This is a genomic window from Vibrio sp. Y176, from assembly GCF_033438945.1.
Map to the genome: position 1 here is coordinate 114,374 of NZ_JAWOQS010000008.1, position 40,729 is coordinate 155,102.

A 40,729-nucleotide genomic window follows, 5' to 3' on the forward strand; every position below is an offset into this window, starting at 1 on the left:
GATCAAACGTTGCTTACCTATCCGGGGTTAGAACTTCTGAGCGCTAAACACAAACAAGCCTCTAGCTTAATCAAAGCAGAAAAAGGGAAATACTACCCTGAAGTTTATCTTTACGGCGACTACAGCTTGTATGAAGACGATTCTCTCGCAAGCCAAATGAAGCCTGACTGGTTAGTTGGTGTTGGTGTCAGCATTCCACTGATTGAATCATCAGGGCGAAGCGAAAAAGTCAAAGCCGCTCAAAGCGTCGTCTCGCAGGTCGACTCATTAAAGTCCCAAGCCAAACAAGACTTATCGCTGTTAGTCCAAAAGACATACTTGGAGGCTCAGCAAGCCATTGATGAAGTACAAGGGCTCGCATCTAGCATTGAACTCGCTAACGAAAATCTGCGCTTGCGTGAAAAAGCATTTACTCAGGGTCTGTCGTCTTCTCTGGATGTTGTGGATGCACAACTTTATGTCGCGAGTATAGAAACACAACGTTCAGCGGCGCGTTTCCGCTATTTAATATCTTTAACCAAGCTACTCGCATTGAGCAGTGAAATGAACAGCTTCGAACAATATCAAAATACCGCTTATATCCCTGCTTCAACATCCAAAGAGGTGAAATAAATCATGGCAGCTAAATCACTAAAACCCGTTTTACTCTCACTTTGTGCTTTGGGTGTTGCCTCTTGGGTTGGGTATCAATTTTACCAAGCCTATCAACCAGAACCGATCCGCTTACAGGGATTAATTGAAGCCCAGCAATACAGCATTTCCTCAAAAGTCCCAGGGCGTATTGATGAGGTCATGGTACGTAAAGGCGACGATGTAGAGAAAGGTCAGCTTATTTTTACCCTTCATAGTCCTGAAATTGAAGCGAAGTTAGAACAAGCAAAAGCAGGTGAAAAAGCGGCGGACGCCTTAGCTCAAGAAGCTGAGAAAGGCGCACGTGAGCAACAAATCCAAGCAGCAAAAGATCAGTGGATGAAAGCCAAAGCCGCTGCGAATTTAATGGAAAAAACCTACAATCGTGTGAATAACCTTTATAACGATGGCGTGGTTGCAGAACAAAAACGCGATGAAGCTTTAACTCAGTGGCAAGCAGCGAAATACACAGAAAGTGCCGCGTTTCAAATGTACGAAATGGCAAAAGAAGGCGCTAGAAGTGAAACCAAAGTGGCTGCGGCGGAAAAAGCGCGCATGGCATCAGGTGCCGTAGCCGAAGTAGAAGCGTATGCGAAAGATACTCAGATCTACAGCTGGTTCGACGGCGAAGTCTCTCAAGTTCTACTTCAAAGTGGTGAATTAGCACCTCAGGGCTTCCCAGTCGTTACTGTGATAGATACAGAAGATGCCTGGGCGACACTGAATGTGCGTGAAGATTACCTTCAACACTTTACAAAAGGAGCAACCTTTGATGCCTATTTGCCTGCCTTAAACAAAAATGTTGAGTTCAAAGTAACGCATGTTGCCGTTATGGGTGACTTTGCAACGTGGAGAGCAACCGATGCTTCTCAAGGTTTTGATCTTCGTACCTTTGAAGTAGAAGCTCGTCCAGCTCAACCCGAACCTGAACTGCGTATGGGAATGAGTGTTGTCGTTGAACTTTAATCACAACCACTAGGTTAATGCTATGACGATTAAGATTTCACAGCGGCATATCTTACGACGAGACAAGTGGTTGCTTTCGTGCCTTACTTGGATACCGATTTTGCTCGCGATGATGATTTGGGGAGTGTTCTCTGCGGGCATTGCCCGGGATCTGCCAATCGGTGTGGTTGATCTACAACATTCCCAACTTTCTCGAAAGCTCATTCAATCTTTGGATGCGTCGTCGAGTCTGGCTGTTAACTATCACTACACCAGTGCAAGCGAAGCAAAAAATGCGATGATTGAAGGCGATATCTACGCTTACGCGGTCATCCCATCTAAGTTCGACCAAGATATTCTCCAGCACCGCCAACCTCAACTTTCTGTCTTTTACAACAGTCAGTACATTTTGGTAGCGAAACTGATCAACTCTGCCGTTGCGCAAGCACAAGGCTATTTCGACGCTCAGGTTGAAGTAATGGGCAACTTGGCTAAGGGTAACACCACAACGTTAGCAGCGGCTGGACAGGCTGTACCCGTGTCGACACAAATAACCGCATTATTTAACCGTAACAATAACTACGCACAATTTTTGGTAACGGCTATCGTGCCAGCCATTTGGCAAATATGTATTGTAGTAAGCACTATTTTGATTCTTGCCGCGCACTTTCGCATTTATGGTGGAAAGAATGGATTTGCATTTTTGGGCGAAAAGCCATACGCCAGGCTCACTACCCTATTAAGTCAGTACATTCCGGTCTTTATGGCGCAAGGTGCGTTGTTCTTGTACTGGTTTTATTCCGTGCTTGATTGGCCAATGGAAGGCAGTTTTGTGGTTATGCTACTAGCACAATTGGCGACGGTTATCGCCTGTATCATTATGGGAGCGTTGTTCTTCTTCTTGTCGATGGATCCTGCACGTGCGATGAGTTTTGCTGGCGCATTTACGGCTCCAAGCTTCGCGTTCATGGGAATTACATTCCCAGTTTCTGACATGAACACACTCGCTTATGCATGGCGTTCATTATTGCCGATTACCCATTACATTGAAGTACAAGTGAGTCAAGCAAGCTATGGAGCATCGGCCGCACAATCTTTAAGCTCGCTATGGCCTATGATTGGTTACGTTGTGCCTCTGCTCATTACCGCTGCCTTGATGGGTAAACATCGAACAGATTCATCAACACGCCAAGCGAAGGAGGCGGTATGACATTGTGGCAACTGATTAAAGCGGAACTCAAGGCCGTTCTAACCAATCCAGTCGTTACGTTGACCGTGTTTGGTGGTGTCGTATTTTACTCGTTTTTATACCCTTTGCCTTATGCACAACAAACGCCTCGTGAACAACCAATCGCGATTGTTAATCTGGATGGTAGTCAGACGAGTTTAAAGCTGGAACGTATGGTTGATGCCACTCCGCAAGTCAACGTAGTCACTCGACTTCATACGATTGCCGATGCAAAGCAAGCATTTTTACAACGAGAGATCACCGGTTTTTTAGTCATACCAGAACACTTTTACAAAGACCTAATGCTAGGTAAAAGCCCGACTCTAGCCTACGCTGCGGACGCCTCGTATTTTCTCGTGTACGGAACCGTGGTAGAAGGATTGGCCCAAGCTGGAGGCACATTAGGGGCCCAAGTGAAAGTCAGTAAAATGGTGATAGATGGTGTGCCCATGAGTATGGCTAGCCATAATTACTCTGCTATTAAGCTTAATATGAAACCAACGTTCAACCCAACCATGGGTTACATCGAATACGTAGTGCCAGCAGTATTTGTTCTGATTTTACAACAAACGTTGATCATGGCGGTTGGATTACAAACGGGAACACAGCGTCATGGTCGTGGCTATTGGTCACAAGTATCAACGGGATCGCTGCTGCTTGTGAGAACGTTAGTATTTGTGGCAATTTATTATTTACTCGGCGCCTATTATTTTGGTTTTAGCTTCGAACGCTTAAACGTAAACCATATCGCCAATGCGGGCGAATTGCTGGCTATGTTGTTCCCGTTCTTTTTAGGTTGTTGCGGACTAGGCTTCTGGCTAGGCTACTTATTACCTCGGCGTGAACTTGTCACCTTAGTCGTCCTAGTGAGCTCTATGCCGCTCATTTTCTTGGCTGGTTTTATTTGGCCGATTGAAGCCATACCTACTCCTTTACTATGGATTGCTGATTTAAGCCCAAGCACTTGGGCGATCAAAGCTTTCTTAGCGCTAAACCAAATGGGGGCAACCTGGCAACAAGTCGCTCCACATTGGACAGCACTTTGGGCACTCACTGTGCTTTGGGGTAGCGTTGCGTACTGGATTGCTAAGCGAAGTAACAAGCCAGTTGTAACAGAGAGCTTGGGGTGACAGCTGACATTTTTTATTACTATAAAAAAAGCCGGGTAACTAAACCCGGCTGAAAATCTGCGTCCTTGCAGCGGACATATGGTAAAAACACTTTTTGCTCTGGGCTTACCCATTGAGCGAGATTAGATTAAGCCAAAAAGTATGGATTCCATACTCTCATATAGAGGGTCATATCCTTCCAATAGACATTAGTCTTCGCTAGAAAGATAACGTTTTTCAGACACAAAAAAACAAGACTCACATTGAGTCTTGTTGTTGATAGGGATGAGCAGGATACATGTCGCCGCTAAGTCATATCACGGATTATTTTCTCTCGGTATTCTGTAACGACCTTCATGATTGAATTTTTTACATCACCGACTTGCTTAGAGGGTTGGCACCATAGGCCAAAACCAAACTTAAAACCTTCCAATAATTCAGAAACTTCCACTGGCTCTATATGATTATTAGAAAACTCCGAATGGGCAAACGTTCTGGGGAGAATCGCCCATCCTAAACCTGCTTCAACCATTTTCACTACTAGGGCCAATTGGTCGACCTCTTCATGGTTCGAACTTACGATGACTTTTTCGCCCATTCCCTCTTCAATAAGAGAACGCAGTACAAATTGTTTGCTATTCCTCAAGGCTGTCAATACTCGATCTGGTGCCATAGAAGCGAGTTCACCACCTTTCTGGACGAAAGGAACAAATTCAAAATGACCTAAAAACGTCGCATCCAGACTATGTATAGCTCGACTATCATGCACATTGACAATACCGAATTGATACTCACCATTCTGTAAACCCTCTTTAATTTCGTTGCGATTACGAACAAGAAAGTTAACTCGCATCATCGGAAAATCTGCTGCTAATTGAATACGAAGCAATACAAGAAAACGGTGTGGTATAGCGCTTGAATAGGCGATACTAACATTCTCTAACCCACCGTAAGCTAGACTTAATGCGACTTTATCGAAAGTACGTGCTTGTTCGATGGTTTGCTTAGCATAGTGGTAAAGAAGATGACCATCTTCTGTCGATTCTACCGAGCGCCCCACTCGCTCAAACAGGTTGACCGCCAGTTGATCTTCAAGATTGGTAATCACCTGCCCTATTGTGGTTCGGTGCTTATTGAGTTTGACCGCCGCCTTACTAAACGAAAGCTGTTCATAAACGGTTACGAACGCGAGAAGTTGTTCAAAACTAAAATTCATAGGTTGTGCTTACTTTTTAGAGTTATCTAATTAAATTACCACAAGATCGTAGAATTGCTACTTGGTAACGGAAACAATCTGCGTTTGAATTCCTTCTCGACGACACAAAAAAACCTACTAGCTTCAGTAGGTTTTCTCTAACTTAGTTGTACTCAACGACACGAGCTAAATAGTTGAATTCTCCTGAGTCACCATGGTAATCGCGGTAGACATCGACACTGAAATATTTAGGTTGATCAGCGTAAATGTGGTCAACGACTTTTTGCTCAAGTGACTCCAACGTTTCACCGACCTGAGAGTACACGAACTGCTTGTTCACTTTTTCCAATTTACGTTTTTTCGCTTCTTTGTGTGACACATAGTTGTTGATCTCTTCCCACTTTCCCACGAACTCGACCGCCACGTAACTCGAGTTCTCGTCAATCATGATAAAGGCTGCACCTTCTTCTTTGATTGCAGACAGTTGCTGCATATCACTATCCACTTTTTGCTGGTCAAGATGGGCTCCACTTTGGGCGAATGCAGTCGCGGAAGCGGTAAGTATCATGAGTGTAAGAACGGCTTTTTTCATTGTATCGTTTTCCTGTATTAAGGGAGTTCAGTTACCCAAAGTTGCCCTTGGGTGGCTTTTTTGAATCCATATTCGTAAATCGTCAGCAAGTAGCGGTGATCGAACATATCTTTCGTTACTTTGGCGTACCTGAAATCTTGATCAATGTAGGTAAACTGCATCTCGATATCGTTGATTTCACTGATGTATTTCATTCGATAGAGATCACCACGAGTTTGCGCTAGCGTAAGGCTTGAGACACTTTTCGATACCAAGTCCAAACCTTTGTCTTTTAGTGGACGATACGGCGCTTTTAACGCACCATTGCGAATCACATCCAACTGAGGCGCTTTTTCTAACCCCAAAGCATCTGAGATTTGTTGATAGTTGAAGTTAGACGGATTAAAGAACACCTGCGCTGCGAGACCGCCATCTACGTGTAACTCCTCAAGTGTTTCTCCATCATGTTCAACATCGATAAATTGTGGAGGGAAAACACCAGGGATCGATGCGCTCGCAGCAAGCACCTTGTAAATAAGTTCAGATTTGTCCGCTAAATCACTGTTCGCAATCGCACCAATATTCCAAATCACCAGTTCGCCTGAATCAAAATGGGTACTGCCAATAAAGAGGCGTTTACCATTGCGGTGTTGCTGCGCCATCGCCTCGATCATGGGCTCAGGGTAAGCGTCTGCGATGAAATCATAGAGGTTCTCACCATCGGTAAACGCGTCCTTAAACAGGGTATTTAAGAAGTTCTTCTTACCCAAAATATTCTTATCATTGATGTTGAGCATGACTTCTTTCATCTTTGGCATCGCATCACCGCCAATGAAAACAAAAGGAGCGATTAGGGCACCCGCACTGACTCCAGTAATGATGGCATAATCTTTTAGCTCCCCCTTTTCCTGTAGCCCCATCAAAACGCCGGCCCCGTATGCACCGTTTACGCCACCACCCGATAAGGCCAAAATATTGAGCTGTTCACCCTCTACTTTGATCGGTGTGGTTTGATTGTGCGCTGAGTAGAGAAAATCCGGCGCTTCATTGGCCCACATTCGAAGTGGCTCATTTGGTGTCGAACTCGCGATCTCGACATCTTTATAGTTGCTTTGAGAAACACGAACATCCAGCGTATGAGGTGAACTACAAGCTACTATCAGCAGCGAAAGTGCAACCGTCACACCAGAGGAAATTAAACGATTCATAATCAGTCTCATTTAATGTTCTCTGGCGTATGACCAGAGACTCAGTTTGAAGTTAATTGGGTCAAAATGAAGTCCGTTTCGTTGTTTGGAGTTACTATAGCTAGGCACGGCTAAACCCCATAATCGCGATTGTAGGATGCTATCCATCAAAGCAATTATGCCAAGTTTCTATATGCTAACTTTACGCTTCTCCGTTAATTAGGTACTGCGCTAAGCAATTTTCACGACGTTGAACTCATGCGTCGGTTCGACAAATTCGTATTGGGCATTGATCGTCTGTAGCTCCCATGTGCCATAGCCTTTTGTGATCTCCAATACACCGTAAACGGCGTTATGTGTATGACGAAAGGCTGCGACAGGAGACATCTTCTTCACCAAACAAGAGGTGAAAATCGCAGAAATTAAATCACCGACTCCGACTGGCTGCATAGCAAATTCAACACTAGGTCGTTGGGCCAAATAGCTTGCTTTCGGCGTCGCTAAAATCATACTGAAGGCGTCATCTGTTAGTGCATGCAGGTGTTTCACCAATACCATTTTCGGTCCCAGCTCTAGGGCTTTTTTACATGCAGTGACCGCATCATAAAGAGAGTCAATTTTCACACCTGTTAACTCGCTCAGTTCAAACTGGTTAGGAACAATCACATCAGCGATGGGCAACAAGCTATGGCTTATCGCTTCTTTGACACCGTCTGCCACAATGCAACCTTTGTCTGGATCACCCATAACTGGGTCACACACATAAAGCGCCCTGTGGTTACGCGATTTGACTAAACTTACCGCTTCGGCCACCGCTCGACATTGCTCTGCGCTGCCTTGATAACCGGACAGTATCGCGCCACATTCGCCTAACTTCTCAATGTTATCTAAGCCTCTCATTAGAGAATGAATTTCATCTGCCCCAAACTTCTGTCCAGTCCAACCTTGCTGGTACTGAGTGTGATTTGAAAACTGAACCGTGTGAATTGGCCAGACTTCGAGGCCCATTCTCTGCATCGGGAAGACGGCAGAACTGTTTCCTGCGTGGCCATAAACCACATGAGATTGAATAGAAATAATGCTTTTCATAAGTCACTCTTAATTGAGAAGTTTGTTAGCTTGGCGACTAAATAAACACAATATCGCGCACTGTGCTTATTTGGTCGGAATAGCCTCGACAACGCCGAGGCTTATTCTTAATCAGGTTGGATTCATTAGCCTTGGAACTCAGCGAAGTACTCATCCAACACTTTGCGCGTTGCACGACCGATAAGCTCGTATTCGTGATGAGTAAGGTTTGCTAACGAAACTCGAACTGATGCGTGTACTACATCGAAGCCTTGGCCTGGAAGTAGGATAACGCCGGTTTCATGTGCAAGACGGAACAGGAAGTCTTTGCCCTTCTCGCTCGCTTTGAACCATTCAACGAAGGCTGGTCCGTACAATTTGCCGCCCAAAGTGTCGAGCTCAAGCAGTGTGTAGTAGTCCACACGATCTTTGTTTTCTTCAATTTCTACACCCATGTTTTTGTACAGAGTTTTGTAACGCTCGCGAATGATGCGTTTACATGCTTCTTTGTAGTTTTTCTCTGAGTCCATCAGACAATTCAATGAGAACAGCGCCATTTGAACTTGTTGAGGAAGCGACAAACCTGCTGTGTGGTTAAGCGCTACGCTACGGCTGTCGGCAACGATACGGTCAATAAACTTGATCTCACGAGGTTCCGGAGTCAGCGTTTTGTAACGATCGTCCAACTCAAGTTGACGCACTTCAGGAAGGCTACGCATTGCATCGTCAAACACGTTGTTGTGTTGAATCGCAATCGAGCCTAAACGCCAGCCTGTTGCACCGAAGTACTTAGAGAACGAATACACACAAAGCGTGTTGTATGGCAGTTTTGCAAACAGTGAGACAAAGTCGTCCGCAAATGTGCCGTATACATCGTCAGTCACAATGAACAGGTCGCTACGTTCGTTGTTCACAAAATTTGATAGGTTATCCAGAGTCTCATCCGAGAACTTCACAGACGCTGGGTTTGCCGGGTTAACAACACAAAGCAGTTTGATGCCTGTATCTGCAAGCTTTTCGATTTCAGACATCGGCAGTTGCCATGTTGTCTCATCCAGACGTAGTTCAACGATTTCCAGTTCGTATTCACTCAGTTCTGGAATCTCTAGGTAAGGCGTAAAGATTGGAGTGATTAGCGCAACCTTGTCACCTTTCTTCAATAGACCGTTGTTGAACATAGTTTGGAAGGTGTACGTCATAGACGCCGTGCCGCCTTCCGTTGCAAACAGATCGAAGTCTGTTGTCATTGGCATTGGGCCATACATCTCTTCTGCAATGTATTGCTTCACAACGGTTTCGATGTTCGTCAACATACGTGGTGGCACTGGGTAGTTACATGCAAGGTATGCGTTAACCAGTTCATTCAAGAATGCTTGTTTCTCTAGACCCAAACGGTCTTTTGCGTAGCTCAGCGACTTTTCCAAGAACTGTACGCCTTGGTCTTGTTTATTCTTGCTTGCAAACGTATCGAAGCGTTCAACAATGCCCACACCATCTGGAATGCCACCGAAACCACCATCTAGGTATGAATAAGTGCGCTCGGCTTCCAATATTGCGAACTCACCCAAACGAATGAACGCTTTACGTGGTAGTGTCGCAAGAAAATTAGGATTACCACGACCTGCATCTAATAACGCGCGGTCAGGAACAGTTTGTGCCACTTCAATTAGTTTATCTTTTAATTCAAATGGGCTTAAATCTGCAAATTTTGAAAAATCAATTGTTGTGTTTTGCGTAGTCATAATATTTACCTGAATCTATTATTTAGTAAAATTTGGATAATACTTCCCCTACCGCCTATTTAATTAGGCGATAAGCGTGTTCGAATTTATTTAAATTACATGCCTGCGTTTAAAGTAATAATGCCGACAATAATTGGACCCCATAGGGTAAGCAGTACATTGGCGACTGCATAAGTCACAGTGAATGAGAATACTGGCGTTGCGTTACCTGTTTTTTCCATTAAAGCCGCGAATGCTGGGTTCGCACTTCGTCCACCTGTCACACAGCCAAGTGCTTCAACCGGGTTCTTAATCTTCAATACAAAATATGAGAAGAAGAACGAAATAATCTGAGGGATAATCGTTACACCCATGCCAAGGAACAACAGAGACATACCGTGTTCTTTGATGGTGTCGACCGCTTGAGGGCCAGCCTCAAGGCCAACAATGCCTACAAATGCTGCCAAACCGAAATCTCGAATAAAGTTCGCGGCACCCACAGGAAACTGAGCAACATGCGGATTGTGGCTACGCAACCAACCCACAATCAAACCTGAGATCAAACAACCTGCACCAGAACCGATAGTGACGGGAATACCAGCAATCTTAAAACTGATTAGACCAATTAATAGGCCCACCACCATGCCCATACCAAGCACGATTAAGTCAGTCACGTTTGCTGAGCCCATTCGCTGACCAATGTTTTTCTCAACGCGATTGATATCTTTTGCGGTACCTGTAAGCTGGATGACGTCGTTTTTCTTCACCACAAGATCCGGCGTCATTTCAATTGAGTTGCCTTCACGAATATAGTCTGTCACATAAATACCGCGCATAGAGCCTTGGTTCGAAGCCTCTTTAATCTCTTGCAGCGACTTACCAATCAGTTTGCGGTTGTCTGCGATCAGTTGACGGTTTTCTTCAATAACTTCATAGCCTTCTGGAAGTGCAATCTCGTTGTCAGCCAAACCATCTTGCAGCTGATGTACTGCATTACGGCGACCTGTTACAACAATGACATCCCCTTCTTTCAGTGCTGTGAATTTGTCCACGTCTAGCACTTTGCCATCGCGTTGAATCAATTCAATACAAGCAGCCAGAGCGTGTTGGTTTAACTGAGCTAAGGTTTTGCCTGCTAGCCCACCATCTTTGCTCACTTTAAATGCTCGTGTAACCAGCGCTGTGATAGCGTTGAACTCACCCGGCGCTAAATCACGCTTACCATTTGAATTTTTCTCTTCTAGCGCAATCGCTTCTGCTCGGATATCCCACTTCATCAGTGTTGGGAATACCCATGTCACCATCAGAATTGGACCAAGCGAACCAAAGATGTACGTAACCGCGTAGCCTACTGCGACGTTGGTCTGCATTAGGTGCTTCGCTTCTTCTGTCACACCACCAAGACGTGCGATCGCATCACCCGCTGTACCGATGATTGCCGATTGAGTCAAACCACCAGCTGCAAGGCCTGCTGCCGTACCTCTGTCTAGATCAAACATCCAAGCTGCTGCTAGTACACAAAGCAGGCCAGAAACCGTCATCACTACAGCAGAAAGTAGAATGTTGATGGTTCTAAAGTTCAATGCTTTAAAGAACTGCGCACCACCTTGATACCCTACTGCGTAAATAAAGAGCGCAAAGAAAATGCTTTTTACGCCGGGATCAATATGAACACCAAATTGCCCAATAATTACACCCATTAATAATGTTCCCGCAACACCGCCAAGAACAAATCGACCAATGGTAATTTTACCTACCATATAACCGAGAGAGAGCGTAATAAAGAGAGCAACAAATGGTGCCATGTCAAAAAGGTTAGAAATAATTTCCATGACAATTTTACTCTTACTAATAAATATAAAACTCAAATAATCTAACGAATAATCTGTCACTCATATTTGTTGGATTATTTAATTTAAAAAGCATCTCGTTTGCTTCGAAGCGAATATTAGAAACAAAACCTCACAACTCGTAATCCCATTTGAAGGATGAAACCATCACTTCGCATATTCAAACGCAAACATTGAACAATAATTGTCGAAAATTTAATAACTTAGTGGTCTGAAATGAACATCAAATAAATTGGAAAATAAATTTATTTTTATTTTCACTGTCCAAAAAGCTACTTTGTTGCGCTATTCCCTCTATATAGCGCATGACACCTTTCTCTTGATGGATTAGATCCTACAAAAGCGATTATCACTGATGCCATCACTTGCCTTATCTTTACATTCATCAAGTTAATAGAGAAAAACACCATGAACTCAATGCCACATGAACTTGTGTGGGGCGAAGTTTACTTCCCTCCCTTGTTGCTGGTTATTGCATTGGCTTACATGCTCACCATTTTGGTTGGAACCGTTGCAACAAAACTGGGACTCCACAAATACGTTGCATTTCCTGCGCTCGCTGAGCTAAGCCTAATTGTGATTTTTACTGGCGTTATTGGTCGATTCATTACCATATTTTGAGGCAAATTCCGTGATAAAACGTTATCTCATCACACTGCTATTACTGTGTTCCGCTGGCACCGTGATTTTCAGTTACTACCAATCATACTCTGACAACCCTTGGACTAGGGATGGCCAAGTTAGCGCGCACATCGTTTCTATAACCCCCCGCGTAACAGGACAAATCATCCAAGTCTACGTTGAAGACAATTCGCAAGTGAAACAAGGCGATTTGCTGTTTGAGATTGACCCAAGCATCTATAAAGCGGCGTACCACAAAGCGCTAGCAGCTCAAAAGCAAGCCATTGCATTACTAGCAAAGGCCAAAAATGAAGAGCAGCGAGCACTTAAGTTAGAAAAGCGCACACCTGGCGCCGTACCTGTACTGACATTGAATAACCTAGACAATGCAGTGGAGACAGCCGTTGCCAACGTAGAACTCGCGAAAGCCAATGTTGAAGAAGCCAAGCTAAACCTTGATTACACAAAAGTTTATGCGCCAACGAATGGTTATATCACTAATTTGAACTTACGCGTCGGCTCTCAAGTCGTCGCTAACTCCCCAGTCGTGGCTTTAATTGATGAAGACAGCTTTTGGATCGAAGGATATTTCAAAGAAACGGATTTAGTTGGCGTTGATCCACAAGATAAAGCTTACGTGACCTTAATGATGCACAATGAAGCTGTGTTGGAAGGAAAAATCAAAAGCATTGGCTACGGCATTGCGAAACAAGATGGTAGTACTGGTAACGATCTTTTGCCCAATGTGAACCCTAACTTTCAGTGGATACGCTTAGCTCAACGCATTCCAATTAAAGTTAAATTAGATCACTTACCGAAAGATTTTCAACTACGTGTTGGTATGACGGCCTCTATCAAAATCATCAAACAATAATGCGGTGGAATGTATGTTTAATGCCTCAACCAAAGAAGCAATCAAAGCTGCGCTGTCTATCGTTATCGCGATCTGCCTTGCCTTATGGTTTCAATGGGAGAAACCGTATTGGGCAGCGATCGCAGTCGCGGTAATGGCATTAAATGAAAGCTTCGCTCACTCGATAAACAAAGGTCATAATCGCTTATTAGGAACCCTCCTTGGCATCGGTTATGCCTTTTTCCTCATCACGACGTTTTCTCAAGTTCGCTTTTTGTTTCTCACCTTCTTCACCTTGTTTTTAGGTGCGTGCATTTTTATGTCGAGCGACGAAAAGTATGGTTATGTGTTCTCTATCGGTTTTGCTGTGTGCTCCATCATCGCATGTATGGGAGGATTTGATAGTCAAGCAACGTTCCACTTCGCTGTTCTTCGCATACAAGAGACGATTCTTGGTGTGATCACGTTTTCTGTTGTGTACCGATTAGTCTGGCCAGTCAGTACAGAACAAAACTTCATTCAACGTTTTGAGGCCAGCAGAGAGGCGATGCTTAACGCTATGAAATCGCCCAATGATATAGATATTGAAGCTCTTGAGACCAACACCGCCAACATAGAAAAGTTATTCCAACTGGTCGGCTTACCACTTACTGGCAGCTACCACTTGAAAGAACATCGTCAGCTATGGCGTGCGCGTTTAAATGAGATGGCACAAATCCAAGACCGATTGCTAGAACAAGCAGATAAATCGCAAAGTCGTGAGATCGATTGGCCAACGCTAACGCAGCAACTTCAAAGCTTTGATATTAAAAATCCAAGTACGTCGCTCATTGGTCACGTTGCTTATGTTATGCAAAGAGAGAAAAACACGGTTTGGCATCACGAGCATCGGACCTTCATCCAGCATTTGAATGAAGACGGCAGAAAGGTACTGCAAGGTGTCTCCATGTTCGTGACGTCGCTGTTGATCTGGATTTATCTTCCTGTGCCCGGAGGTTTCATTTTTCCGATGCTAGCAGGCGTGTTCTCTTCAATCGTTCCTACTATGCCACCAAGCATTATTAAAGATGCATTTTTTGGTGTGATAGGCACTGGCACGGTGATTCTATTGCAATACATTTTCCTAATGCCAATGATGACCGAGCTTTGGCAGCTTGGGCTATTCTACTTCATCAACATCATCGTGATTTGGAAGGTATTTTCCACACCAAAGCTGATGGTACACAGAATTCTAGGTATTAACTTATTGGTTGTCTTGACATCAGGAGCGCTCAATTTAACCCCAGCGTATCGAATTGAAACGCCCTTGCTGATGCTGGTAAACATTATGATTATTTTGATGATTGCCAAGTTGTTTACTGATCTGTTTCGTGTTCGCGTTACGGTCTAAGCGTCACCTCCGTTCTTGAAACTAAAGCCCTGCATTGCTTCTGCTCTGCGGGGCTGTTTGTTTGTGAGCTAGCCATTATTCCTCCGTAACCCATAAAGCGAGGATAGTATCCATCAAAAGCGATTAACGGTATTTCTCTTCACCTCATAAAATCCTCTCATTGATTCACGAAATGCAATCGAAAACTCTGCATTCACAACGTCAATCACAGCAAACACATCTATTTAACTGAACAAGAAGTTCAGTGACACATTAACTGTCTGAGTCTCGAAGGTTTGAGACTATTCAGAGTGGAAACTGTCATGAGTTTTTTTGAATTACGCGCCGGCAAGACGTCTTCTCTTACTGTGCTCGCGAGCGCACTAATGCTTACTACCCCCACTTTTGGCTTCGCCGCTGAAGAGACGACGACCTACAACGAAGTAATCGAGCAAGGCCGAGCACTGTTCGACAAATACGGTATCAGTCATGATTTACCAAAACTGGCCATCAGCTCTCTAGTTCAAGGCGAGCATTTGGTCGAGCATGCCCACCGAAGTGTTAAAATCGGTGATAGCGTTCGCGATTCGTCCGTCTACTTGGTTAAGAACACCGATAACAAAGGCAACATTGATCTGCGTATCAAGTACAACCCTGAACAACTCGATGAAAATGAAAAAGTACTTGATGAGATCGAAGCTTTCACACGAACAGAATACCGCCTTCGAAACTACGCGGAGAGTTTTGATCCGTCATCAGTAAGAGCCAAAGAGGATCAGAATGGTAATGTGATCATCAGTTTTAATTACTCAAAATACGGTCTTCCTCAAGATATCGCCTACTTTCGCTTTTTAAGCGTTGATATTGAGTTGGTTAATGGTGAACCGAAACGTATGGTCATTACCAACGATAAACCGTTCACACATCACAACTACCAAGTGGATTCTTACGATCAAGAGATCCTCTTCCAGAAATTAACATCAGGCAAAATTGCGATTGCCAGTAAAAACACCAAGATAGTTGGTTCAAAGAAAAATAAACCCCTCGAAATGAAGAGCAGCGTAAAACCGGTAGCGATTTATGAAGATAAGCTTGGCGTGCAAGTACTAGACGAAAAACGCTTGAATGAGGTCTCTGATCCACGCATGCAAGAAGCCAGTGTTAAGCTAGACCGAGTTTTTCCTTTAATGGGTGATATGGTTCGTCGTCAAGGTATCGATTTGCCTCTGCCGTTTGGTGTGTCGCTAGCGTATCGAAATCAAGATATGAATATTCCATTTAATGATTTCACGATTGAAGGCATCGGCCTTAATGAACTGTTTGATCCAGAAGACAGTGTCGGCATCGTGAGTGCTGAGAGCATGACGCTTCGTGGCGATGTAAACATCCTGCCATTTTGGAATGTATTTGGTTACATCGGAAAAGTTAATGTCGATGCCAATGTTGATGCCGCCTACACGGGTGAAGGTGGCCAGTACATAAAAGATAAGCTGAACGATAAACTGCCAGGATTAGGTGATAAGTTTTGCGATGGTTTATCTGCACTTTGTAGTCGTGGACGCTTAGACGTGCCGCTGCATTTGGAATATGACCTTCGTGGTATAGGTACAACCCTTTCGGTTGGCTATAAAGAGTTCTTTGCTTCTGTCACTGGTACCTATTCGCAAACTCGCTTAAAGGGCTTAGATGATTGGGGCGATGGTATTGTTACTGTACAGCCGATGTTGGGTTATCAACTTGTCGATTATCGCACGCAGTTCTTTGTCGGAGCAGAATATCAAGGACTGGACGCTCGAATGGACGGGCATGTAAAAAGCGGTGATATCGAATTCGATTACGACATTGGTGTAGATCTTAATCAATGGGCGTTTTTGACTGGTTTCAATAAGCAAATCGGCAAAAACTACAACCTGACCTTTCTCTATAACAAAGGGGAAACTCGAGAGTCAGTAACCTTAAATCTTGGTTACCGTTTCTAGCTCTCATAAAGAGCCCGCCCTTATACGATGGTAGGACTGCATCCTACAAAGGCGATTACTGAAACTGTCGCCGATGTCCTACCATTTGAGCCATCAATACAACAAGCCATCCAACCATTCACGGATTAATGCCAAAGCGTCAGGACGTCGCTTGTTAGATGCCGTTTAACATTTTCGGTGCACGCACCAAATGACTTTTTGGACATAACAATGACTTTACTCAATCGCTCAACTTTAGCCATTACCATCACTCTTGCCTTAGCAGCTTGCAGTGATGACGCAAGTAAACCTAGCGTTCCTAACGGCCCGAAGCCACTACAACCCCTACCACCAGAGCATATCGCTTTGGAAATTGGCGATGCAACCATTCAAGCGACCAAAGAGTCCCTTGTCATCACGCCTCTTGATGCGGATGAAAAACTGGCAGCGGTAGAGGCGTTCAAAGGTATCCAATTTGCGCAAGCAGACCGCTTTCAGCACAGCATTGCGGTCCCACTTGAAGGCGATATTGATGCGACTCAGTTCGGTGATGCGTGCCCGCAGTTAAAAACCACGGCACAAACGCAATCAGAAGATTGTTTGAACCTAAACATTTGGCGACCAGCAGGGACAGAAGCGTACGCAGATTTGCCAGTGTATGTCTTTATTCACGGTGGAGACTTTGAATACGGCGCGGGCTCAGAACCGCTGATTCATGGTGATATGGTGGTTGCACAAGGTGCTGACGATGGTAACCCGTTTATTGCTGTTACTTTTAACTATCGTTTGGGCTTGTTGGGCAGTGTTTGGGTCGATGGTTTGGACAACCCAGAGGGCGGTAACTTTGGCCTAGGCGATCAAAAACACGCGCTTGAATGGGTTCAACAAAACATAGAGGCATTCGGCGGCAATCCGCAAAACGTGACACTCATGGGTCAAGGTGCGGGTGCCATGTCGGTGGGAATTTTACAGCAATCAAAAGGCGATGCTGCAATCGTAGGTGAGCACTTTCAACGTGCCATCATGCAAAGCAACGCTTACGGATTTGAATATAAAAGTTACGATGTTGCCAAGAGCCAAAGACCAGAGCAAAGCGTTGAAGATCTTGCGTTACTACCACTTGAAGAGATCATGAAGGTACAAAGCGAGATGCTTGATCCTATTCAACGTCTTAAGAACTGGGTACTGACCGCCGCGAATATTCCGGTTATAAGTCCAACACGCGACAACAGCCCATTATCTACGTTGATGCCATTTGCGCCTTACATCGAGCATCGCCCACCAGCGTTTCTAGTGAAAGAAGTACCGGGCTATCACTTTACTGAACAAGCCATTGAGAGTGAATGGATCGTACCAACGGTAATTGGCTCAAACAGTGCAGAAAGCAATACTCTGGGCATGCTGCCGAGCCTGACATTTTTGATCCCAACTATTATTGAAATCTTGAGCCAAGAAGCGCCAGAAATCATTGAGAGTGGTGACGAAAACTTAATCGTCGAATACATGGTTGAGTGGCTAGAATCGGAAACGAACTTAAACCGTTTACGCACCGAATATCGTTCATTGCTCAGCGATTCAGCTTCAATTGAACTCGACCTTTCTGACTTATTGGAACTGCTGCCTAGCACCGCTTATGAGGCGATGACTAAGTTGTTCTTCGGTTTGGGGAACTCCGATTCAACCACGGAGTTACTTGCTCTGGCTGACTTCTTCCCTAACGATGAAAGCGAACTGAATGGCGCGGCGAAAAACATGCAGCAATTCAAAACCGCGTTACATGACTTGCTCTTCACGGGTCCAAACCGTCATAAGGTTTCAACTGAAGAAACAACAGGAGCAACGCCAAGCTTCTACTACTTTGACTACACACCTGGATTCAACGTATGGACTTACAATACCAAAGGTGAAAATGGCGATCTCGACGTTGGTGATTTACTCAAAAGCATCAGTTGTATTGTGGGCGCTTGTAATGCATCGGAATTACCATTTGTGTTTAACAAGGCATTAAAGCTTGATGGTTCAAGTGTTCGTCCAGGTAGCAAAGACAAAGCAATGATGAACAAGCTCTCTCGTATGTGGTTTAGCGAACGTTTATTTGAAGACTTCCAATACAACAGTGCGACTGATCGAGTTTTGCTGATCGATAATGATGACGGTATTCAATCCACACAAGACTGGGACAATGCTCATCACTCAGGCATCGATCCAAAACTGCGCCAAGGTCGCCTCAACGGTCTCGAGGAACTTGGGCTGATTCTTAGCCACATGTAACTTCATCCTCAGCCACTCAAAACTCGTTACCGAATACCTAAAAGCCAGTTCGCTGGCTTTTTTCATCCTTATTCCTTGAACATAATTAGGAAGGTTTACTCATGTTTCCTAACGCCCTCCGTGCTCTGCTACTCTTTATCTTCGGCGCGCTGTTGGTTGGCTGTGCTCAGCCCTACCCGCAAGTTGAACCGGATTTTGAAGCCAATTGGCAAACTACTCAGCATCAAGCCGAAGTTTACTTAATTCCTACCGCTCCAAAAGCCTTTGCTCGTCGCGTTGAACTGGTAAGAAACGCTCAGCAAAGCATCGATATGACCTACTTTTCTTGGGAGAGTGACACGCTTGGTTTGATGCTACTCTATGAACTCAAGCAAGCAGCAGATCGAGGCGTGCAAGTTCGACTCACTCTCGATGATTTATTGGTGTTTAACGAGAAATGGCTTGCTGATCTCAGCGCTCACGACAACATTCAAATCCGTTTATTCAATCCGTTTGATTCACGTAAGTCAGGTTGGATTGGTCGCGCCGTCAACTTCTCTACTCATCAGCAACGTTTGGACAATCGTCTACACGAGAAGTACTTCAACGTCGACCATCAATGGATGATTCTAGGTGGACGTAACATTGGCGACGACTATTTTGGTTACAGCCGCAAAGCCAACTTCTTTGATATGGATGTCTTGTTCAAAGGCAGCATTATTCGAGCGTTCGACCAGAACTACCAACAACTTTGGGACAGCGAGCATGTCACGCCAATAGAAAACATCGTTAACGTTACCCCAAACTATTCCGCGTTTACTAAAGCGCTTAATAAAGGTGAGAAAGACAAAAGCATCATTCTGGCCGAAGTTGAAAAACAGGTTAAACACCTGACCAGTCCCGACTTCATCGCTGCGCAAGTCACCCCCGTTTTCGACTCATTAAACAAGTTAGAAAACAACAAACCCTACTTTAGAAAACGGGCAGAACACCAAGTTTGGCAACAAATAACCTCTGCATCCAAAGCAGTGATATCAACACCTTATGTGGTACCAAGTGATGGTGAGTTTGCCTTTATTGATACCTTGATGGAGCAAAAAGCGGACATCACGTTAATGACGAACTCGTCTGCCTCTAATGATTCTGGCTTTATTCCGGCTTATTACGAGGAGCATCGCCAAACCCTGTTAGATAAGGGCGTTCATATACTTGAGTACAAAAACCAAGCGAACAATGATGACCATTACTTCCATGCGGATACTTATTATCACAACAAGACGGTGATACTCGATGATCGGCTGACTTATATCGGCTCATCAAACTTCGACCCAAGATCGGATTTCCTCAATGTGGAATTTGGTGTGTTGGTCCAAAGCGAAGCCTTTGCAGAACATGTCATGCACTACTTAACTCGACAACAAGATGAACTGTTTTGGCGAGTATCTCGAGATGGACAAGGCCAAACTCAGTGGCAATCAATGAATGAGATCCATACTAAGAATCCAAACTATGGTGGATGGCATAAGGCACCTAACTGGATATTCAAGAAACTGAATGGTGAGTTCGAACTCTAAACAATCAAGGCTTAAAAAGGTTCTCTATCTGCAAGGATGAGAGCCTTTTTAATGCCCGCTAAAACTGCGTTCCGAGCGAAAAGTGAACGCGGAATTGGTCTCCTTGAGGAGCATCTAAACCATAAGCAAAGTCCACTTTGACGGGCACGTATTTTGAATTCCATATCAAACTCAGCCCTGTACCACTTTTCCAATCCACCTTATCGTTGAAGGCATCACCAACATCATAAAATGCCCCAAGCCACAATTGGCGGTAAACCTGATATTGATATTCCAGCCCAGCAGTAAACATGTAACGGGCACCGGTTAAATCGCCATTTTCATCTCTAGGAGAGACAGACTCATAACCATAACCACGAAGATTGCCATCACCTCCCGCAAAGAAGCGTAACGAGGATGGAATATCGCTCAAAGTGTCAGCGACATTAATACCGACATTAGAACGAAAGTGAAACTTGTGTTTTTCACTAATATCCCATGACAGAACACTATTGCCCTCAATACGCAGCAAACGAGAATCGGAGAAAAAATTAGGGTCTGAGTATTCCAATGAGTAAACGTGACGGTGCTTTACTTCTAATTGATCGTTCTTGCGATCAAGCAGTGAAAATGTCACCCCCGGTAATAACAACTGTGATTCGTCATTCTCCGACGCTTGTCGATAACTTTCTTGCAAATAACGAACGTGCATGGTGCTTTGCCAATCACTGTCTAACTGCCAGTGTTTTTCAAACGATAAATCATTAGAAAAACTCGATGTGTCTCGATAGTCGACATGCTTAGATTCAAACTGAATCCCGTAGTAATCCGTTAGAACATTTTGGGTGGGAATTTTGTAACCAAGTAATAGCGATTGTTCCGGTTTGGAAGCGTACGCTTGTGCCTCAAAACTGTGTCCACGTGCGTTGTACCAAGGCTTGGTCCAGTTCAGCGAAGCGCGCAATCCCAAGTCTGTCGAATACCCTCCACCGACCTGCACAATATTACGTGAATTCGGCTCTGCGAGCACTTCTATCGGCACCTTATGACCATCGGATATCTCCTCGAAATCCGCTTTCACAATCACACTGCGAAACCAATCAGTACTCGAGAGGTCGGCCTGATATTGACTCAATTTCAAAGTGTCAAAATCGTCGCCCCACTCAAATGTTCTCATCGCTTCTATTCGAGCCGTTTCGATACCCGACGTAAGGACAGAGAGGTCTCCAAATTGGTAACGAGAACCACTAGAGAAATGCAGATTCACATGGGCTTGATTCAAACTTGGAATGACTTCCAAAGACGATTCGATAAAACGTCCATCTAAGTAACCTTTTTGCTGAGCCAATGAAATCAAGTTTCGTTTTAGCGTGTCGTACTCAGAATGAAGCAACGGCTGTCCTTGTTTAAGTTGAGCTTGATTAATTAGTTCGATGAAATCTTGATCGTTACTGGCCTCTCCCGACACAGCAATATTAGATTTTTTGACCAACATCACCTCCCCCGCGTCAACCTCAAGCGTGATGAGATCATTCTCTGATCTCTGAACATTGAGCTCGGAATGATAGTAGCCATAAGGGTTTAACGCATTATTAACCATCTGCGTTAGTCGATTTGAGGTAATGTTTGAAACAGAGAGTTTCGTTAGTGGTGTAAGGTGACTTTCAAGATTTTTCTCTAATATTGGTGTTAGCCCTTTGATTTTAAATTGCGCTCCGAGTGCATGATGTAAAGGCATAGAAGCTAAAACTGATATACCTATTATTTGTTTAATGAGAGGAGACACACCGCTACCTAGTTTAGCAATACACTCGACAAGGTTAATGATGGAATGGCACATCAGTTAATCGCGTTTGTAGGATTGCTCCCTACGAAATCCTCTCGAAAATTCACGTTTCACAAGTAGATACTTTGAACGATAAATTGGCTCAAGCTAGGAGGTGGCAAATCATGCGGTCTGAAATAGGTATACTGTTTGCCAAAAATACAAAACCCAACGCTGAATGGATCTCATCAAGCGTTGGGTTACATTGATAATGTGTTTTTAATCTAAAAAGCGTCTGTTAGTAAAACTAGATCGAAGAACAGTTTCCTTTTTCTGCCATGTCGACTTTTAGTACTTCTGCTTTACCTTTGCTTTCGTCCACGAGTTCTACGCCCGCACCACCAACAAATACACCCATTTTAATGTATTGATTAACGAAATAATTACGGCCCTCTTCCGTTAAGATAGTTAAGTGATTTTCCGAAAACTCAGACTCTGTACTTACTTGATGTTCTTTATTGCCTTCGACCTCATGGTAGAAGAATACACCAGGAGCGGTTTCACCAATACATTCCCCATCGACGTAAACATACTTTTTAAGCGCTGCTCCGACAAAAGCATCTTCTCGGTAAATGTAAATCCCTGCGTTCCCCTTTTGAGGTGCTTCAAATGATTTCATTTGATTTGATACTGTCGAATCAACAGTAGGAACAGAAGCACAACCTGACAAACCCAAAAGGAATGCGGAACACAGAATTACTTTATTTTTCATGTTATTAACCTAGCTACGATAAAATCGCGCCAACCATACTATAAATAAATACGTTCACTTATTGGTATTTTTGAAATTTGTGATTCAACCTATGCAATAGCACTCATTTAACGTATAGATTGAGCAAACATTAGCCATATAATAATCACGAGAATAAAATGCCCTGTATCTAACGATCACTAAATGCCACTTTACTCGCTAGACTGATAAGTAGAATACCTGAAACACCTTCAAGAGTTCTTGAATAACGCTGAGAGTGTGGACGACTAAATACCCAATTACCCACAGATGCGTACAAAACGTTACATGTCGTCGCAAGTACGCTGAACAGCAAGCCAAGTACTAATAATTGCATTGATGTTGAGCTTGCAGACGTATCAATAAATTGAGGCAGAAATGATAGGAAGAATAGCGCTACTTTTGGATTCAAGACGCTGACGATAACTCCCTGAACAAACACATTTTTATTATTATCAACATTTTTGTTTTCAACGATTTTACTTTCTCCACGCCACATGGACAGTAATGACTGAACACCTAAATAAACTAGGTAAGCGGCCCCTAACCATTTAACAACGCTAAAAGCCAAAGATGAACTCAGAATTATTGCTGACAAACCTAAACATGCCGCTAGTGTATGAAAAAAGTAACCAACACCAAGCCCCAGAGCCGCTTTCAGCCCAGCAGATAATTTACCTTTCATTGTATTGGAAACAATATAAATTACATCAGGTCCAGGAATCATGTTGATAGCGAGACAAGCGACAACAAATAATAATAGTGAGTTTGAATCCATTCTTTTCTCCAAATTAACGTCTTGCGGGATAACATTTCATCGAACTACAAGTAATGCAACGTCCAGGTTTCGATTGGTTATATTTAGTATTAACAACACGTTACTAATACTACAGCACTGCACGAAGAGCACAATCATGAACAGTGATACGAATTAAATTATGGGCCTTTGTTAGCCCTTTGAATGATAATATTTATCATCATTTGGTTGTAAGCTTTTTCTAGCCAGCAGCTCTTATGGAAGTTAACAAATCGGCTACTTAGTATACTTAATAGACCGTCAAATCAGATAGATTATCTATTCTTATTTCTTCAAGCCTTTTGTGCTTCATTTTCCTGCCTCACTAAGCAGCAACTTAATACTTGCTACACCAAAAAATAACGCGAACACGCCTTCAAAAACTGCTTTGGATCTGAGATAGGTTTGTCTGACCTTTTTATGCGCGAAAAGAAAAGCATAGCCAAAGAAAACCAAAGCACTAACCAGCCCCACAACAAAAATGACCGACAACAATTCCAACGGACTGGCCTTAGGAGGAACCCCTATCGAATAAAGCGCACCGAAAAACAGAATAGCCTTTGGGTTAGTTAAGTGAATTAACACTCCGGTTAAGTAGTTACCCTTCTTTGTCGTTACGTATGTTTTGGGTAACTTTAGCTGCTCGATGTTGCAGGCAGAATGTACGGACTTTAAAGCCAAATATAAAAGATAAAATGCCCCACAATATCTAAGAATTTCAAAAAGCCAAACATTGCTATAGAGTATGGTTGCGAGACCAAAAGCGGCTGAGGTTGACCAAAATAAAGACCCCGTTAAAACACCTGCAGCCAAATACCCTCCAAAGCGCCGACCGTGGTTCATTGACGTGCCTGCTATCGCAAGAGTTGCAGGTCCGGGGCTAGCGATGGCAGCGATAGCTGATACGACAATCAGTGAATAATTTATCTCTTCCATTTTTACTCTAAACCTCCAAATGGAGTTTTATCAACACTTATCGCGGAATACTCTATTGAACGTACATCAGAAGCGTAATACTGATTAAAACACCAAGTGTCACGAATCGAGTTGAGATTCTTTGGTATTTTACTGCTCCAAAATAACATCAAATCCGCCATAAATGAGACGCTTTCCATCAAAGGGCATTGGGTTATTATCTGGACTCATTCGAGGATCACCCATGATCCGCTGCCACCCTGAGTCCCGAACTTCTTTTGAAGGCCAGACTACCCACGAAAACACAACGGTTTCGTTTCTTTCAGCGTTAACTGCCATGGGAAATGATGTGATCTCACCATCTGGTACTTCACTCCCCCACGTCTCAACAACCTTTAAGGCCCCAAACTCCCTGAACATGTCTGCTGCTATTTTTGCGTGTGCGATATACTTTTCTTTATTCGCTGTCGGCACTGCAGCGACAAACCCATCAATGTATGACATAAGTAAACTCCTTTCATTGGAGTTATAACCATAGCTCAATAAAAAGAATGCACATGATGCCAAACCATAGAAGCAGGTACGTAATACAGCTTGAGAGCTACATTCCTAGCTTGGACTTTATATGCATATTTGAAAGGTATGTGTTTGGATCAAGCTTGGTTAGCATATTTATAATCTCCAAAACACTCGAATACTCAATACGTTCCTCTTCAGCATGCCCGATCCCACCTATTGTAAAGTGAGTAAAGCGGTAATCACGATAAACGTTTTGCAGCTGACTAGAAATATCTTTGAGTAATCTTTTACTGAGGGCGAATGCAGGGTATTCACTACTTTCTGAAAGCTCTGCTGTAGAGCCAATAGATACAATATTGCATTTATCGTTAAGTGAACCTAAAGCGTTAAGCTCATTGACTAAATTAAGATACCCAATCGGACCAACATTCATAAACTCAATCAGTTCGTTTGTTGTCAATTCTGAAGACTCTCCCCACATGGACGCTAAATAAACTATGATGTCAAACTCTACACCTTTGAAGCACGTGTAATCTGGTTTTTTATCGGGATCAACGTCAATACAAACAGAAACTACTCCATCCTCAACTAGCTTTGATCTAGAAATCGTATAAATTTCTGTACCCTGTAAGTTCGTAGCCAAGAACCTTCCTAGCCCCTTACTACCTCCAACAATTAAAATCTGCATAACCCCGTTCCTTCGTTAAGGTTGTCTTTCATATTATCCGCCAAACTGTGCATTAGGCATCACTTTAACGTTTCTGTTGTTTGCTTCTAGCCCTACTTAGTTCTATCTTCAATTTCATCGAATGGTTCAACTGAAATACGCTCTGCAATTTCACTCATCTTCTTCATTTTTTCTGGGTTACTAGTTCCCCAAAACCGCTCCCAGTCTTCACGTGTTCGCCACTTGGCAATAGTTAAAACCTTTTCCGGTACATCGTAAGAACGAAGCATAAAACTACCAAGCGCCCCATCTACTGACTGATGAATTGAATCTGTCGTCGAACGCCATATATTTTGAAACTCATCCATTTTTTCACTTGGCACACGCCATTCATACACAACTCTAAACATAACACTTCCATTAAAATTTCTAGATTTAATACGGCAAAGTATCAAGAACACTAAGCCAGGTTAATAGATGAATAAAGCAACATAGTAGAGCGTAGAGCAACCTAAAAAACAAAGCGTAAACGCTCTAAATCACTCCGATTCGATTAGTCATGCACACATTCAAAGATTTCGTATTGACGTTTAACATTGGCAGTTACTTTTCCCCAATGTGAGGCTTGAACTCTTTCCTGATGTTGTTTAAAAGAGGCTTTGTCGACGAACTCCTCATAGACATCAAAACGAAAAGGATTAGTCGAGCTTTGAGTCACAAGAAAAGTAAGGCAGCCCGGCTCTTCTAACGTGAGCCTTTTGTGAGTTATTAACGCATGTTTTACTAATTCTAGATCCTTTTCCGGAACTAAAATAAAGCCTTTCAATGTTACTTTCGACATATCATCCTCTCGCCCCTGTTAAGAAGTAGCCAACACGCCCTCAATCTCAACCATCATATCGCAAATGTGAATCTCACCATGAATTAAAATGCCACGTGTTAGGAATCTATTTCTAATGCCCTATCGACCTACGAGCATAAGGTTATCTCTACCCTTTCTTTGCCTTTACCGATGTTCTTGCGTTTTAATTGAATTTGGCCGACTTCTGATGTGCGCTTTAAGTGAGTGCCACCGCAAGGCACTTGCGCAAACCCATCCACTCTCCAATACCTTCTTTCACTCTCTTGATCGGAAAAGTCACTAATAATAACTGAATCAGAGTTAATCAAATCTTGCACATCAGTTTCAATTTCTTTCAATAGCGGGCCAATACTTTCAGACCACTCGAAATCTATGCGACTCTTATTTTCAGAAATATGCGCGCCCATCTTAACAATGCCTTCCCGACGCTGATAAAACATCTCAAGCACCACTTCAGCCGCAAAGTGTAGCTTCATTAAGGCGTATCTACGCTTCCAATCAATATTCGTAGTTACAATGTCACCAACAGTAAAATTTGGAGAGGATTCCAATGTGTAAATAAGTCGAACACCTAGCTTTTGAGCAATCAAAACCGGAATACCATTAATCGTTCCTTTATCACTCTCTTGGCCTCCAGACTCTGCAAAGAAGATAGTCTGGTCCAATTCAACCTTATTTCCGTCTACATTGGTCACTCTTGAGTTAAGTTCTGTTTGGTAGGGATTAACCCAAAATAATTTCTCGCTCATGCTGCTATCCTTGCAGTAAGTCCTATCCTTGATAGTACATTCAGTGACCACCAAGTCAATTCAAGAAACCTCACCGTCAAATGTAAGGCTGTGTATAGAGCACGAGCAGGCTAGACCTATTAGATGCGTTTAAGGCCGGATACTAAACGCTGTCTAGGGGTTTAGCTAACAACCCGTAAATTGCGGAATCTGAGACTACTCCATTCACTTCCCAACGCTGCCTTAGGAAACCTTCCTTTATAAAACCTAACCGTTCCAAGACTTTACCTGAAGAAGTATTGTCTGGATCTATCTCAGCCTCGATTCGACGTAGATTCAGTGTTTTGAATGCGTGTTCGATTAATGCAGTTCCCGCCTCTAATACCATGCCTTTACCCCAGAAATGACGACTCACGCCAAAGCCAATTTCTGCGCGCCTAGACTCTTTCACGTGATTAAACAGCATTATCTTACCCAGAAGTTGGCCATTGCTCTTTAGGAAGATGCCTAGTGTCACTTCTGTATTGCTATTCATGGCCTGTGTACTCTTGGCTATAAATGTCCGCGCTTCTTCAATTGAAACCCAAGGGCCAGAATTCCAATATTTCATGACCTCATGGTCTGAGAAGATGTCAAACAATTCGCTTGTATCATCTTCAACTAGCTCTCTTAGAATTAATCGTTCCGTTTCAATCTTTGTTACTAACATTTTGGAGCCAGCCTTTTGGTTTGTTATTGGTGACGAAAATACAATAAAAGTGTGAGACACGTAATACAAATGATTTCGTATGAGACTTTTAAACAAGCTCAACGCACGGTAAAAGCGCCACGTGTCACGATTCTATATTGAAGCAAATTTTAGACATTCAAGTGCGTCAACAAGTAACCGCTGAACGCATCAAAGCTTGGAGTGAGTTGATCATAAGTCCTAAACTCAGGCTCAAAATAGTCCATATACTTTATTATCGCTTAGTGACGATTTCCTTCAGTACTCTGGCTGGGTTGCCACCAACAACGACATTGTCTCCAAAACTCTTTGTAACGACTGCGCCAGAGGCTACCACCACGTTGTTCCCAAGTGTTACGCCAGGGTTGATTACGGCATGGCCACCTATCCAACAATTGTCACCAATGTTTATGGGCTTTGCTAGCTCTAAACCACTGTTCCTCTCGATAGGATCTAAGGGATGAGTCGCAGTATAAATTCCAACTTGAGGCCCAAGTAAACAGTTATCACCAAACTTAACTTCCGCAACATCCAAAATCACACAACCAAAATTAGCGTAAAAATTATCTCCAACGTGAATGTTGGATCCGTAGTCGCAATTGAAAGAAGATTCAACATGAATATCGTCACCTGTTGTGCCGAACAAGCGCTTAGTTATTTGAACTCGCTTTTGTTTATGCTCAACAGACGTGGCATTCAATTTTTCAGTTAGTAACCTAGCGCTCAACCTTAACTTTAATAACTCTTCATCACTTGGGTCATAAAGCTCACCTGCTAACATTTTCTCTTTTTCTGACATAAAACTTGGACTCCAATACCAATTTTCTTACAACGCTACATTAAGTATGTGAGTAACGCTACCACCTAAGCAAGGCTGCTCCACCACGAAAACAAAGCCCGACTTGAACGCAAGTCCTCAGCGCTATCAATTTTTTCAACAAGTTAGTGAACTACCACCACCGTTCTCACTAACTTATCGCCGAGCCGTTGCCTCTTTTTACCAAGAATGAAAATTGAGTCAATAAAACCGAAGAATGGAGTAATAACATTTCGAAAGAGCGACTGAAAAATATTGCACTTTTTACCCGTTCTTGCACTTATAACTGCAATGCCCAAAAGTTTTTTACCCACACTTTGACCATTTGGTAAACAATCAGAAAAAAGGTAATACGATACAGTCGCAGTTACTGCTGTAGCGCGCACAAGCTCTTTTTCAATACCGATTTCTAAGCCGACCCATAAAACGAGAGTAAAAATGCTAAAACTGACAAAAAGATCAATCACTTGTCCAACACACCTAACTCCCGGACTAGCCAAAACGTAATTTTCTAGAGTAAATTTTTCTGCATTTTTCATTTTAAAATTTGGACTAACAATTGCTTATTGGTGAACTAACATTATTGAGACAGTAACATCCCCACTAAACCTAATCCATACTTCCGCAGAGCACGGTCGAACCTGATTTTTCTATCTTTTCAATATATTACCACGCTCGTTCTAAAGGCTAGATTGGTAATATTTCAACATCTCTTCTTGATTAAGCGCTTTACTTTCTAACTTTTGTTGATCTTTAAAGATTTGAGCTAATGAAGGGAGAATTGAGCGATTTACTTTATAGTCATCAGACCAAAGTTTCCCTCTCATCACCGCTTTCGCACAATGAAAGTACATACTCTCTATGACTATTTTGATAACAACCTTAGGATCTTTACTTCCATCGGGGCAAGCAGATATCAAGTTGGCGTCGGTGTGAATACTTGCGATTCCTTTAATACGGAGCACTTCATCAATACCATTTACCATCAATAACAACCCTACCTTGGGGTTACTAATGATATTTTTTAGACTATCGATACGATTGTTCCCCGAGCTATCAGGGAGCAGCAATGTTGATTCATCTAAAACTTTTACGAAGCCAGGCTCCCCTCCTTTAGGAGAAAGATCGATATACCCTTGTGAATCAGCGGTACTTAGAACTGCAAAATGGCAATTATTAATTAATGTAATCGCATGAACATCCAGCACAGGCAGCGCTTTATTTTTAGCTCTCGCACTTGGCTCTGCGTAAATTTCTTTTAACTGCTCTATTGTTTTAATTTCACTCATTCAATGTTGTTCCTTCACTATCGTATAATGCTTTGCTTGTAAGCAAGCAGTAACTCTGACTTCTTGTATAGGCACTAGACCTAACTCATCGTAAAAATACTACGAGTACAAGTTATCTCTTTAATGCCTTGTTACCTAAAGATTTAAAGTTTTTCACTAAACTCCCCACACTGCTTACACTTATAACCATGCTTGTAAAAAAACAGTGGAAAACCCAGTAAAATAAAAACTAAGAAAGCTGGGCGTTTACCTTTTGTAAATACAAATAGATCTTTACTACTACATTTAGGGCAAACGTCTTTTTCTTCATCAACGTCAACTTCATTTCCCAATGATTCTGAGAAATCGCTACTAAGTATTTGTTTCGCATCTTCTGCATCACTTTCGGCCACCATCAGACGGACGCCGCCTATTGCATTTGAATAAAGCCACTGAGTATTTACCGTGTGCTCGTCAGCGATGTAACTTTCTATTCCGACACTATCTAGGCTTGCTCTCGCAATATGAGCTTCATGAGGAAAAGAAAACCTTGCTACTACAATCACATATTACTCCTTGTGGGAAAACGCGCTCGTAAGGTATAAGAAACGCTAATTGGAAATGCCATGTATGGTACGCTAGCCTGAACCGTTTGTTGTACCTAATCACCCAACCACAACTATTGAAACTACATCGACATCAAAACCATATGAAAAAATAACAGCAAACAAACAGCCACATGAGCCATGTCGGTGCTTGATACATTTTTCAACTTTATCACGAGCACGACCATAACCCACACTGTAGCGGACGCTAAGCCTAGATAATTATCTAAGTCATTGTAATAATCATACTTATCAAGGAAAGATAGAAAATTACTCTCTTTAGTTTCCACCGCCTTTCTAAGCACCTCATTTGCAATTGAGCAATAGTATTTCGAGAAACTCAGGAGAGTAAACTGAACGAGTGTTGCTACTATTAAAAATATCTTCATATTTACATCACCGCATAATGCCCCGCTAAGAGATGAGTAATTCAATACAGAAGCCACTAAAAATCATCTTAATCACTCAACGTATTGCGCCGTAAAAATACCACACGTTGCGAATCAACTTTGAGCAGTTTGTTATAACTCTGATTTCGCATTAATGTATAGCTTATGAACATCGTCTGAATTAGAAAAGTCTATACAGTAGGCCAATTTGATCACGTTACCATTTTTTGATTTGTAAATAGCCATATCATATTTTTCCAATAGCTCGCTAACCCCAAAGAATGACTCCAAAGGAAGCTCGGAAAACTCTCTGTAGCCTTGCATCGCCGTTATCGCATCTTTCGCAACAGCTGATCCTTTGTAATTAGTCGCAATGCAAGATGAGAGAGCGAAGTTTTTAAACAGTTGCTCATCGCTTTGAATACTTAGTGGATTCGCGGCCTCTCCTACACTACAAAGAGCAATACTTATGCTGGTTACTAGTACTCTACATTTCATAAATTAAACCTTTTGCTTCCTAAGAGTTGCAGCACATTATTAAGGAGTGAGTATCACAATACAAAACTGCCCCACATCACTTAAATCAACTCATAGTGAAAATGCCATGTCTAACCACTCTTGTTGTGAACCAATTATTAGCCCACTACAGACTAATACATATACCCTAACCAATCTATATGACCAAAAGCCCAAGTTTTGCCGCTGATAGGTTTAACATATAAATCATCTAGTTGCTCTACAGCAACACCGTAATTTTTATGTTCGTGAACTCGCAACCAAGAACTTAGAGAGTTAAGGCGCTGATAACCATTAGCCAGATAAAAACGCTCCAAATCGGAGACTAAAATGATGAAGTCGACATCTTTAGTGGACGCATACTCGCTGAGTTGAGACAACATTGTTGTGCCAATACCTTGTCTTTGAACTGTGCTCTCGACGCAAAAGTCACTCACACCTAATACTTTATAAATTTCATCACCAACGCGAACAACTCTGTAGTCTAATCCCATGTAACCAACTAACTGATCACCTTCGTAATTCAGAACTCTCATATGCGGGAGTTGCTTATAGTAAGAGCGAGTAACTTGGTGTTCAGGAAACGACTTGTTTCTAAGAGCTTCAATTGCATTATGCTGCGCTTTAGATAACTCGATTTCTGGGTAAATATCCATATTTGACCTTTGAGTATTAATGACCTTTTGGAGTTGAGCAACGCAATACAAAAGCCGCCGCATACCGATTTAATCACTGAGCTCAACGCCCAGTTAATGCCACGAGTTGAGAATCAATATTAGACAGTTTGTTAGTTTACATTTCGCACGAATCACGCGATTTAATTAAATTGAACATTTCATGCGATACATTATGATCTAACTGTGCACTCAATTGGGAACTGGCCATGCATACATTAACAGCCAATGATGCCAAACAAAATTTCGGCGAACTACTTCTAAGCGCACAACGCGAGCCAGTAAAAATCAGCAAAAACAGTAAAGATACTCTGCTATCAGGGTTTCAGATGCTAGCTGATAATCCAGATTTAGGAAGAAGTTGTGACGAGATGTACCCAAATGGCTTTTATTTCCCGATAGGAAAACACACAGCTTATTTCACCAAAGAAGATAACTTTATCTTAGTTGTTGTTGTATTAGGTTAATCACAGCTACCCCAGAATCATCTGAAATAACACGATTTTCACCTTAGAAGCATAATTAGGGTGAGAGTTTATCCATGTAAACTAACGCCGCATTAAGGTGTGAGCAACGCAATACCGATGCCGCCGCATACCATCTTAACCACTAAACGCAACGCATAGCAAAAATGCCACGCGTTGCGAATCACTCTTAAACAGTTTGTTATGTAACTTTACTCAACCTGAGTCAACAAGCTCAGATTTTCTAGAAAAACAGGATCGTTTTCCAAAGTAAAACACTTCGCGAGTAAAGGAGACGTCTCATTCTTATAATTAATTGCGGGCTCATATTTTTTTACTAGCCTAGATACTTCAACGAAAGTGTCTGGTGATATAGAACTCATTTGCACTATACCTGCAGAGATATTTCTAATATCACCTAAGTCGTAGTTTTTATGTTGAAAGTACTGATATAAACAATTCGCTCTCGCGAATTGTATTAATTGTTCATCGATATTAGATTGGGGACCAGTATTAGCTTTTACAGATAATGACATCAGTAAAAGTATGAAAGTCATAACCTTGATCATGTGCACTCCCAGAACAGAACTTTGTGAGTGACTGATGCATACCCTTGGTATACACATTTATTCCCATCCCATAGGTCAGCATGCCCTGTCGCATCACTCCATCCGTCAACTTGATAGACAATAATGCCCTTACGCCCTTTAATTTTCGCTAGGTGCTCTTCGGGAGTTAGCTCTTCAGGGCTAAAGTATTTTTCTGATAGGTATTTGATAAGAATTTTGACTCGAAAAATATACCAAAATTTATTTTGTCCCGAAGAGACTTGAAGACTCATTTTTCCTTACGGCCCAATCGCGTTGTAACGAGGAATTTTGTGTTCTACGCCGCTACCATTAAGAGCTTTGGAAACTCTAATAGCACAAGCGTTTGAAAATATACCTAGTTCGTAGTTCAAACCTACTTTACCACCAATTTTTTCAAAAACCACATTAGCTGGTAACGCAGGGTAATTGGCACGAAGTTTTTCCCATGTTGGCAATTTCATTTTCACCTCAATCCTTAGTAAATATCTTAGGATAGATAATGTGCCGCTGATTCGACCTCATGTAAAAAAGAGAAGAAAACTTTATGATTGAAATTATATAGTTTTGAAACTGACTAATCATGAAGTTACATAACGCCGCATTAAGGTGTGAGCAACGCTACTACGAACCGTAACCTTACCGCCGTAAACACAAAACCCAAAGATGGAACTAAAAATGCCAAGCGTTGTGAATCACTCTTAAATGCTTTGTTATGTTTGTTCTAATCTTAGGAAAGAATGAAAAAACCTTTTATTGAGCTATACGTCACATTTTAAACTCACAAAACGTACCCACTAAACAGAAGCAAATATTATGCATCAAAACACCCATTTAAGGCAGAGGACATAGCAGTAAAAAATTCATGATTCAAGGACTTGTAGTATCTGAAAGTTCTCATAACAGCATCCGTGAAATCAACAAACGAGTTACAAACATGAAGCTACTTTCTGTGCTTGGTGGATCAACCGCGACTTACCAAATTTTCTTCAAAAACACATTTGCTATAGCCACATACAATATATCAACAGCAGATTGGGAAACCTTCGCTCGTGGTGCAACATCAATACCTGTAATTACTCGAAAAATCATAAAGAATGAAGCTTTGATGCACTTTACGAGTAAAACAGGGAAAGAACTTAAATTTTGTCAGTGTACATATGAAAGCTTATAAATCAACGTTACTCTTTGTATTTGCCCTCATTACATTTTCAAATTCATTTGCTTTTGATTGTGTAAATGAGCGGGACTTTGTTATTTCTGAAGATCATTGGATACATAGTTTATCACCGGAAATTCAATACTATACTGTCATGTACTTGTCTGAAAAGACGGTTGAGCAATGCTTAAAAGAGAAGCCTTCCGAAAAAACCAAAAAACTAAGGTTAAAACTCGAAAAGGCAATTGGCACTGAAAAGCTGTCTGAAATAGAGAGAGAGTTTATTTTTTTATTTGATACACGGAGTGCGTTTGATGCTTTAGGGCTAGATATAATGAGTGACGACTTTCTGCAAAAACTTAGGGACCACGAGTTCTCTAAAAACTGATCGTCCCAAAAGCTGGTGTACCCCACAAAAAGTAGACAGTACATAACTACATACTTTAGTACTCGACCGGACTGACATGCCCTAACGCTGAGTGCCTTCTTCTGCGATTGTAAAATACCTCGATGTATTCGAAGGTGCCCATTCGGGCTTCTTCGCGAGTTTGGTAGTCTTCTGCGTATATCAGTTCGACTTTCAGTCGGCTGTAGAACGACTCCATCACCGCATTATCCCAACAGTTACCCTGTCGGCTCATGCTCGGTACACCTCCATGCTTGCGCATGAAGTCTTGATATATATATGCTCTGTATTGTACACCACGGTCTGAGTGGATAATGACGCCCTTAGGCGGCTTACGTGACTCAAACGCCATTTTTAACGTATTAGTGATGAGCTCGACGGTCATCGTTGTCCCTAGCGACCAACCCACGATACGCCTTGAATACAGGTCCATCACTGTCGCCAAGAAGAGCCAACGGCTCTTCACCCAGATATACGTGATGTCCGTGACCCACTTCTGATTTGGCATCTCAGACTCAAAGTCTCTTCGCAGTAAATTGTCAGCAACATAATTCACGCAGCAGGCATAGCCTGCTTCGTTGAGCTCTTCGGCTATTCGCACTGAGCCGTAACGTGCCCGATATTGGGCAAAGGTACACATGACAAGCTGTTCAAAGCGCTTTCGCCTCTTTGAACGCTCACTTGGCGTATGATGACACCACTTGTAATAACCACCTCGACTCATCTCTAACTCACGGCACATTAAGCTAATGAAATACTCACTTACATAGCTTTCGATGAACTCGTACTTCACTCTTGCTGCTTCGCGAAGTACGCCGAGACCTTTTTTAGGAATTCCATTTCATCTTTGAGTCGCTTGTTCTCGCGCCTTAACGCTCGAAGATCTTCGGACTCTTTCTTCGAATAATCGACACCATCTAATAAGGTGTTAAACTGTTTATCAGATAGGCGTGTGAACTGGCGCTTCCAGTTCCGGTTCTGCTGGGCACTGATGCCCAGCTCCTTGGCAACGGAGACGGCTGTTCGGCCAGGAAGACTGGCCAAGCGGACTGCTTCTTTGCGGAACTATTCAGTGTACGCTGGATTACGATGTTTAGCCATAAATCACCTCTCAATTAGACCCTAGTTCTAACTTAGTAAAGTGTCTACTAAACGTGGGGTACTCGGAAACATAACGCCGCATTAAGTGGTGAGCAACGCCACCACCATACCTAAACCAATACGCCTTAAACACAAAACCCAACCTTGAACTGAAAATGCCAAGCGTTTGGAATCACTCTTAAATGCTTTGTTAGCTCTCTGCTTATTCAGGTAGCAACTGCTCTAGCTTCAAACCATATTCTGCTTCATTGCTTTTATATTCATCTTTCAAATATTCAAAAAACTGAGTCAAATGAACTAAGTATTCCTCATAATCTTCACGTTCTCGCAAAGTTTCACTATGTAACAAGTTTTGATTATATAGAACAGCATCTCTAACTGCCGATAATAGCATCGGTACATATGGCTTAGGTATATTCATCTTACGCAGCCTCTCTTACTGCTAACTTCGCTAATTTACTTAATAGTAACTTAAACTTTGACAAGGGCATATCATAAGCAGGAGCGATAGTGTAATGATACGCACCAAAACGAGGGTTATACTGATCTTTAACTATCGCCAACCCAGAAGGTAACGGTGTGCTCTCTGGTATCCGATAGTGCTGCCAATTTGGTCCCTGTAGTATCCCTGGTCTATCAAACGTACTGATGCCTCTTGGCCGGTCTTTCACTAACACTCTCGCATCAGCTCCCATTCCTTTAATAGTAATGTCAGCAGGTCTAGGTCTACCATTTAAAAGAAGTAGAGTATCTTCAATTAGTTCAAAAAGCTCCATACCTTTTTTAACATTTAATCCTCTCCACAAATTAAGAGGTACTTTACCCTCATAATAGTTATGAATTTGCCCCTTATCTAACAACACATCTTTTAGCAATGTAACAGTTTCCATGTTTCCTCCTTTTGCTTAAATTCTCGAGAGAGCTAACGCCTTGCTAAGGTGTGAGTAACGCAATACAAAAGCTACCGCACAGCGCCTTAATCACCATAAGCCACCGCAAAGTAAAAATGCCACGCGTTACGAATCACTCTTAAACAATTTGTTAGTACATGCGCTACTTCTATTTATGCGCCCCAAGATATTGAAAACTTAAATGATATGAAAGACTTTAAACACTGAGGTGAGACGGGCAGCTACAAAACTTAAAACCGATAGAGAGACGAAAGTTGGCTAGAAGAAAAACGTACTGAACTACCCTACATTCATTAGCTTCAAATTAGAAAAGGATTCTTTCCTCGTACTTCAACAGCCACACCAAAAGTAATCAAGGTTCTCTCAAAAACCACAACGAAAATGAAAAAGCGCCAAAGAAATAGGCTAAGAGTTAGAAACCGTAAACGGTAAAATCAAAGCAAACACTCCGCATATAGTGCCACCGGAAAGAACGTGAAAGGCACTAACTTAAAGGTGTAAATATGAGCGCCAAAACAGATAAACACCAAGACTGATGACCTTTGATGTCAAACCCTTACTAACGCCCTGCTAAGGGGTGAACAACGCAATACAAAAGTGACCGCATACCACCTTAAACACTAAAACCAACGCATAGTAAAAATGCCTCGCATTGCGAATTACTCTTAAACAGTTTGTTATGTGAATTCTCGATTGAAACGCCGAACTTTTGTACGCATATTTTTCATAGGTGATGATGTATTAAACTGAATCATGCGCCCCAAAGTCTATTGTTCATACCACGCAACACCATAGGAATCATGGTCACTTAAGCTTGAAATGAGTAAAAGTATCTCGTTAACTGTAGACTCAAGCTCAATGAGTAAATCATCATATTTCCACTCACAGTACTCTTCGTGGAAGCTTTCAGCGAGTGAGCCTAATTGGTTCCATTTATAACCAGTTTCCGGGAAATCAACATGTTGGTTTTGATATCTTAAGTGATGCCATTTAAGAATGAGTTTCCCCAACCAATCAAGTAAGCCACTGTATCACTAACGCTAATGACTTTACCTTTGACGTTTCCCTCTACTCCAGGTTTGCGAGCTTTGCCTTCCGGAATTGAACGATAGTCAGCCATGAGTTTCGGAAATATTGAGTTTATAGCCAACTCCAATTCATCCTTATTTCTTGGCACAGAAGACATTTTGACCTCCATTCACATAACGCCGCATTAAGGTGTGAGCAACGCTACCACGAAACCAAACCATATCACCGTAAACACGAAACCCAACCTTGAACTGAAAATGCCAAGCGTTGGGAATCACTCTTAAATGCTTTGTTAGCCCTAGGATTCTGACCAAAGTTCAGAGTCATCTTCTGATAGCTGTTGAAGCTCTCTTTCTATAACTACATCTTCAGGCCATTTGATATCCAAGGAGTTCTTGAATTCTTGAATATCTACATAAGCAATTATGTCACCCTCTATTTGTAACTCCCACGCCGAGCCATTCCACTGAGCAAAATCATAAACACCTGCAGCTGGCCCTAGTTTTACCGCAACAAAATACATACCAACAAATGATGGCAGTCCTTTTTCCCAATTCAACTCAATACTCATACTACCTCCTAAAACTTTTCACGAAAGCGTTCAGCTACGTCGGCCAATTCCATTAAGTAAAGTGGTTTTAATTTACATAATTGATGAGCGTTTTCAATAAAACCTAAGAGTAAAAAGTAATTTTTATTCAAAAAGCCCTCACAGTAGATCAACGCGGTGTTACTGGTCTTATGATATGAAAGCTTCTTCAAATGCCAAAGTTTGGATGAAGAATCTCTAATATGGATGTGGGACATCCCAGCCTGCTTGACCTGACTTGGAAAATCATAAGTAGTGTCTCGACCAAATGATTCGTGGGGAACACCCGTTTTCTTGTAATCTTTGAACTGACTGACCAATAAATCTAGTTTACTTTTATCAAGACTATCTCTAAATCCTGAGCTTACAAAAACCTTTACATCCTTGTTCATTTTTATTACTCCATTTCAATAAAAGTTACTTTGTTCCTTATTTTTGAATCATTCATCGTTGCTCGTTCAGTTAACGCTGCTGAACGCCTGATTTCATCTCTTTTGAGTGCTTCTGTCTTATTGTCACCATCTAAGACTTTTTCTTTTTTGAGAACTATCGCTTTTTTCCTTTGTTGCATATTACACTTTCCTCTCTATTTAATTTAGGGCTAACGCCGCGTTAAGGGGTGAACAACGCAAGCCACCAAACCTAAATTATTGTGCCATAAACACAAAAGCTAAACTTAGAACCAAAATTGCCAAGCGTTGAGAATCCCTCTTGAGCAGTTTGTTAGTCGCGAGGCACCGAGCGACAATTTTAAGCCGAACTAAACTTTGCAAACAACAAACTTTATGTGTTTTGATGCACTTAAGTCAGGCGTAGTCTCAAAGCGACTACTCAATGAAACCACTTAGAAAAAACAGCGCCGCAGAAAACGGACTGACAACACCAAAAAGCGCTTTTGGAAAACCAATCTCACAGTGCGGACTTTCAACAAAGTCACTGAAACCACGTGGAACTTACAACACCAGAGAAAACGTCCTTTCAGCAAGTAAATAAGCTTTTAAACCAACAAACTCACCGAGCAGAGTTGCAACCAAAAACAGATTCTCGATTGCCCCGCTCTATCACCACCAAAAAACGAAAAACCGCTCGTAAAATAGCAATGCATTGATTTAGAACCGATGAAACTGAACTTTGACCGACGAAGATGGAACTATGAATTAAACAACCAACAGCCAAGTTTTGAGCTTACAAACATGGTTTTGACTGCTAGCTTTTTCTGGTGACTAACGCCGCATTAAGGTGTGAGCAACGCTGCCACCTTACCTAAACCATGCACCTTAAACACGAAACCCAACGCAGAGACGAAAATGCCAAGCGTTGGGAATCACTCTTAAATGCTTTGTTATGCATTTAGTCGTTCTTCGGGTGAAAAACTATCGTTCACAAACTTTAAGAATTCACAGCTTATAATTTTCGCTTGCTCCCAACCTAAATCACTAGAATCAACGACATAAAAGCCAGATATAACACCACCTGCAATTCTGGCCACGCAAATATTTCCATTACCATCTAAGCAAATTGGCATTGCGCCAGGCATATCGTGCTTTACCCCATAAATATCTTCGCCGTATATCTCCGACAAAGAGAAGAACTGTAACTCTTTGAACCCAAAATAGACTATAGGGCCATCGCTAACACTCCACCAATTCAACATACTTTCAGGAAGAGTTATTTGAAATATAGTTTCTAACTTGTGTATTTCTTCCTGATTTGCGCCTACAGGTCTATCTATAAATTCCATGAATCCCCCTGATGCATAACGCCGCATTAAGGTGTGAGCGACGCTTGGCGATACTTGAGCGAAGCGAAAACGCCAAGCGTTGCGAATCACTCTTAAACAGTTTGTTATGTACCGCCTCAAAACAAGACACTTTCAATTTGGGACCATTGCTCCATAAAAGGGACGAAGTCCCTTTGAGGTATGAACTTCTGTGCTGCTGTATTGTTTTTTAAAAATACTTCCTCCAAAGCCCACACATGGTGGTCAGCGTAAACAGCCCACGCCTTTGCTCCATCGTTAAGCTCTAATCGGGATAGAGGCTTGACAGACAGATAGCCTTTTAACAAAGCTAATGACCTATGAAGCTCCAAATCGAACATATACATGCATGCTCTCGCCAACTCATAAGCAGGAGGCATGTTTTGCACTAAATCCCAATCGATTACATCGCTTACTGTGCGATTAGAATCAAAAAAGACATTGAAATGATGATAGTCGCCGTGGATTAATTGCCTGCTTGTTAACGGGGTATATGAGTGTGTAGCTTCTGAGCTAGCTAGATAATCACGCTGTTGTTTTACTCTTCGTAGCACCGAGTTATTCATATCAAATTCACT

The 40,729-nt window shown here is 42.3% G+C and carries 44 protein-coding genes and 5 pseudogenes (1 of these 49 only partly in view); 15 read left to right on the forward strand and 34 right to left on the reverse strand.

Going from position 1 to position 40,729, the window contains the following annotated elements; translation table 11 throughout:
* The 4 genes in view from R7O13_RS18830 to R7O13_RS18845 are tightly spaced (at most 22 nt apart) and all read left to right on the forward strand, a layout consistent with a single transcriptional unit that may run on beyond the window.
* Positions 1-612, forward strand: partial view of a TolC family protein gene (locus R7O13_RS18830; RefSeq protein WP_104975368.1) — the end only. Its footprint begins 804 nt before the window's first position; 612 of the gene's 1,416 nt are visible here — the last part of the coding sequence; its start codon lies off the left edge, out of view; it ends in the stop codon at positions 610-612.
* A gap of 3 nt (positions 613-615) precedes the next feature.
* Entirely contained in the window at positions 616-1,596 is a 981-nt protein-coding gene (locus R7O13_RS18835) for an HlyD family secretion protein (protein WP_206949659.1), read from the forward strand.
* 22 nt (positions 1,597-1,618) lie between these two features.
* A complete protein-coding gene (locus R7O13_RS18840) occupies positions 1,619-2,785 on the forward strand; it encodes an ABC transporter permease (RefSeq protein ID WP_318304446.1) in 1,167 nt (388 codons plus the stop codon).
* Positions 2,782-3,933 carry an ABC transporter permease gene (locus tag R7O13_RS18845; protein WP_033906182.1) on the forward strand — a complete coding sequence of 384 codons (1,152 nt, stop codon included), beginning with the start codon at positions 2,782-2,784 and terminating at the stop codon, positions 3,931-3,933. Before R7O13_RS18840 ends, R7O13_RS18845 begins: the two co-directional genes overlap by 4 nt.
* Positions 3,934-4,219: 286 nt before the next feature.
* On the opposite strand, the gene R7O13_RS18850 is transcribed toward R7O13_RS18845, so the two are convergent.
* The 6 genes from R7O13_RS18850 to aspT form a co-directional block, all read right to left on the reverse strand.
* Positions 4,220-5,128: a LysR family transcriptional regulator gene (locus R7O13_RS18850; protein WP_318304448.1), complete on the reverse strand. Its 909-nt coding sequence runs from the start codon at positions 5,126-5,128 to the stop codon at positions 4,220-4,222.
* A gap of 142 nt (positions 5,129-5,270) precedes the next feature.
* Positions 5,271-5,699 carry a hypothetical protein gene (locus R7O13_RS18855; protein ID WP_025768103.1) on the reverse strand — a complete coding sequence of 143 codons (429 nt, stop codon included), beginning with the start codon at positions 5,697-5,699 and terminating at the stop codon, positions 5,271-5,273.
* A 17-nt stretch (positions 5,700-5,716) separates the two neighbouring features.
* Positions 5,717-6,886: a patatin-like phospholipase family protein gene (locus R7O13_RS18860; protein WP_017634571.1), complete on the reverse strand. Its 1,170-nt coding sequence runs from the start codon at positions 6,884-6,886 to the stop codon at positions 5,717-5,719.
* A gap of 210 nt (positions 6,887-7,096) precedes the next feature.
* Complete coding sequence (pdxY, locus tag R7O13_RS18865; protein WP_318304449.1) at positions 7,097-7,954, reverse strand: pyridoxal kinase PdxY; 858 nt, start codon at positions 7,952-7,954, stop codon at positions 7,097-7,099.
* Between the two features lie 125 nt (positions 7,955-8,079).
* The gene (locus R7O13_RS18870; RefSeq protein ID WP_158159685.1) at positions 8,080-9,675 is read right to left on the reverse strand and encodes a bifunctional aspartate transaminase/aspartate 4-decarboxylase; all 1,596 of its coding nucleotides are present in this window, start codon (positions 9,673-9,675) and stop codon (positions 8,080-8,082) included.
* A 95-nt stretch (positions 9,676-9,770) separates the two neighbouring features.
* Complete coding sequence (gene aspT / locus R7O13_RS18875) at positions 9,771-11,486, reverse strand: aspartate-alanine antiporter (RefSeq protein WP_262606996.1); 1,716 nt, start codon at positions 11,484-11,486, stop codon at positions 9,771-9,773.
* Positions 11,487-11,912: 426 nt separating this feature from the next.
* Here aspT and R7O13_RS18880 point away from each other — a divergent pair, with 426 nt between their 5' ends.
* From R7O13_RS18880 to R7O13_RS18905, 6 genes are all read left to right on the forward strand, one after another.
* Positions 11,913-12,125 (forward strand): DUF1656 domain-containing protein, encoded by a 213-nt coding sequence (locus R7O13_RS18880; RefSeq protein ID WP_005377106.1) that lies wholly within the window; start codon positions 11,913-11,915, stop codon positions 12,123-12,125.
* 10 nt (positions 12,126-12,135) lie between these two features.
* Entirely contained in the window at positions 12,136-12,999 is an 864-nt protein-coding gene (locus R7O13_RS18885) for an HlyD family secretion protein (protein ID WP_005377105.1), read from the forward strand.
* A gap of 13 nt (positions 13,000-13,012) precedes the next feature.
* On the forward strand, positions 13,013-14,368 hold the full coding sequence (locus R7O13_RS18890) for an FUSC family protein (RefSeq protein ID WP_318304452.1): 1,356 nt from the start codon (positions 13,013-13,015) through the stop codon (positions 14,366-14,368).
* A 302-nt stretch (positions 14,369-14,670) separates the two neighbouring features.
* Entirely contained in the window at positions 14,671-16,326 is a 1,656-nt protein-coding gene (locus R7O13_RS18895) for a hypothetical protein (RefSeq protein ID WP_318304454.1), read from the forward strand.
* 210 nt (positions 16,327-16,536) lie between these two features.
* Positions 16,537-18,576, forward strand: a complete 2,040-nt coding sequence (locus tag R7O13_RS18900) for a carboxylesterase family protein (RefSeq protein WP_318304455.1) — start codon at positions 16,537-16,539, stop codon at positions 18,574-18,576.
* Positions 18,577-18,677: 101 nt separating this feature from the next.
* Positions 18,678-20,129: a phospholipase D family protein gene (locus R7O13_RS18905; protein WP_318304457.1), complete on the forward strand. Its 1,452-nt coding sequence runs from the start codon at positions 18,678-18,680 to the stop codon at positions 20,127-20,129.
* A gap of 58 nt (positions 20,130-20,187) precedes the next feature.
* On the opposite strand, the gene R7O13_RS18910 is transcribed toward R7O13_RS18905, so the two are convergent.
* The 16 genes from R7O13_RS18910 to R7O13_RS18985 form a co-directional block, all read right to left on the reverse strand.
* Positions 20,188-21,846, reverse strand: coding sequence for an autotransporter assembly complex family protein (locus R7O13_RS18910; protein ID WP_318304459.1), 1,659 nt, complete (start codon positions 21,844-21,846; stop codon positions 20,188-20,190).
* 334 nt (positions 21,847-22,180) lie between these two features.
* Positions 22,181-22,645: a DUF2846 domain-containing protein gene (locus tag R7O13_RS18915; protein WP_005377099.1), complete on the reverse strand. Its 465-nt coding sequence runs from the start codon at positions 22,643-22,645 to the stop codon at positions 22,181-22,183.
* 169 nt (positions 22,646-22,814) lie between these two features.
* On the reverse strand, positions 22,815-23,441 hold the full coding sequence (locus R7O13_RS18920) for a LysE family translocator (protein ID WP_005377098.1): 627 nt from the start codon (positions 23,439-23,441) through the stop codon (positions 22,815-22,817).
* Positions 23,442-23,768: 327 nt separating this feature from the next.
* The gene (locus R7O13_RS18925; protein WP_042523838.1) at positions 23,769-24,395 is read right to left on the reverse strand and encodes a LysE family translocator; all 627 of its coding nucleotides are present in this window, start codon (positions 24,393-24,395) and stop codon (positions 23,769-23,771) included.
* Between the two features lie 129 nt (positions 24,396-24,524).
* Positions 24,525-24,878, reverse strand: a complete 354-nt coding sequence (locus tag R7O13_RS18930) for a DUF1428 domain-containing protein (RefSeq protein ID WP_318304462.1) — start codon at positions 24,876-24,878, stop codon at positions 24,525-24,527.
* Between the two features lie 97 nt (positions 24,879-24,975).
* A complete protein-coding gene (locus tag R7O13_RS18935) occupies positions 24,976-25,581 on the reverse strand; it encodes a hypothetical protein (RefSeq protein WP_318114722.1) in 606 nt (201 codons plus the stop codon).
* 92 nt (positions 25,582-25,673) lie between these two features.
* Positions 25,674-25,970 carry an antibiotic biosynthesis monooxygenase family protein gene (locus R7O13_RS18940; protein ID WP_025768092.1) on the reverse strand — a complete coding sequence of 99 codons (297 nt, stop codon included), beginning with the start codon at positions 25,968-25,970 and terminating at the stop codon, positions 25,674-25,676.
* Between the two features lie 143 nt (positions 25,971-26,113).
* Positions 26,114-26,401, reverse strand: a complete 288-nt coding sequence (locus R7O13_RS18945; RefSeq protein WP_005377083.1) for a putative quinol monooxygenase — start codon at positions 26,399-26,401, stop codon at positions 26,114-26,116.
* Positions 26,402-26,529: 128 nt separating this feature from the next.
* Positions 26,530-27,171 carry an alanyl-tRNA editing protein gene (locus R7O13_RS18950; RefSeq protein WP_318304465.1) on the reverse strand — a complete coding sequence of 214 codons (642 nt, stop codon included), beginning with the start codon at positions 27,169-27,171 and terminating at the stop codon, positions 26,530-26,532.
* 142 nt (positions 27,172-27,313) lie between these two features.
* Positions 27,314-27,859, reverse strand: coding sequence for a GNAT family N-acetyltransferase (locus R7O13_RS18955; RefSeq protein WP_318304466.1), 546 nt, complete (start codon positions 27,857-27,859; stop codon positions 27,314-27,316).
* Positions 27,860-28,112: 253 nt separating this feature from the next.
* Entirely contained in the window at positions 28,113-28,676 is a 564-nt protein-coding gene (locus tag R7O13_RS18960; RefSeq protein ID WP_005389307.1) for a sugar O-acetyltransferase, read from the reverse strand.
* A gap of 143 nt (positions 28,677-28,819) precedes the next feature.
* Positions 28,820-29,233: an RDD family protein gene (locus R7O13_RS18965; protein ID WP_318304469.1), complete on the reverse strand. Its 414-nt coding sequence runs from the start codon at positions 29,231-29,233 to the stop codon at positions 28,820-28,822.
* A gap of 141 nt (positions 29,234-29,374) precedes the next feature.
* A complete protein-coding gene (locus R7O13_RS18970) occupies positions 29,375-29,983 on the reverse strand; it encodes a pyridoxamine 5'-phosphate oxidase family protein (RefSeq protein ID WP_005389306.1) in 609 nt (202 codons plus the stop codon).
* Positions 29,984-30,126: 143 nt separating this feature from the next.
* The gene (locus R7O13_RS18975) at positions 30,127-30,528 is read right to left on the reverse strand and encodes a DUF2007 domain-containing protein (protein ID WP_137282082.1); all 402 of its coding nucleotides are present in this window, start codon (positions 30,526-30,528) and stop codon (positions 30,127-30,129) included.
* A 560-nt stretch (positions 30,529-31,088) separates the two neighbouring features.
* Complete coding sequence (locus R7O13_RS18980; protein WP_053306977.1) at positions 31,089-31,454, reverse strand: T6SS amidase immunity protein Tai4 family protein; 366 nt, start codon at positions 31,452-31,454, stop codon at positions 31,089-31,091.
* A 152-nt stretch (positions 31,455-31,606) separates the two neighbouring features.
* Positions 31,607-32,128, reverse strand: coding sequence for a GNAT family N-acetyltransferase (locus R7O13_RS18985; protein ID WP_137282083.1), 522 nt, complete (start codon positions 32,126-32,128; stop codon positions 31,607-31,609).
* A gap of 227 nt (positions 32,129-32,355) precedes the next feature.
* Here R7O13_RS18985 and R7O13_RS18990 point away from each other — a divergent pair.
* Both R7O13_RS18990 and R7O13_RS18995 read left to right on the forward strand, forming a co-directional pair.
* Positions 32,356-32,463: pseudogene (locus R7O13_RS18990) on the forward strand (type II toxin-antitoxin system Phd/YefM family antitoxin); the annotation flags it as partial.
* Positions 32,449-32,613: pseudogene (locus R7O13_RS18995) on the forward strand (type II toxin-antitoxin system RelE/ParE family toxin); the annotation flags it as partial. The pseudogenes R7O13_RS18990 and R7O13_RS18995, both read left to right, overlap by 15 nt.
* Before the next feature lie 562 nt (positions 32,614-33,175).
* Here the strand turns inward: R7O13_RS18995 and R7O13_RS19000 are convergent.
* Together R7O13_RS19000 and R7O13_RS19005 are read right to left on the reverse strand one after the other, a co-directional pair.
* A complete protein-coding gene (locus tag R7O13_RS19000; protein WP_318304471.1) occupies positions 33,176-33,451 on the reverse strand; it encodes a T6SS effector amidase Tae4 family protein in 276 nt (91 codons plus the stop codon).
* Positions 33,452-33,457: 6 nt separating this feature from the next.
* A complete protein-coding gene (locus tag R7O13_RS19005) occupies positions 33,458-33,661 on the reverse strand; it encodes a hypothetical protein (protein ID WP_318304472.1) in 204 nt (67 codons plus the stop codon).
* A 401-nt stretch (positions 33,662-34,062) separates the two neighbouring features.
* Here R7O13_RS19005 and R7O13_RS19010 point away from each other — a divergent pair, with 401 nt between their 5' ends.
* Both R7O13_RS19010 and R7O13_RS19015 read left to right on the forward strand, forming a co-directional pair.
* Positions 34,063-34,371: a hypothetical protein gene (locus tag R7O13_RS19010; protein WP_213964365.1), complete on the forward strand. Its 309-nt coding sequence runs from the start codon at positions 34,063-34,065 to the stop codon at positions 34,369-34,371.
* Positions 34,358-34,744 carry a hypothetical protein gene (locus tag R7O13_RS19015; protein ID WP_213964364.1) on the forward strand — a complete coding sequence of 129 codons (387 nt, stop codon included), beginning with the start codon at positions 34,358-34,360 and terminating at the stop codon, positions 34,742-34,744. The genes R7O13_RS19010 and R7O13_RS19015 overlap by 14 nt, the downstream gene beginning before the upstream one ends.
* Positions 34,745-34,799: 55 nt before the next feature.
* Here R7O13_RS19015 and R7O13_RS19020 read toward each other — a convergent pair whose 3' ends face one another.
* The 8 genes and pseudogenes from R7O13_RS19020 to R7O13_RS19055 all read right to left on the reverse strand — a co-directional run bounded on the left by R7O13_RS19020 (position 34,800) and on the right by R7O13_RS19055 (position 38,963).
* Positions 34,800-35,555 carry an IS3 family transposase gene (locus R7O13_RS19020; RefSeq protein WP_318304475.1) on the reverse strand — a complete coding sequence of 252 codons (756 nt, stop codon included), beginning with the start codon at positions 35,553-35,555 and terminating at the stop codon, positions 34,800-34,802.
* Positions 35,552-35,815: pseudogene (locus tag R7O13_RS19025) on the reverse strand (transposase); the annotation flags it as partial. The gene R7O13_RS19020 and the pseudogene R7O13_RS19025, both read right to left, overlap by 4 nt.
* 250 nt (positions 35,816-36,065) lie before the next feature.
* Positions 36,066-36,284 (reverse strand): hypothetical protein, encoded by a 219-nt coding sequence (locus R7O13_RS19030; RefSeq protein WP_137282092.1) that lies wholly within the window; start codon positions 36,282-36,284, stop codon positions 36,066-36,068.
* A 1-nt stretch (position 36,285) separates the two neighbouring features.
* On the reverse strand, positions 36,286-36,753 hold the full coding sequence (locus R7O13_RS19035; RefSeq protein ID WP_213964362.1) for a hypothetical protein: 468 nt from the start codon (positions 36,751-36,753) through the stop codon (positions 36,286-36,288).
* A 698-nt stretch (positions 36,754-37,451) separates the two neighbouring features.
* Positions 37,452-37,960, reverse strand: a pseudogene (locus R7O13_RS19040) (ClbS/DfsB family four-helix bundle protein).
* A gap of 141 nt (positions 37,961-38,101) precedes the next feature.
* Positions 38,102-38,374, reverse strand: coding sequence for a hypothetical protein (locus tag R7O13_RS19045; RefSeq protein ID WP_025441781.1), 273 nt, complete (start codon positions 38,372-38,374; stop codon positions 38,102-38,104).
* 8 nt (positions 38,375-38,382) lie between these two features.
* Complete coding sequence (locus R7O13_RS19050) at positions 38,383-38,784, reverse strand: type II toxin-antitoxin system YafO family toxin (RefSeq protein ID WP_213964361.1); 402 nt, start codon at positions 38,782-38,784, stop codon at positions 38,383-38,385.
* A 5-nt stretch (positions 38,785-38,789) separates the two neighbouring features.
* Entirely contained in the window at positions 38,790-38,963 is a 174-nt protein-coding gene (locus R7O13_RS19055) for a hypothetical protein (RefSeq protein ID WP_153645908.1), read from the reverse strand.
* A gap of 263 nt (positions 38,964-39,226) precedes the next feature.
* Here R7O13_RS19055 and R7O13_RS31530 point away from each other — a divergent pair.
* Positions 39,227-39,484 (forward strand): annotated as a pseudogene (locus R7O13_RS31530) (hypothetical protein).
* Positions 39,485-39,734: 250 nt separating this feature from the next.
* On the opposite strand, the gene R7O13_RS19060 reads toward R7O13_RS31530, so the two are convergent.
* The gene (locus R7O13_RS19060) at positions 39,735-40,133 is read right to left on the reverse strand and encodes an SMI1/KNR4 family protein (RefSeq protein WP_151514925.1); all 399 of its coding nucleotides are present in this window, start codon (positions 40,131-40,133) and stop codon (positions 39,735-39,737) included.
* A 116-nt stretch (positions 40,134-40,249) separates the two neighbouring features.
* Positions 40,250-40,729: phosphotransferase (locus R7O13_RS19065; protein WP_318304479.1), on the reverse strand; the 480-nt coding region annotated here is incomplete at its 5' end.

Bases quoted from the DNA above. Each gene is read 5' to 3' on its own strand.
- R7O13_RS18890 (WP_318304452.1), top strand. From the start codon at position 13,013: ATGTTTAATGCCTCAACCAAAGAAGCAATCAAAGCTGCGCTGTCTATC.
- R7O13_RS18920 (WP_005377098.1), bottom strand. From the start codon at position 23,441: ATGGATTCAAACTCACTATTATTATTTGTTGTCGCTTGTCTCGCTATC.
- R7O13_RS18850 (WP_318304448.1), bottom strand. From the start codon at position 5,128: ATGAATTTTAGTTTTGAACAACTTCTCGCGTTCGTAACCGTTTATGAA.
- R7O13_RS19055 (WP_153645908.1), bottom strand. From the start codon at position 38,963: ATGCAACAAAGGAAAAAAGCGATAGTTCTCAAAAAAGAAAAAGTCTTA.
- R7O13_RS18905 (WP_318304457.1), top strand. From the start codon at position 18,678: ATGTTTCCTAACGCCCTCCGTGCTCTGCTACTCTTTATCTTCGGCGCG.
- R7O13_RS19030 (WP_137282092.1), bottom strand. From the start codon at position 36,284: ATGAATATACCTAAGCCATATGTACCGATGCTATTATCGGCAGTTAGA.
- R7O13_RS18900 (WP_318304455.1), top strand. From the start codon at position 16,537: ATGACTTTACTCAATCGCTCAACTTTAGCCATTACCATCACTCTTGCC.
- R7O13_RS18880 (WP_005377106.1), top strand. From the start codon at position 11,913: ATGAACTCAATGCCACATGAACTTGTGTGGGGCGAAGTTTACTTCCCT.
- R7O13_RS18835 (WP_206949659.1), top strand. From the start codon at position 616: ATGGCAGCTAAATCACTAAAACCCGTTTTACTCTCACTTTGTGCTTTG.
- R7O13_RS18930 (WP_318304462.1), bottom strand. From the start codon at position 24,878: ATGTCATACATTGATGGGTTTGTCGCTGCAGTGCCGACAGCGAATAAA.
- R7O13_RS18970 (WP_005389306.1), bottom strand. From the start codon at position 29,983: ATGAGTGAAATTAAAACAATAGAGCAGTTAAAAGAAATTTACGCAGAG.
- R7O13_RS18985 (WP_137282083.1), bottom strand. From the start codon at position 32,128: ATGGATATTTACCCAGAAATCGAGTTATCTAAAGCGCAGCATAATGCA.
- R7O13_RS18965 (WP_318304469.1), bottom strand. From the start codon at position 29,233: ATGAAAAATGCAGAAAAATTTACTCTAGAAAATTACGTTTTGGCTAGT.
- R7O13_RS19000 (WP_318304471.1), bottom strand. From the start codon at position 33,451: ATGAGTCTTCAAGTCTCTTCGGGACAAAATAAATTTTGGTATATTTTT.
- R7O13_RS18860 (WP_017634571.1), bottom strand. From the start codon at position 6,886: ATGAATCGTTTAATTTCCTCTGGTGTGACGGTTGCACTTTCGCTGCTG.
- R7O13_RS19060 (WP_151514925.1), bottom strand. From the start codon at position 40,133: ATGGAATTTATAGATAGACCTGTAGGCGCAAATCAGGAAGAAATACAC.
- R7O13_RS19050 (WP_213964361.1), bottom strand. From the start codon at position 38,784: ATGAACAAGGATGTAAAGGTTTTTGTAAGCTCAGGATTTAGAGATAGT.
- R7O13_RS18910 (WP_318304459.1), bottom strand. From the start codon at position 21,846: ATGCCTTTACATCATGCACTCGGAGCGCAATTTAAAATCAAAGGGCTA.
- R7O13_RS19015 (WP_213964364.1), top strand. From the start codon at position 34,358: ATGAAAGCTTATAAATCAACGTTACTCTTTGTATTTGCCCTCATTACA.
- pdxY (WP_318304449.1), bottom strand. From the start codon at position 7,954: ATGAAAAGCATTATTTCTATTCAATCTCATGTGGTTTATGGCCACGCA.
- R7O13_RS18840 (WP_318304446.1), top strand. From the start codon at position 1,619: ATGACGATTAAGATTTCACAGCGGCATATCTTACGACGAGACAAGTGG.
- R7O13_RS18845 (WP_033906182.1), top strand. From the start codon at position 2,782: ATGACATTGTGGCAACTGATTAAAGCGGAACTCAAGGCCGTTCTAACC.
- R7O13_RS19005 (WP_318304472.1), bottom strand. From the start codon at position 33,661: ATGAAATTGCCAACATGGGAAAAACTTCGTGCCAATTACCCTGCGTTA.
- R7O13_RS18915 (WP_005377099.1), bottom strand. From the start codon at position 22,645: ATGAAAAATAAAGTAATTCTGTGTTCCGCATTCCTTTTGGGTTTGTCA.
- R7O13_RS19035 (WP_213964362.1), bottom strand. From the start codon at position 36,753: ATGGAAACTGTTACATTGCTAAAAGATGTGTTGTTAGATAAGGGGCAA.
- R7O13_RS18855 (WP_025768103.1), bottom strand. From the start codon at position 5,699: ATGAAAAAAGCCGTTCTTACACTCATGATACTTACCGCTTCCGCGACT.
- R7O13_RS18935 (WP_318114722.1), bottom strand. From the start codon at position 25,581: ATGCAGATTTTAATTGTTGGAGGTAGTAAGGGGCTAGGAAGGTTCTTG.
- R7O13_RS18940 (WP_025768092.1), bottom strand. From the start codon at position 25,970: ATGTTTAGAGTTGTGTATGAATGGCGTGTGCCAAGTGAAAAAATGGAT.
- R7O13_RS18895 (WP_318304454.1), top strand. From the start codon at position 14,671: ATGAGTTTTTTTGAATTACGCGCCGGCAAGACGTCTTCTCTTACTGTG.
- R7O13_RS19045 (WP_025441781.1), bottom strand. From the start codon at position 38,374: ATGAGTATTGAGTTGAATTGGGAAAAAGGACTGCCATCATTTGTTGGT.
- R7O13_RS19010 (WP_213964365.1), top strand. From the start codon at position 34,063: ATGATTCAAGGACTTGTAGTATCTGAAAGTTCTCATAACAGCATCCGT.
- R7O13_RS18960 (WP_005389307.1), bottom strand. From the start codon at position 28,676: ATGTCAGAAAAAGAGAAAATGTTAGCAGGTGAGCTTTATGACCCAAGT.
- R7O13_RS18980 (WP_053306977.1), bottom strand. From the start codon at position 31,454: ATGAAATGTAGAGTACTAGTAACCAGCATAAGTATTGCTCTTTGTAGT.
- R7O13_RS18950 (WP_318304465.1), bottom strand. From the start codon at position 27,171: ATGAGCGAGAAATTATTTTGGGTTAATCCCTACCAAACAGAACTTAAC.
- aspT (WP_262606996.1), bottom strand. From the start codon at position 11,486: ATGGAAATTATTTCTAACCTTTTTGACATGGCACCATTTGTTGCTCTC.
- R7O13_RS18945 (WP_005377083.1), bottom strand. From the start codon at position 26,401: ATGTCGAAAGTAACATTGAAAGGCTTTATTTTAGTTCCGGAAAAGGAT.
- R7O13_RS18955 (WP_318304466.1), bottom strand. From the start codon at position 27,859: ATGTTAGTAACAAAGATTGAAACGGAACGATTAATTCTAAGAGAGCTA.
- R7O13_RS18870 (WP_158159685.1), bottom strand. From the start codon at position 9,675: ATGACTACGCAAAACACAACAATTGATTTTTCAAAATTTGCAGATTTA.
- R7O13_RS18925 (WP_042523838.1), bottom strand. From the start codon at position 24,395: ATGGAAGAGATAAATTATTCACTGATTGTCGTATCAGCTATCGCTGCC.